At 68.0% G+C, this 57671-nt stretch carries 45 protein-coding genes and 1 pseudogene (1 of these 46 running past the window's edge); 19 read left to right on the top strand and 27 right to left on the bottom strand.

From position 1 onward, the window contains the following. Nucleotides 1-1240, bottom strand: the 5' portion of a protein-coding gene (locus AB0915_RS15985) for a cytochrome P450 (protein ID WP_366691657.1). It extends 65 nt beyond the left edge of the window; 1240 of the gene's 1305 nt are visible here — the first part of the coding sequence; the start codon lies at nt 1238-1240; its stop codon lies off the left edge, out of view. Between the two features lie 328 nt (nt 1241-1568). On the opposite strand from AB0915_RS15985, the gene AB0915_RS15980 reads away from it, so the two are divergent. Next, entirely contained in the window at nt 1569-4241 is a 2673-nt protein-coding gene (locus tag AB0915_RS15980) for a TIM-barrel domain-containing protein (RefSeq protein ID WP_366691656.1), read from the top strand. A gap of 71 nt (nt 4242-4312) precedes the next feature. On the opposite strand, the gene AB0915_RS15975 is transcribed toward AB0915_RS15980, so the two are convergent. The 8 genes from AB0915_RS15975 to AB0915_RS15940 all read right to left on the bottom strand — a co-directional run bounded on the left by AB0915_RS15975 (nt 4313) and on the right by AB0915_RS15940 (nt 14929). After that, complete coding sequence (locus AB0915_RS15975; RefSeq protein WP_366691655.1) at nt 4313-5080, bottom strand: amino acid ABC transporter ATP-binding protein; 768 nt, start codon at nt 5078-5080, stop codon at nt 4313-4315. Between the two features lie 7 nt (nt 5081-5087). Continuing rightward, nucleotides 5088-5918 carry an amino acid ABC transporter permease gene (locus tag AB0915_RS15970; RefSeq protein ID WP_366691663.1) on the bottom strand — a complete coding sequence of 277 codons (831 nt, stop codon included), beginning with the start codon at nt 5916-5918 and terminating at the stop codon, nt 5088-5090. An 8-nt stretch (nt 5919-5926) separates the two neighbouring features. Then, the gene (locus tag AB0915_RS15965; RefSeq protein ID WP_366691654.1) at nt 5927-6757 is read right to left on the bottom strand and encodes an ABC transporter substrate-binding protein; all 831 of its coding nucleotides are present in this window, start codon (nt 6755-6757) and stop codon (nt 5927-5929) included. A gap of 479 nt (nt 6758-7236) precedes the next feature. Further along, nucleotides 7237-9951 (bottom strand): AAA family ATPase, encoded by a 2715-nt coding sequence (locus AB0915_RS15960; protein WP_366691653.1) that lies wholly within the window; start codon nt 9949-9951, stop codon nt 7237-7239. Nucleotides 9952-10242: 291 nt separating this feature from the next. Continuing rightward, nucleotides 10243-12279: a hypothetical protein gene (locus AB0915_RS15955; RefSeq protein ID WP_366691652.1), complete on the bottom strand. Its 2037-nt coding sequence runs from the start codon at nt 12277-12279 to the stop codon at nt 10243-10245. Nucleotides 12280-12630: 351 nt separating this feature from the next. After that, on the bottom strand, nt 12631-12954 hold the full coding sequence (locus tag AB0915_RS15950; protein ID WP_366691651.1) for a hypothetical protein: 324 nt from the start codon (nt 12952-12954) through the stop codon (nt 12631-12633). Between the two features lie 93 nt (nt 12955-13047). Continuing rightward, nucleotides 13048-13602 (bottom strand): hypothetical protein, encoded by a 555-nt coding sequence (locus AB0915_RS15945; protein WP_366691650.1) that lies wholly within the window; start codon nt 13600-13602, stop codon nt 13048-13050. A 94-nt stretch (nt 13603-13696) separates the two neighbouring features. After that, nucleotides 13697-14929 (bottom strand): DNA sulfur modification protein DndB, encoded by a 1233-nt coding sequence (locus AB0915_RS15940; protein WP_366691649.1) that lies wholly within the window; start codon nt 14927-14929, stop codon nt 13697-13699. Nucleotides 14930-15145: 216 nt separating this feature from the next. On the opposite strand from AB0915_RS15940, the gene AB0915_RS15935 reads away from it, so the two are divergent. From AB0915_RS15935 to AB0915_RS15915, 5 genes are all read left to right on the top strand, one after another. Further along, nucleotides 15146-17296, top strand: a complete 2151-nt coding sequence (locus AB0915_RS15935; protein ID WP_366691648.1) for an N-6 DNA methylase — start codon at nt 15146-15148, stop codon at nt 17294-17296. Between the two features lie 77 nt (nt 17297-17373). After that, nucleotides 17374-19383, top strand: coding sequence for a class I SAM-dependent DNA methyltransferase (locus AB0915_RS15930; RefSeq protein WP_366691647.1), 2010 nt, complete (start codon nt 17374-17376; stop codon nt 19381-19383). Then, on the top strand, nt 19380-20621 hold the full coding sequence (locus AB0915_RS15925; RefSeq protein WP_366691646.1) for a restriction endonuclease subunit S: 1242 nt from the start codon (nt 19380-19382) through the stop codon (nt 20619-20621). Before AB0915_RS15930 ends, AB0915_RS15925 begins: the two co-directional genes overlap by 4 nt. Before the next feature lie 2 nt (nt 20622-20623). Beyond that, nucleotides 20624-23821: a type I restriction endonuclease gene (locus AB0915_RS15920; protein ID WP_366691645.1), complete on the top strand. Its 3198-nt coding sequence runs from the start codon at nt 20624-20626 to the stop codon at nt 23819-23821. A 131-nt stretch (nt 23822-23952) separates the two neighbouring features. After that, on the top strand, nt 23953-24621 hold the full coding sequence (locus AB0915_RS15915; protein ID WP_366691644.1) for a hypothetical protein: 669 nt from the start codon (nt 23953-23955) through the stop codon (nt 24619-24621). Between the two features lie 421 nt (nt 24622-25042). On the opposite strand, the gene AB0915_RS15910 is transcribed toward AB0915_RS15915, so the two are convergent. Continuing rightward, nucleotides 25043-25255, bottom strand: a complete 213-nt coding sequence (locus tag AB0915_RS15910; protein WP_366691643.1) for a DUF397 domain-containing protein — start codon at nt 25253-25255, stop codon at nt 25043-25045. Beyond that, a complete protein-coding gene (locus AB0915_RS15905) occupies nt 25252-26124 on the bottom strand; it encodes a helix-turn-helix transcriptional regulator (protein ID WP_366691642.1) in 873 nt (290 codons plus the stop codon). The genes AB0915_RS15910 and AB0915_RS15905 overlap by 4 nt, the downstream gene beginning before the upstream one ends. Before the next feature lie 226 nt (nt 26125-26350). On the opposite strand from AB0915_RS15905, the gene AB0915_RS15900 reads away from it, so the two are divergent. Further along, on the top strand, nt 26351-26740 hold the full coding sequence (locus tag AB0915_RS15900) for an ATP-binding protein (protein ID WP_366691662.1): 390 nt from the start codon (nt 26351-26353) through the stop codon (nt 26738-26740). 12 nt (nt 26741-26752) lie between these two features. Here the strand turns inward: AB0915_RS15900 and AB0915_RS15895 are convergent, their stop codons facing one another. Genes AB0915_RS15895 through AB0915_RS15880 form a run of 4 tightly spaced genes read right to left on the bottom strand, consistent with a single transcriptional unit; the run spans nt 26753 to nt 30392 of the window. Continuing rightward, on the bottom strand, nt 26753-27601 hold the full coding sequence (locus AB0915_RS15895; protein WP_366691641.1) for an SDR family oxidoreductase: 849 nt from the start codon (nt 27599-27601) through the stop codon (nt 26753-26755). Nucleotides 27602-27636: 35 nt separating this feature from the next. Then, nucleotides 27637-29097, bottom strand: coding sequence for a hypothetical protein (locus AB0915_RS15890; protein ID WP_366691640.1), 1461 nt, complete (start codon nt 29095-29097; stop codon nt 27637-27639). A 51-nt stretch (nt 29098-29148) separates the two neighbouring features. Next, the gene (locus tag AB0915_RS15885; RefSeq protein ID WP_366691639.1) at nt 29149-29745 is read right to left on the bottom strand and encodes a guanylate kinase; all 597 of its coding nucleotides are present in this window, start codon (nt 29743-29745) and stop codon (nt 29149-29151) included. Between the two features lie 44 nt (nt 29746-29789). Continuing rightward, a complete protein-coding gene (locus AB0915_RS15880) occupies nt 29790-30392 on the bottom strand; it encodes an AAA family ATPase (protein WP_366691638.1) in 603 nt (200 codons plus the stop codon). 322 nt (nt 30393-30714) lie between these two features. Here AB0915_RS15880 and AB0915_RS15875 point away from each other — a divergent pair, with 322 nt between their 5' ends. From AB0915_RS15875 to AB0915_RS15855, 5 genes are all read left to right on the top strand, one after another. Continuing rightward, nucleotides 30715-32304: a serine/threonine-protein kinase gene (locus AB0915_RS15875; protein WP_366691637.1), complete on the top strand. Its 1590-nt coding sequence runs from the start codon at nt 30715-30717 to the stop codon at nt 32302-32304. A 68-nt stretch (nt 32305-32372) separates the two neighbouring features. Continuing rightward, nucleotides 32373-34505, top strand: a complete 2133-nt coding sequence (locus AB0915_RS15870) for a UvrD-helicase domain-containing protein (protein ID WP_366691636.1) — start codon at nt 32373-32375, stop codon at nt 34503-34505. Between the two features lie 114 nt (nt 34506-34619). Continuing rightward, the gene (locus AB0915_RS15865; RefSeq protein WP_366691635.1) at nt 34620-34892 is read left to right on the top strand and encodes a type II toxin-antitoxin system prevent-host-death family antitoxin; all 273 of its coding nucleotides are present in this window, start codon (nt 34620-34622) and stop codon (nt 34890-34892) included. Further along, a complete protein-coding gene (locus AB0915_RS15860) occupies nt 34885-35337 on the top strand; it encodes a PIN domain-containing protein (RefSeq protein WP_366691634.1) in 453 nt (150 codons plus the stop codon). Before AB0915_RS15865 ends, AB0915_RS15860 begins: the two co-directional genes overlap by 8 nt. Before the next feature lie 417 nt (nt 35338-35754). Further along, nucleotides 35755-36228, top strand: coding sequence for a hypothetical protein (locus AB0915_RS15855; protein WP_366691633.1), 474 nt, complete (start codon nt 35755-35757; stop codon nt 36226-36228). Nucleotides 36229-36316: 88 nt separating this feature from the next. On the opposite strand, the gene AB0915_RS15850 is transcribed toward AB0915_RS15855, so the two are convergent. The 7 genes from AB0915_RS15850 to AB0915_RS15820 form a co-directional block, all read right to left on the bottom strand. After that, nucleotides 36317-38404, bottom strand: coding sequence for a hypothetical protein (locus tag AB0915_RS15850; RefSeq protein WP_366691632.1), 2088 nt, complete (start codon nt 38402-38404; stop codon nt 36317-36319). Nucleotides 38405-38691: 287 nt separating this feature from the next. Beyond that, the gene (locus tag AB0915_RS15845) at nt 38692-40770 is read right to left on the bottom strand and encodes a PQQ-dependent sugar dehydrogenase (protein WP_366691631.1); all 2079 of its coding nucleotides are present in this window, start codon (nt 40768-40770) and stop codon (nt 38692-38694) included. 102 nt (nt 40771-40872) lie between these two features. Then, on the bottom strand, nt 40873-41835 hold the full coding sequence (locus AB0915_RS15840; protein ID WP_366691630.1) for a hypothetical protein: 963 nt from the start codon (nt 41833-41835) through the stop codon (nt 40873-40875). 631 nt (nt 41836-42466) lie between these two features. Beyond that, nucleotides 42467-43645 carry an acyl-CoA dehydrogenase family protein gene (locus tag AB0915_RS15835; protein ID WP_366691629.1) on the bottom strand — a complete coding sequence of 393 codons (1179 nt, stop codon included), beginning with the start codon at nt 43643-43645 and terminating at the stop codon, nt 42467-42469. Between the two features lie 67 nt (nt 43646-43712). Then, a complete protein-coding gene (locus AB0915_RS15830; protein WP_366691628.1) occupies nt 43713-44888 on the bottom strand; it encodes a CoA transferase in 1176 nt (391 codons plus the stop codon). After that, nucleotides 44885-45094 (bottom strand): hypothetical protein, encoded by a 210-nt coding sequence (locus AB0915_RS15825; protein ID WP_366691627.1) that lies wholly within the window; start codon nt 45092-45094, stop codon nt 44885-44887. The genes AB0915_RS15830 and AB0915_RS15825 overlap by 4 nt, the downstream gene beginning before the upstream one ends. 240 nt (nt 45095-45334) lie before the next feature. Beyond that, nucleotides 45335-46942, bottom strand: coding sequence for a PucR family transcriptional regulator ligand-binding domain-containing protein (locus AB0915_RS15820; RefSeq protein ID WP_366691626.1), 1608 nt, complete (start codon nt 46940-46942; stop codon nt 45335-45337). A 272-nt stretch (nt 46943-47214) separates the two neighbouring features. Between AB0915_RS15820 and AB0915_RS15815 the strand changes: the two genes are divergently transcribed. From AB0915_RS15815 to AB0915_RS15800, 4 genes are all read left to right on the top strand, one after another. After that, nucleotides 47215-47943 carry a response regulator transcription factor gene (locus AB0915_RS15815; RefSeq protein WP_366691625.1) on the top strand — a complete coding sequence of 243 codons (729 nt, stop codon included), beginning with the start codon at nt 47215-47217 and terminating at the stop codon, nt 47941-47943. Next, nucleotides 47936-49909, top strand: a complete 1974-nt coding sequence (locus AB0915_RS15810) for a HAMP domain-containing sensor histidine kinase (protein ID WP_366691624.1) — start codon at nt 47936-47938, stop codon at nt 49907-49909. The genes AB0915_RS15815 and AB0915_RS15810 overlap by 8 nt, the downstream gene beginning before the upstream one ends. A gap of 123 nt (nt 49910-50032) precedes the next feature. After that, nucleotides 50033-50473, top strand: a complete 441-nt coding sequence (locus AB0915_RS15805; protein WP_366691623.1) for a hypothetical protein — start codon at nt 50033-50035, stop codon at nt 50471-50473. Between the two features lie 78 nt (nt 50474-50551). Continuing rightward, complete coding sequence (locus AB0915_RS15800) at nt 50552-51163, top strand: class F sortase (protein ID WP_366691622.1); 612 nt, start codon at nt 50552-50554, stop codon at nt 51161-51163. Between the two features lie 113 nt (nt 51164-51276). Here AB0915_RS15800 and AB0915_RS15795 read toward each other — a convergent pair. Further along, a pseudogene (locus AB0915_RS15795) lies at nt 51277-51366 on the bottom strand (hypothetical protein); the annotation flags it as partial. 178 nt (nt 51367-51544) lie between these two features. Here AB0915_RS15795 and sph point away from each other — a divergent pair. From sph to AB0915_RS15780, 3 genes are all read left to right on the top strand, one after another. Beyond that, entirely contained in the window at nt 51545-52525 is a 981-nt protein-coding gene (gene sph, locus AB0915_RS15790) for a sphingomyelin phosphodiesterase (RefSeq protein WP_366691621.1), read from the top strand. A 147-nt stretch (nt 52526-52672) separates the two neighbouring features. Then, nucleotides 52673-53494: an N-formylglutamate amidohydrolase gene (locus tag AB0915_RS15785; RefSeq protein ID WP_366691620.1), complete on the top strand. Its 822-nt coding sequence runs from the start codon at nt 52673-52675 to the stop codon at nt 53492-53494. 86 nt (nt 53495-53580) lie between these two features. Next, nucleotides 53581-53898 carry a hypothetical protein gene (locus AB0915_RS15780; protein WP_366691619.1) on the top strand — a complete coding sequence of 106 codons (318 nt, stop codon included), beginning with the start codon at nt 53581-53583 and terminating at the stop codon, nt 53896-53898. A 141-nt stretch (nt 53899-54039) separates the two neighbouring features. Here the strand turns inward: AB0915_RS15780 and AB0915_RS15775 are convergent, their stop codons facing one another. From AB0915_RS15775 to AB0915_RS15760, 4 genes are read right to left on the bottom strand one after another with little or no spacing between them, the layout of a single operon-like run. Then, entirely contained in the window at nt 54040-54801 is a 762-nt protein-coding gene (locus tag AB0915_RS15775; protein WP_366691618.1) for an inositol monophosphatase, read from the bottom strand. Next, entirely contained in the window at nt 54798-55424 is a 627-nt protein-coding gene (locus tag AB0915_RS15770) for a 2'-5' RNA ligase family protein (RefSeq protein WP_366691617.1), read from the bottom strand. The genes AB0915_RS15775 and AB0915_RS15770 overlap by 4 nt, the downstream gene beginning before the upstream one ends. Then, nucleotides 55421-56278 carry a carbohydrate kinase family protein gene (locus tag AB0915_RS15765; protein WP_366691616.1) on the bottom strand — a complete coding sequence of 286 codons (858 nt, stop codon included), beginning with the start codon at nt 56276-56278 and terminating at the stop codon, nt 55421-55423. The genes AB0915_RS15770 and AB0915_RS15765 overlap by 4 nt, the downstream gene beginning before the upstream one ends. Then, nucleotides 56275-57540, bottom strand: coding sequence for a DUF4145 domain-containing protein (locus AB0915_RS15760; protein WP_366691615.1), 1266 nt, complete (start codon nt 57538-57540; stop codon nt 56275-56277). Before AB0915_RS15760 ends, AB0915_RS15765 begins: the two co-directional genes overlap by 4 nt. Nucleotides 57541-57671 lie beyond the last annotated feature (131 nt).

Here is a 57671-nt window from a genome sequence, read left to right as displayed (position 1 = left end):
GGAAGGCGGACTGCCGCCGGACGAGCGTCTGTGCGGGCACTGCGAGGGCGAGGTCGGGCAACCGGTCGAGGAGCACCTCGATACCGGTACGGGCGATGGTCTCGGCGATCTCCTGTGCGGGGAACGGGCAGCGGTACTCGCCGTGACTGAAGGCCAGGTGGGCACTGTTGCCGCCCTGTCCGGACATTCCCTCGGTGGCGATGCGCTGCCGTACGTGCGGGTCGGAGTTGGCCGCACCGAGGCCGAGGAGCAGCATGTCCCCGGCGCGGATGTCCCGGCCGGCGAGCCGGGTGTCGCGGGCGGCCCAGCGACCGGCGAGGATCTGGGTCGGGCTCTCCTCCCAGAGAACCTCGTTCATCGCCTCGGCCACACTGTGCCGGCCGCCGGCCAGGGAGTCGGCGAACAGGTCGTCGGTGAGCATCAGCCGCAGGGAGTTACTGATCCAGTCGGCGGTGGTCAGATGTCCGGCGGCCGTGATGGCCATCAGGTCGAGGACGTATTCCTCGTCGGTGAACGGTTCGTGATACGCCAGCATCCTGGAGGTCACATCGTCTCCGGGCACGGCACGCTTGGCCGCGACCAGCCGCTGCATGTGCTCGCCGAACCGCACATGCGCACTCTGCGCCTCGGGACCGCCGTCGGCGAGGTCCTTCAGCACCTGTGCGATGTCCGTTCCCTCCGCGTCCGGGAAGCCGACGAGCCTGGCGAGGACCAGGACGGGCAGCGGCTCGGCGAACTCGGCCACCAGATCGGCCGTACCGCGCGTGCAGACGTCGTCGACGAGTCGGTCGGCCAACTCCTCGCAGTGGCGCCGGATTTCGAATGGATCGGCGCTCTCCAGGGCCGGCCCCACCATGTCGGCGTGGCGGCGGTGCTCGGCGCCGGCGGTGAAGTAGATCGACGGCATGGGGCGACCGACCATCGGCAGCAGTGGCCAGTCCTCGGGAATGTTCTCCCACTGGTTCCACAACCCGACGTCCCGGGGGAACAACTCGCCGTCACTGGTGACCTGGTGGAGTTCCCGGTATCCGATGACCAGCCAGGCGGGGAACCCGCCGGGCAGCTCGACGGGGACGACGGGCCCGTGATCGCGTCGCATGGTGCGGTAGAGGGCCTGGGGCTCGGTGTGGAATTCGGGTCCGCTGAGCGGCACCGCGGCCGAGCCGTGCCGTACCGGACAGCCGCGGCCGGTGGGGGTCTCGGGGTCGGGCGCGGGCACGGCGGAAGAGAGGCGCGTCATCGAACTGACTCCTGTGGCGGCGGCTTCGCGTTGCGGACCCATGATCAACGCGGCACCACTATAGGGATGTCGAGCGAAGATTCAGGCGTCAATCACGAACGATCTCGACACTTTGACGATCACAAGAGGCGGACACTGAGGCGTGTTTGATCACAAGTGGGGTGAACTCCCCCAGTGCATCGCTCTTTCGGCACCTTCAGCCGTCCCGCCCCTGGACCGTTGACATGCACCTGCATGAGGGTGAATCCTCGCGCGAGATGTTGCTCGATCTCACGCATGTTCAAGCATTTGCAAACATTCAGTGCTTGGTTCGAAAGGGATGCATCCCGTGCGAAGACTTCAACACCGGTCCCGCTGGACCGCCCTGGCCACGACGGGGCTCGTAGCCGCCCTGGCCGCCGCCCTGCTCGGCGCCCCGGCCGAGTCCGCCCACGCGGCGACCCCCGCGAGCGCCGTGCTCGACGAGGCCCACAAGAGCGTCACCTGGCAGAGCCCCGTCTACCCCAAGGGGACGGTCGGCGGCCCCAAGGAGTGTCCGTCCGCAGCCGAGGACCCCGACAACAAGGTCTGCGACCGCTTCGACCTCACCGTGTCGACACCCGAGGGCTACTGGGACGACAACCCGGAGGGCGGGGTGCCGATCTCCATCGAGTGGCAGAAGCCCGCCGAGGACTTCGACATGTACATCTACGACTCCGCCGGCAAGCAGGTCGCCTCCAGCGCGGGCACGGCCGACCCCGAGGCCACGGTGATCCCGCGGGCCGAGGGGACGTACCACGTGATCGTCGTGCCGTACGACGTCACCGACAACTCCTTCACCGGCACGGCGTATCTGCCGGAGACGACCGACTCGGGAAACCTCACCTCCTTCGGCGGGAGCAACGGCAGCTACTCCATCGAGGCCGGAGAACTCAAGGCGAAGGCCGACTTCCTGACCGGTGGTCAACTGCGCCTTCAGGCGACGCCCACCGGGGAGTTCGCCGACCCGGCGGGCACGGCGATCATCCGCAAGCAACCCGCCCTGCAGAAGCACACCAGCACCTTCGACAACGGCGACTACTACGGGATCCGCTCTCCTGACGCCGTACTCCGCGTCTACAAGAAGCCGCTGCGCTTCGGTCTCTACAAGGCCGACAACCGGACCCGGATCTGGCAGGAGGACAAGCCGCTGCGCTGGTCCACCGGAGGAATGCGGCAGAGCCTGGAGCGCGGTGCGGACGAGCAGTTCTTCGGCGGTGGCGAGCAGAACGGTAGCTTCTCGCACCGCGACAAGACGGTCTACGTCGCCAACAACACCAACTGGAACGAGGGCGGTTACAACAACTCCCAGCCCTTCTACCTCTCCAGTGCCGGATACGGCGTCTACCGCAACACCTTCGCGCCCGGCGTTTACCACTTCGGCTCCCCGGTCCAGACCGGTCAGCAGGAACGGCGCCTCGACGCGTACTACTTCATCGGGGACGCGAAGGAGGTGATCGGCAAGTACACCGCCCTGGTCGGCAAGCCGTTCATGCCGCCGGTGTACGGCCTCGAACCCGGTGACGCCGACTGCTACCTGCACAACGCCAACCAGGGCGAGCGCCACACCCTGGACGCGCTGAAGGTCGCCGACGGCTACACCCAGAACCAGATGCCGCTGGGCTGGATGCTCGTCAACGACGGCTACGGCTGCGGTTACGAGAACCTCCTGGAGACCGCCAAGGGCCTCCAGGACCACAACGCCCAGCTGGGCCTGTGGACCCAGAACGGCCTGGACAAGCTCGCCGACCAGGTGAAGGCGGGCCAGCGGGTGGCGAAGCTGGACGTCGCCTGGGTCGGCCAGGGGTACGGCATGGCGCTGGACGCCTGCGACAAGGCCAAGTCCGGTATCGAGGAGAACAGTGACGCCCGCGGCTTCGTCTGGCTGCCCGTCTCCTGGGCGGGCGCGCAGCGCTGCGGCGTCCTGTGGAGCGGCGACCAGTCCCTGTCCTGGGACTTCGTCCGCTGGCAGATCCCGACGTACGCCGGGGCCACCATGTCCGGCATCGCCTACAACACCGGTGACGTCGGCAGCATCTACCGCCACGACGCGAAGATGTACGCCCGCGACCTCCAGGCCAAGTCGTTCCTCCCGGCCCTGATGACGATGGACGGCTGGGCGACGGACCTCACCACCAAGAAGAAGATCAACCAGCAGCCGTGGGTGGACGGCGAACCGTACACCTCCATCAACCGCAAGTACCTCCAGCTGCGGGAGCGGCTGCTGCCGTATCTGTACACCCTGTCCGCCGAGGCCGCGAAGACCGGCGTGGGCGCGGTACGCCCGCTGTGGCTGGAGTACCCGGACGACCCGGACACCCTGGGCGCGAACGCCAAGTACGAGTACCTGGCGGGCTCCGACTTCCTGGTGGCCCCGGTCTACGAGGACTCCGACACCCGTAACGGCATCTACCTGCCCAAGGGCACCTGGACCGACTACTGGACGGGCAAGACCTACGAAGGCCCGACCACGGTCAACGGCTACCACGCCCCGATCGACACCCTGCCCCTGTTCGTCAAGGGCGGCTCCATCGTGCCGATGTGGCCGAAGGGTACGACGTCCTGGCAGACCCGGGACCGGAGCGAGCTGGACTACGACCTCTACCCGCAGGGCACCAGCACGTACACGTTGTACGAGGACGACGGCGTGACCCGGAAGTTCACCGAGGGCTCCTCGGCGACGCAACGCGTACGCGTGCAGGCACCCACCCACGGAAGGGCGGGCACCACCATCAAGGTCGGTGCGAGTGTGGGAAGTTACGAAGGGAAGCCGGCCACCCGGACGTACCGATTCACCGTGCATGGCAAGGATGCACCGTCGCAGGTGGTCATGGACGACGGCCGCCTCCAGCGCCTGAACTCCCCGACGGCGTTCGAGGCAGCCGAGACCGGCTGGTACACGGACCCCGCGACCGGGATCACGGAGATCAAGACGCCGTCCGTCTCCACGGGCCACGGCTTCACGGTCGAGCTGCGTAAGTAGCAGGAAACAATCACAAGACAGTGTCAGGGGCCGTCTCCGGACGGCCCCTGACGCGTGTCCGTACGGATGTGTCAGGCCTCGGGCTGCACGGCGTCCGCGTGCAGGACCCGGGCGAGGAAGGCCTTGGTCCGGGGGTGCTCCGGCCGGGCCAGTACATCCTCCGGGGCGCCCTCCTCCACCACTCGGCCGCCGTCCATGAAGACCACGCGGTCCGCGACGTCGCGGGCGAAGCCCATCTCGTGGGTGACGACCATCATCGTCATGCCTTCGTCGGCCAGGGCGCGCATGACCCCCAGCACGTCGCCCACCAGTTCGGGGTCGAGCGCGCTGGTCGGCTCGTCGAAGAGCATCAGCCCGGGCCCCATCGACAGGGCCCGCGCGATGGCCACACGCTGCTGCTGGCCACCGGAGAGCTGGGAGGGGAAGCTGTCCTCGCGGTCGGCCAGGCCGACTTTGGCGAGGTTCTCCCGGGCGACGCGGTCGGCTTCCTCCCTGCCGCGTCCGAGAACCCGGCGCTGAGCGATCGTCAGGTTGTCCAGGACGTTCAGATGAGGAAAGAGGTTGAACTGCTGGAAGACCATGCCGATCCGCCGGCGCATCACGTCCAGATCGATGTCCGGATCGGTCATGTCGACACCGCCGACGGTGACCGTGCCACTCGTCGGCTCCTCCAGCAGATTCACACAGCGAAGCAGGGTCGACTTCCCCGACCCCGAGGGGCCGACCACGCATACGACCTCGCCGGGCGCGACCGTGAAGTCGATACCGCGCAGCACTTCGACGTCGCCGAACGACTTGTGCAGCCCCTGGATCTCGATCGCCGCAGTCATGTCCGCCATCCCGTGATCACCTCGCCTGTGCATGACGGGCCTCGAGGCGCCGTACGAGATAGCCGAGCGGGACAGTGACCAGGAGGTAGCACAGGCCCGCGACAAAAATGGGAGTGGTGTTGGCCGTCGTACTGGCCAAGTCACGCCCGAACTTGGTCAGTTCACGCTGCTCAAGTGTGACGCCCAGAAACAGCACCAGCGAGGAGTCCTTGAAGAGCAGGACCAGTTCGTTGGTGAGCGGCGGCACGATGATCCGGAAGGCCTGAGGGATGACGATCGACCGCATCGCAGTGGCGTGCGACATGCCCAGCGTGCGCGCCGCCTCCAGTTGGCCGCGCGGTACGGCCTGGATGCCCGCCCGGATGGTCTCGGCCATGTACGCGGCGGAGACCAGGCCGAGGGCGCAGGCGACCTGCCCGTACGTCTCCCCGGGGAAGACGATCCCCGGGAAGGCGAGCGGGACACCCACCCCGACGAAGATGAAGATCAGCAGGGCGGGCAGGCCGCGGAAGAACTCGATGTACGCCATCGCGAGCCAGCGGTACGGCGCAACGGACGACAGCCGCATCAGGGCCACTACGAGGCCCAGGACGAGTCCGACGCCGAAGCCGGTCAGCGTGTACACCACGGTGTTCAGCAACGCGACCGTGATGAGTTCGGGGAAGAGCCGCTGGGCGACGGACAGGTCCAGAAACTGCTCCTGGAGCTGCTGCCAGTCGGCCAGCGCGCCCACGACCACCACGGCGATCACGAAGACGGCGTACTGCACCCCGCGGGAGATACGGCGACGGCGGCGCGGTGACATCCGGGGCCGCGCGGCCGTCTCCTCCCGGTCCTTACCGGTCATCAGGGTCGTCACTGGGCGTCGGCACCCTTCGGCATGGGCCCGATCCACTGCTCGTACAGCTTCTTGTACGTGCCGTCGGACTTCGAGTCCTTGATGGCCTGGTCGATCGCCGCGAGAAGCTTGGGGTTGCCGCCCTTGCGGACCGCGAAGCCGTACTGCTCACCGGTGTCGAGATTGCCCACGATCTCGAACTTGGCCGAGTTGGCGGGGTCCTTGAGCCAGTTCTGCACGACCGGGTAGTCCTGCACGATGAGATCGACCTGGCCGGTGCGCAGTCCGTTGAGCTCGGCATCGGAGCTCTCGAAGGACTGCGGGTCGGCGCCGTGCTCACGGGCGAAGTCCTCGCCGGTGGTGGAGGACTGGGATCCGAGCTTGAGCTTCTGCTTGGTGATGTCCTCGACGGTCGCCGCCTTGACGCCCTTGCGGGCCAACAGGGCCTGGGTGGCGTCGAAATAGGAGACGGAGAAGTCCAGATTCTGCTTGCGCTCGTCGGTGATCGTCATGCCGGCGGCGGCCACGTCACAGACACTGGCATTGAGGTCGGCACCGGTCTTGATCGTCTCGAACGACTTGTCCACGACGACCTGCTTCACACCCAGGTCCTCGGCGACCAGATCGATCATCGAGACATCGAAACCGACCACCTTTCCGTCCTTCTCGGACTGGAAGGGTGCATACGGCAAGTGCGTACAGGTGGTTATCTGGCCGGACTTGATCAGCTTCGCACCTTTGACAGTCGCGCCATCACTGCTGCTACTACAGGCACTGAGCGGGAGAGCAAACGCGACGGCCGCGCATATCGCGGCGATCCGGCGGGAGGGCAGGCGGGACACGCTCATGAGAGTTCCCCTTGTGCACGAAAGACGGACTCGCGGACGGAGGTGAGGACGGACTCGCGGATAGACGCCGAACAGCAATCAAGGTCCGCACAGAATGTCGGAGCACTGACCGAAAGTCCACCCTGCCTGGGTGGTACGGGACTTCGGGCCGCCTCACTCCGGGCGGCTCACTCCGGGGGCTGCCGGCGGGTCTTGAGCTCCTGGGTTTGCGAGGTGGGGGGGATCAACGGGCCAACAACCGGGCTCGCGAAACCTTAAGTTGGCAGACCCTGGCCCAAGCTTTCGCTGCAGCTCTGGCACCATGAGCCTGCAACGTTGCGACGATCATGCGAATTCACCCATACACACACGGGTGCCAGCTGGCAGTCGCTCGAGTACATGGTTCGCGGCAAAGCCGAACCCTTTGTACGGTTGACTCGCCGACTCTCTTCTCGTGCTCCCGCAGCCGGCACCCGTCCCGATCCTGCACCGTGATCACGTCACGCCGTACGGCCTTCGCCTTCCCTCTCGTAGGCGAACAGTTCACGATTGAGCGGGACCGCGTTCAGGAACCGTGTCCGCAGCTCCATGTCGTCGATACTCTCCGCCTTGCGCAGGACCTCTCGGCGAGCCCTGTCCAGCAGCGGGGTAGCCTCGCTGTCGTTGCCGTAGGCAGTCAGGGCGGTGGCAGCGTCGTACAGGACCTCCTCGGTGCGGAGGGCAGGCAAGTCGCCGTGCTCGGCCAGCAGGGCGAGGGCGTGACGGACGTCGCGGACCGCGAGGTCGGCGCAGCCAGTGGCGAGCCGGATCCGACCGCGCAGGCAGTACCCGGCGATTTCACTGCGCACCATCCCCGTCTCCCGGGTCTCGGCAAGCGTGTGGTCGGCGAGTCGGCGGGCGAGTTCCGGGTCCTCACCTAGCCGCAGCAGCACCTCGACATAGAGGTTGCGTACGATCGGCACGAGATTCACCAGCCGGGTGCTCTCAGTCTCGCGCCAGGCGTCCCGGATCCGTTGCACTGCCTCGTCCCGACGGGCCGGGTCGTGAGTAGCGCGCAGGGCAAGGAGTGCAGAGTTATATGCGTGCCAGCCGCTGTCGCCACCACGCCGCTCCTCGAATTCGAGCGCCTCCCGCAGGACGGTCTCCGCGTCCTCGTACGCGCCCATCGCGAGGTGCAACTGGGAGAGATAGTTGAGTGCGATGGGGAGTTCCGCGCGAAGTCTTTCACTGCGCAGACGGTCTGTGCAGCGCAGTAGTCGATGCCGGGCCTCTCCGAGATGACCCGTATCAAAGAGGTTGATGCCGATCTGCATCTCATTGAGGTTGCGTGCGTGCTGCAGTACGGGATTTCCAGCCTCCCCGAGGCTCGGGTTGGAGGAGTAAAATTCCTCGGCCTCGATAAGAACCCGTAGGCCCGCCCGAAGGTCCCGTTTCGGCAGTTGGCGGCCGTACTCGACCATGGCGACGAACAGCGCGGCCGCCCCACCCGCCCCCTCACACCCCCCGGCGTACTGGACCGCCTCTTCAAGCTTGGCCAGGGAGGGGCGCAGGCCTTGCACGGCCATCAAAGTCTTGCCGCGCTGCAACGTGGTGCGCGCTATGAGCAGGCGGTCCCCCAGCCGGTGGGCGGCCTGCTCAGCCTCGGCCGCGAGGGTGTCGATGCCGCCGCTGTCCTGCTCGCTCTCGCCGCCCTTCCACCGGACCTCGGTAAGGCACAGCAGCAATTCGACCGCCTCCACCAGCCGCAAGTCCCGTTCTGGGGTTTCGGGCGGCAGCATCCGTGCTGACTCGATGGCGGTACGGCAGTGCTGTTCAGCGTGCGCGAAGGAGAGGTCGTCCACGGCGACGGACCGGGCTAGTTCGTAATGGGCCGCTGAACTCTGACCTGCGCAGGCGGGCCCGGCCTGATGGAGCTGGTCGGCGATGAGCGCGCGCAGTTCCCGGGGTGCGCGCTCGGATGGGGCGTGCGGCAACTGCCGAAGAGCCTCTGCAAGGCGGGCGTGGCGGCCGAGCCGGGCGCCACGGGACTGTCGGCCCCGGATGCCGTGTTGCAGAATACGGTGCTCGAAGTCGTACCAGTCGGTGTTCAAGTAGCCTGCCCATGCCGGAAGGCCCTCGCATCGCTCGCGGATCAAGCCATGCTCGTGCGCGACCCGCCGCAGCAGGTCCTGAACCTGGGAGTGCGGTACTCCGGCCACCTCGGCCACCGCGTGTGAAAAGAAGAACTCGCCCATGGTGGCGCCGATGACGAGCAGCTCTCGGGACCGGTCGTCGAGCAGGTTTATTCGGTCGTCGACAGCCGCAGGAAGGTCTCGGGGCAGCGGAACCCGAGCTCCGTATGCGGGCTGCCAGAGTTGCAGGCACTGCTCCACAAAAATCGGGCGCCCTGCCGTTGCGCGGGCCAACTGGAGGGCGAAGTCCGCAGGGACGCCCTGGCCTTGCAGTCTGGCGTCGACGAGCTGACGGACCGCCCAGTCCGGCAGCGGTGGCAACACATGCCCGGCCATCAGCTCCCGATGAGACGCCCGCCACGCCTCCAGCAGAGTCTTGACTGCCGGGCCGTTACCCAGGGTGGACGTGTACGAGCTGACGCCCAGGACGAGCCCCAGCGGCTCGCCTGCCAGCCTGGGAAGCAGGAGATGCAGGAGCTCCAGCGTAGTCACATCGCAGAGCTGCAGATCGTCGATGATGAGCAGCAGGGGACCGCCGGCACGAGCCTGATCCAGCAGGACTTCGATGAACTGCTGGGTCACGGTTGCCTGTACCGGCAGAAGGCTGTCACCGGGAATGGAACCCGTGGACACCGCTGCATCAGTGAACTCCCGCCCTGCCGCGAACAGCACGCCGAGCCCTGGCACGGCGGCTGACAGCAGATCCGGTGCGGCGGCCATCGCGCCCCGGCCCAGGGCACGGCCCCACCAGGTGGAGCGCCGTGTGGCTACGGGCGTGCGCCGTTGCAGTTCGTGAAGGGCGTCAAGAATGGGGCCGTACGGCCGATGCACACCGATCCCTGGCGTAGAACGCACCAGCACCATCCGACACAATGTGGTTCCCGCGTCAGCAGTACGCTCGACGAACTCGCGCAGAAGGGATGTCTTACCCATCCCCGATTCGCCTTCGATCACAAGGACGCTGCTGCGGCCATCCGTCAACGCGTCCGCCACGCGCGCGAGCGCGTCCAGGCTCTCCGCACGGTCGACGAAAACCGTCGTCACACTGCCCCCACCGTTGCACTCTGAAGGCTCCGCACTGAGCCAATAATGTGTGACTGAAGACTATTTGACGCGCCAGCATGTAATCGGGAAGCTTGGCACCTTGGCTGAATCCAGCCTGCTGATATGTATGAGCGCCTCGCCTCAGGAGGCCACTTCGCCCTCTGGGTCTACGAGTTGTTTTGTTGCGGAGCCCTTCAGCATCGGGGAAACGCGCGCCGGGGCACCGGCCTGGTCTTGCCGAACATCGACTCCGGCCGGAACGCCCGACGCCCTCATCCCACATCTGTCCCCTCAGTCCCCCGTCGGTGCCGCGGGCCGCTTCCGGTCATGGGCCTCCAGCGCTGCGCGGGCACAGTGGACCACCTCGCCATGACGCCCCTGGTCCTGCGCCAGCGCCAGGTCGATCGCCAGCCGAACCTGGGGAGCCTCCCCGTAGGCATAGGCGATTCCGGAGGTCTTCTGCCGGTTGCCCACCATGATCAGCGTCCGGGCCGCGCCCTCATGATGTTCATGGTGGATCCACTTGCCGTAGGCCCACTCCCGTCGGCCCGCCACACCCGCGAAGAGAACGCGCTTGTCGGTGACGGCGATCTCGCCCACCCACGTGTTCTCCGTGTGGCTCACACCCTGTCGTGTGCGCACCTCCACCAGTGACGCGGACGCGACCAGGAGCACGCGCTCGTCCCGCTTGCGCGCTCCCCAGCGGAAGTCCCCCGCGCTGTACTCCGTACCCCGTAGTTGACGTACGAATTCGTGGTCGGCCGCGAGCCTGTCCCGGGTTCGCTGCCAGTCGGCCAGTTCGCGCTCATATGCCTGCTGAGCACGCCGGAGCGCTTCCCGGCGACGGCGCGCATCGGCCTCCCGCCGTGCCACGCGCACGCGATCCGCACGCTGCTCGGCAGCCATCCGTGCGTTCTCCCGCCGACGGGCCCACCACGCAATGACCGCTCTGCGCCGCCGCCACAACAGAAGCCCGCCGAGAACCAGGGCCAGCACAGCGCCGGCCGTCCACAGCAGGGCGTTGCGGATCCGTGCGGCGGTCCAGTCGTCCGAGACGTGGACGGTGAGATCCGTGCGGTTGATGTTGCCGTGGGCGTCGATGAGCCGGGCGATCAGCCTGTGGTTACCGGGCGCCGCGTGCCAGCGGAACGTCCGGCGCTCCGCGTCCAGGGTGACGGTCCGCTTCTCGCCCGCGCCGGACAGCACCAGGCGGGCGCCCTCCTCGCCGGTCACAGTGAGGACTACGTCGCCGTACTTGGCACGTTCGGCGTCGTACTCAAGCCTCAGTGCTGGTGGAATGGTGTCCACTGTGAAGGTGCCGGAGCTCCCGGTGCCCGCGCGTCCGAAGGAGTCATTCAGGTTCACCAGCACACGGTGGGAACCGTCGTCGACCGAAATGGACACAGCGGCGCGCCCGTCGCTGTCGAGCCGCACGGGTTCGGACTCGCCTCCGGTGGAAACGATGCCTGCCGCACCGGGCGGCCCAGTGACCTCGACCTGCGTCGTACCTCCGCCGACCGGAGGCTGAACACGCACCTGGGGCCGGAGCTTGTCCAGCGACACGGTGGCGGCAGCCTCGGTACGCGTCTGGTTGCCCACCTCGTCCCGCACCACGCCAGTGAGCCGGTACGAACCGTTGGGGAGCCAGAGCGAGCCCCGCACCATAGCGTCGTCACCGACCGTGCCGCTGAGCCGTTCCTTGCGGCCCTCGACACTCACTTCGTACCGTGCGCCCGCTTCGGCCTCGAAGGAGACCTGGACCGCGCCCGTCACCGCGTCGGCCGCGGTCACGACCGGCTTGCCCACCTCGGGCCGGCTCGCGTCGACGGCTACGGAGAGCTCCTCGCTCGCCTCGCTCGCATTGTCGGCCGAATCGACGGCGACGACGGAGTAGGTGTGGTCACCGTCCTTCGCTTTGAAGGTGACCGTCTGCGCGGAACCGGTGGCCGTGGCTCTGCTCACGACGGAGTCCTCGGCATCCCGCACCTCGATCCGCGATCCCTTCTCGGCGGTCACGGTGACAGTGACGCGGCCACCGGCGATGACCTTCGCATTCTTGACCCTCGGCCGGTCCGGCGCCTCGATGTCGTCGGCTTCTTCGTCCTGGGCGCCGGAGCCGGAGCGCGGCAGAGAGCTGTAGCCGCAATAGGTGAAGTCCCCGAGGTCCCCACAGACGTAGGACCCGGTGTCGGACGGACAGGAATGCCAGCGGTGGCATCCGTCCCGGTGCGCGGCCGCGGGCGGCGCACCGAACCAGAGGGCAGTCGACGCGATGAGTAGCGCGAGTACCCCACTAAGGGCACGACGAAGGCAGGTACGTATCTGCACGTGGCTGGTCCCCCCAGCTCAGCGACGGCTCAATGCACGCCGGATGCGGGATCGTGTCAGACGATGTGAAGAAATTGCAAGTTACTTGTGGAGAAAGTCGGCTGACTGATCCAGTGACGCTGGTAGTCGGCGAGGGCACCGCTGGCCCACAGAGGCACCAGGCGCGGGAGTTCGGCGCGCGGGACGGTGCCGCGTACGCAGCGCAGGCCAGAGTTGCGTGGGTGAGCGGGGAACGGCGTCCCATGGTGGTCCTCCTGGTCACGATGGCAATGGCGGGGCAGGCCGCGGCGAGGCAATGTCGGGCGTGGGACGGGCGGCACCGGGCCCCCTGCCGGTGCTGCGGGTGGTTGGTCAGCCGGTGGTGCCGGCCCGGATTCTGGCGTAGAGGGTGAGGAAGAGTTCGAGCTCCTCGGCTTCCTCCGCGGTCACCAGTCCGGTGGCGAGACGGTCGCGGGCGTCGTGGTGGGCGCGGCGCAGGTGGCCGGTGTGCTCCAGGTGGCGCCAGAGGAGACGGAAGGTCTGCTGGTGGTCGTAGAGACTGGTCTCGTACGACCGGGTGGTGATATGCCGGATCTGGGCCATCAGGGCCCGGAAGTTCTGCCGGTCGTCACCCTTGAGCAGCTGTGTCAGATGGCCCTGATACACAGCCAGTTCCGGCTCACCAGTCGTGCCCAAGCAGCCCCTCCCTCTGGTCGATGCCCTGCCGTGTTCGCTGTCGCGGCGGCGATGGTCGCCCAGAGGCGACGGTGAAGGTGATGCGCCGGCCGGTCAGCCGACCTTCTTCCACTCCTGGCAGCGCTGGGTCTGGAAGTACTCGCCCTTGTTGAGCGTCACTCGGCCCGGGCCCTCCAGGTTGTTGTTGGCGATGATCGCGTCGAACTCTCCACTGGCGTCCTTGAGCCGGGCCCAGTAGCAGCCGAATGAACCGTCCGAGCCTGCGGTTTTGTACGTCCCTGCCTTGATGTCCTCGCCGACCAGGTACTCCCCGTCCCCACCAAAGCTGGTCGCAGGACCGGCCTCCTTGGTCTTCTTCGGCTTGGCCGTCACCGTCTCGGTCACGGTCGGCGCGGGACCGGCCTCGGCGGTCTTGGTCGCGGTCACCGTCGGCCCGGGCTTCGCGGCGGCGCCGGCCTTGGTGTCCGCGTCAGCGTCCCCGCTGGAACCGATGCCCGTGCCGATGAACAGGGCAACGAAGGCGACCGCTCCATGCGTGAGCCACGCCTTGCCGCGCGAGGGCTTGTGAGGCGAGGGAGCAGTCGGGGCCGGGACGCCGCGCTGGGGTGTGTTGTACGGTCCGGGACCCTGGTACTGCGGAGAGTTCATGGCGTGCTCCAAGTAGGTGTGATGCCGGGTTGGTTCGGGGTACCGGGCCCGCCGGAACGGCGGGCCGGGCTGGTGCTGTGCGTGAGATCCGTTGCTACTGGCCGCGGATCTTGCGCCCCGCCTCGGTGCCGGGGTAGAGGATCGCGTCCGCGACCCGGCCGCCGGAGTCCTTGACGCCGCCGCTGAAGTTGAGGCGGCCCGTGGCGCCCGCCTTGGCGGCCACGCCGTCCCAGTAGCGGGCCTCGCGGTCCCACTGGATGTCGGCAAGGAGCCGGTGCAGGTCCTCGGCGCCCAGCGCGTTCATCGGGTCGGCCCACGGGGTGGCCTGGTGCACGGCGATGCCGAGGCCCGCGAGTACGGCCGGCGCGGTGATGGCGCTGCGCGAGGCGAAGTGCGGGAAGTGGTCGGAGAGCAGCCGGGCCAGCAGGGGGACGACGCTCCCCTCCACCCGCTCGGCGTTCGTCCCTGCAGGAAGCTCGTCCTCGTGGACGGTCTCTGCCGAGCGGGACAGTCCGGTGCGCCCGTAGATCGCCGCGATGACGAGGGCGCGCAGCGCGGAGAGGGTGACGACTTCCGGGTCGGTCTTGCCGACCTGCCGCTTGCTGGCGTTGACGAGCTTCGTGAACGGTACGAGCTTGTCGTCGACGTCGACGTCGACCTTCACAGCGTCGGCAACACGGTGTGCGAGCCGGGTCGCGAAGTCCCGCTGGTCCATGGACATGGCCAGGTTCTTGGCGACGACGACGCCCTGCACATTGCGGTCGTAGAAGATCTGCCGCGCGTCAGCGACGGACAGGTCCACGTACAGCTCGAAGGGGACGCGCACCTGGGCGAGTTCGGCGTACGTGAGGCCGTACCTCTCGGGGTCGTCGTAGAGCTCGTGCCAGGCCGTCGTCTGCGTCTCGCCGTCGATGGCGACGACGCAGGTGCCGGGCGTGATGGTCAAGGTCCGCAGTCCGGTGCCGGGCAGCAGTTCGTCGCTGAGTGCGGCGAGCGGTCCGGCATGCCAGAACGTGATCGGCGGCGTGGACCAGCCGGCCCCCAGCTCCCCCTTCACGCCGTCGGCGATGTACTCGGCGTACGAGCCGACGTTCTTCCCCTTCTGCGTGGACTTCAGCGCCCGCTGCACCAGGGCCCGCAACTCGGCATGGCGCCGTACCGCACCTGACGCGGCCTTGAGCGTCTTGGTGTCCTCCTCGCGGCGGGGCGAAGGCACGAGCTGGACGAGCGTCGGCACGGACATGGTCCCGATCACGGCGTCCGCACGGAACGGCATGACGGTGAGCTGGATTCCTTCGACGACCGTGGTCGGCAGGGTGATGTGCATGGTGTGTCCCCCCTCGGGATCAGAAGAGCGGTGCATGTTTCGGCACCGCGCTACCGGCAGGGCAACCAGCACCCCACAAGCTCACGCCTTGACGAGTGCTGCCAGCCGGAAGCGAAACCAGATAAGCATCACCATGAAAGCACTGTCAAACGTCTTGACGGATTTGACGTCCGCTGTAGGGTGTTTACTGTTCGCTCTCGAGAGGCTCAGGAACCCATGCCACAGCCATCAGCCCAGGTGACCGCCGCCGAAATCTCCCGTATCGCGGGTGTCACGCGCGCCACCGTCAGCAACTGGCGCCGTCGGCACGACGACTTCCCGGCCCCGTCCGGCGGCACCGACACCAGTCCGCTCTACGACCTGGAGGCGGTACGGGGATGGCTGGAGGCGCGCGGGCAGTCGTCCGCCGCCACACCGTCCGAGGAGCTGCGTACCGTGCTGCGGCTCCATGGGTCGGGGGCCGGCGTCGCGGCACGCCTGTTCCCTCTCGTCCTCGCGACGTCACGGCGCAGCGCGGACGAACTCACCGCTCTTGATGAACTGCCGGACTCCGACGTCATCGCCCAGGCCGACAGCGCGACAGCGGAGCTGGCCGGCTCGGTCCCCGGGGCGGAGGCCGTTCACTTCCGTGCGGACGACGTCGGCGCTCTTCGTGCCTTGATTCGCTGTGTCCGCGATGAGGACGCCCAGAGCGCTCTCGACGTCCTCGCCGAACGTGAACTGGACGACACCGCCTCCAGCGGTACGTATCAGACACCTCTGGGGCTCGCGTCCCTCATGGCGCGGCTCCTGCCCGGTCGCACGGCACGCGTCCTCGATCCGGCGTGCGGCAGTGGCACGCTGCTCACGGCAGCGGCCCGGCGGGGCGCGACCGAGCTGTACGGCCAGGACTCGCTGCCCGTACAGGCTCAGCGCAGCGCCGTACGCCTGCTGCTGTCGGCGCCGGATGCGCAGGTCAGTGTGCAGGCTGGAGACAGCCTGCGTGCCGACGCCTTTCCGGAGTTGAGGGTCGGGGGCGTGCTCTGCAATCCGCCGTACGGCGATCGCGACTGGGGGCACGAGGAGCTCGCGTACGACCAGCGGTGGGCCTACGGTGTGCCGCCGCGGATCGAGTCGGAGCTGGCCTGGACGCAACACGCGCTGGCGCATCTGGAGTCCGGCGGCTACGCGGTGATGGTGTTGCCGCCGGCCACAGCCGCTCGTGCCTCGGGCCGCCGGATTCGCGCCGAACTCGTACGCAGCGGTGCGCTGCGCGCCGTCGTCGGCCTGCCCATCGGAGCCTCCGCGCCCCTGCACATCGGCCTGCACCTGTGGGTGCTTCAGCGCCCTGAGCCGGGTGGCACGGACAGCAAGTCCGTCCTGTTCGTGGACGTGAGCGGAGACCAGCGCGAAGGCCCGCCGAGCTCACCGCGGGCCGCGTACTCCCGGCTGCGGCATCGTCGCACGGGCGTGGACTGGAGCACGTTGTCCGACGACGTCCTCGGCCACTGGACCGCTTACATGGACGACCCGGAATCCTTCACCGACGTACCGGGTATCGCGCGGGCCGTGCCGACCATTGCCCTCGTCGATGATCTCGTCGACGTCACCCCGGCCCGACAGGTGCGTGCCGCACCCGTCGACATCGATCCGGCAGAGGTGGCACAGCGCACGGAAGAACGGCGCAAGCTGCTCGCCGCTTCCCTCAACGTCCTTGAGAGCGCGGCGGGTTACGGGCCATGGAAGGCCGCTGCGGAGTCCTCGCGGGCGTGGCGCACGGCCACCGTCTCCGACCTTGCCCGAGGAGGCGCGCTCTCCTTGCTGCGGGCGGCGGTCCCTGCCGGCCGCGGGGACGCCCGAACCGGGAGCCCGGACACGGACGGCGCGGAACGCCCGGTACTCACCGCATCCGACATCAGCAGCGGCGCACGCCCGTCGGGCACGGCGGAGGACCTGCGTACCGATGCGGCGCATACCGTCGCCGCGGGTGATGTTCTCGTACGCGGCGTCGCCGGCGGCAACGGCATCATGGCCCGCGTCGCGGATGAGGCGGACGCCGAAGCCCTGCTCGGTCACCACATTCACCTGCTGCGGCCAGACCCGGCACGGCTCGACCCCTGGTTCCTCGCGGGGTTCCTCGGCGCCGAGGACAACATCGCCGGAGCCTCCACGGGCAGCACCATCCTGCATGTCTCGCCAGGCAGGCTCCGCGTGCCGCTCCTGCCGCTGGAGGAGCAGCGGCGGTACGGGGCAGCATTCCGCCGCGCCTACGAACTGCGCACCGCCGCCCGGCGGACAGCCGCACTCGCCGAGGAGACGGCACAGGCACTGCTCACCGGCCTGACGGCCGGGGCGCTACTCCCGCCGTCCGAGGACCAGTTGGCCTGAACGGCAACGCCGTCTTCACACATCGATCACACTTGGTCCCAACCGCCCCAGCCGGGCGGGCCATCGAAGGGAACGCGTTGAACAGCAGTAAGCACACGGAGCTGGCGAACCATGCCTGGTCCGTCGCCGATCTCTTGCGCGGCGACTACAAACAGTCCGACTACGGCAAGGTCATCCTGCCGCTCACGGTGCTGCGCCGCCTGGAATGCGTCCTGGAGCCGACGCGCGACAAGGTCGTCGAGACAGTCGCCAAGTTCGCAGGCCAGGAGATCGACACCGACCACTTCCTGCGCCGCGCCTCGGGCCACTCCTTCTACAACACGAGCGACCTCACGCTGCGGAAGATCGCGGCCGACCCGCAGAACGCGGCGAAGAACCTGCAGATCTACGTCGGTGCCTTCTCCAACAACGCCCGCGAGGTCCTCGACAAGTACGAGTTCAACCAGCAGGTCAGGAAGCTCGATAGCGCGAACCTGCTCTACCAGGTCATCGGCAGGTTCACCGACCTCGACCTGCACCCTGATGTCGTGCCCAACCACAACATGGGCTACATCTTCGAGGAGCTGATCCGCCGCTTCTCCGAGCAGTCCAACGAGACCGCGGGCGAGCACTTCACCCCGCGCGAGGTCATCAAGCTGATGGTCAACCTGCTGGTGGCGCCGGACGCGGACGCCCTCAGCCTGCCGGGCGTCGTCCGCACGGTCATGGACCCGGCCTGCGGCACGGGCGGCATGCTCAGCGCCGCCGACGACCGCATCAAGGCGCTCAACCCGGGCGCGACGGTCGAGGTGTACGGGCAGGAACTCAACCCCGAGTCGTGGGCGATCTGCCGGTCCGACCTCATGATCAAGGGCCAGGATCCGGAGAACATCGCCTTCGGCAACTCCTTCTCCGACGACGGCCACGCCCGCCGCAAGTTCGACTACATCCTCGCCAACCCGCCGTTCGGCGTGGAGTGGAAGAAGGTCAAGGAAGACGTCGAGTACGAGCACAAGTCGCTCGGCGACGCCGGCCGCTTCGGTGCCGGGCTGCCGCGCATCAACGACGGCTCGCTGCTCTTCCTCCAGCACATGATCTCGAAGATGAAGCCGGTGGACGTGAACGGCGGGGGCGGCTCCCGCATCGCCATCGTCTTCAACGGCTCCCCGCTGTTCACGGGTGCCGCCGAGTCCGGCGAGTCCAACATCCGCCGCTGGATCCTGGAGAACGACTGGCTGGAGGCGATCGTCGCCCTCCCGGACCAGCTCTTCTACAACACTGGCATCTCCACGTACTTCTGGATCCTCACCAACCGCAAGGACGCCGACCGCAAAGGCAAGGTCGTGCTGCTCGACGCGCGCGACCAGTGGCAGAAGATGCGCAAGTCGCTCGGCGACAAGCGCAAGGAGCTGGGCGACGGGACGAACGGCCGCCCCGACCACATCGGCGACATCACCCGGCTGTACGCGGAGGCCCTCCAGGTCGCCAAGGACCCCGAGCACCCGCTGCACGGCAAGGTGAAGGTCTTCGCCAACGAGGACTTCGGCTACCAGCGCATCACCGTGGAGCGGCCGCTGAAGCTGCGCTTCGAGGTCACGGAGGAGACGTTGGCGGCGCTGGCGGAGGCCAAGCCGGTGGCCAAACTGGAGCGGAGTGAGGAGTTCGTCGCGGCGGTGCGTACGTTGCTCGGCTCGTCCTGGACGACGAAGTCCGAGGCGTTCATCGCGCTCAAGGACGCGGTGGTCGCAGCTGGCCTGACCTGGCCGTCGGGAGCGCCGTTCGCGAAGGCGGTACGGGAGACGATCGGCGTCCGGGACCCGGAGGGCGAGGTCCAGAAGCTCAAGGGCGTGCCGGAGCCGGACGGGGACCTGCGCGACTACGAGAACGTTCCGCTCGGCGAGGACGTCGAGGACTACCTCAAGCGCGAGGTGCTGCCGCACGTCGCGGACGCGTGGATCGACCACACGAAGACGAAGATCGGCTGCGAGATCCCGTTCACGCGGCACTTCTACGTATACAAGCCGCCGAGGCCGTTGGCGGAGATCGACGCGGAGTTGAAGTCGCTGGAGGCGGAGATTCAGGCGCTGCTGAAGGAGGTTACAAAATGACTTGGGTTGACACTCGCCTGAAGCACCTCTGCGTCGACTCAGGCCAGTACGGGCTAAATATCTCTGCGGAAAAGTACAGTTCCTCGGGTGTCAGGCTCATCCGCACCTCGGACATCGCTTCGAACGGGGCACTCAAGGCCTCCACAACAGGTGTTTTCGTAGATGTTCCGCTTGAGCAGCGTCATCGGCTTCTGCCCGGAGATGTGCTGCTATCACGCAGCGGTACATTGGGCCGATCATTCCTGGTTCCAGCCGAAGGGAGTGGGCAGTCCTTCGCCGGCTTCCTCATCAGGTTCCGCCCCAAGGACGGAGTTGATCCACGGTTTCTATATTACGCAACGCAGTCATCTCCGTTTCAGGGGGTTGTGCACTCAGAAGCTGTCTCCTCGACGATCCAGAACTTCAATGCTGATCGTTACGCGAATATCCCACTCCGCGCACCGGGGGCTGAGGAGCAGCGCCGCATCGCCGACTTCCTCGACGCCGAGACCGCCCGCATCGACCACCTCGGAAACCGCTATCGGAAGTTGATGCAACTGTCAGCGGACAGAGCGCGGGCCGTAATTGACCACTCCTTCTCCCAACTTTCCGTGGAGTCTGCCGTCCCGGTGTCGACCGTCTGCAAGACCATCGTCGATTGCGTAAATAAAACGGCCCCTGTCTCACACGAGTCAACTCCGTACAAGATGATCCGCACATCCAACATTAGGAGCGGTGAAGTAGACCTCTCTGATACTTCTTCCGTCGAGCGCCAAGTGTTCACCGAATGGAATCGCCGTGGCGCTCCGCAATATGGAGACGTTCTTTTCACTCGTGAGGCTCCTCTCGGTCAATCGGGAATGCTTCTCACAGATGCGCCGGTCTTCTTGGGGCAACGCATCATGCTTTATCGAGCAGACGAGACACTGATCAAAAAAGAGCTTCTGCTGTTCAATTTCTTGAGCTCGCATATGGATAGGCAGTTGCGAGTCTTGGGAGCTGGCTCGTTGCACGAGCACATGCGTGTTGGTGACGGACTGAAGCTGCGAATCTATTGCCCTCCTCGCGCGCAGCAGGAGCAACTGACGGGACAAATTGAAGCTGGGCGGGATTCGAGTCTACGACTCACTGATCTGGCGAAGCGGCAGCTCGGATTGCTCACCGAACGCCGCCAAGCCCTGATCACCGCCGCCGTAACCGGCCAGTTCAACGTCTCCACGGCCAGCGGACGCAACGTAACGGACGGAGTCACCGCGTAGCCATGAGCCCCATCCACACGGAGTCCGCCTTCGGCGAGGCCATCGTCGCCGCCATGGTCGAGCGCGGCTGGCGCGAGGCGCGCGCGCAGGACTACCGGGCCGATCTCGGCCTGGACACCAACGAACTCTTCACCTTCATCGGGGCGACCCAGCCCGACGAGTGGAGCGAGCTGCTCACCGTCTACGGCGGCGACCCAAACGAGGCGCAGCGCGGGTTCGCCGGCCGCCTCGACCAGGCCATCGCCACCAACGGCCTCCTCGACGTGCTCCGCAACGGCGTGAAGGACCGGGGAGTCCTGCTCCGCGTCGCCTACTTCAAGCCGAACCTCGTCGCCCACGACTCCGTCCTCGACGGATACCGGGCCAATCGCCTCACCGTCGTCCGCGAACTCGAGTACGCAACCAAGCAGGCTGACTGGGGCAACCGGCTCGACCTCACCCTCTTCCTCAACGGCATCCCCGTCGCCACGGCCGAGTTGAAGAACCCGCTGACCAAGCAGGGTGTAGAGCACGCCAAGGAGCAGTACCGCACGGACCGCGACCCCACCGAGCTGATCTTCACCCGCCGCGTCGTCGCGAACTTCGCCGTCGACCCGGACCTCGTCTTCGTCGCCACCCAGCTCAAGGGCAAGAACACCCGGTTCCTGCCCTTCAACACCGGCTCTGCTGGCCCCGGCCAGCCGGGCGGCGCCGGCAACCCGGCCCCGACCGCCTTCGGTGCGTACGCGACCTCGTACCTGTGGGAGCAGGTCTGGCAGCCGGACAACTGGCTGGACCTGCTCCAGCGGTTCGTGCACTTGCACAAGAGCAAGGCGCCCGGCGGCGGCAGCACCAAGACAATGGTCTTCCCCCGCTTCCAACAATGGGACGCGGTCAAGAAGCTCACCGCTCACGCCGCCACCCACGGCGCGGGCCACGACTACCTCATCATGGCCTCGGCCGGCTCGGGCAAGTCGAACACCATCGGCTGGCTCGCGCACCGCCTCAGCGACCTGCACACCCCCACCGACCCTCGCGAACTCGACGCCGAGGCGTTGGCCAAGGGCCTCAAGCCGGGCGTGCCGGTCTTCGACAAGGTCATCGTCATCACCGACCGCCGCAACCTGGACGCCCAACTCCGGGAAACGATCGGCAGTTTCGAGCAGACCGCAGGCCTCGTCGTGAAGATCGACGAGAAGCATGGGGCGAAGGGCGAGCAGCTCGCCAAGGCCCTCTCCCGCGACACCGGGAAGATCGTCACCGTCACCCTGCACTCCTTCCCGGCGCTGCTCGACTACCTCCAGCGCAACCCCACCGAGATCCGGGGCAGCCGCTTCGCGATCATCGTGGACGAGGCGCACTCCTCGCAGTCCGGCGACGCCGCCACCGCCGTACGGTCCGCCCTGCGCGACCTCGGGCTGGACTCCGACTCGGACGACGCGGGCGCGACCACGGTCAAGGCCGAAGCCACCACCCTCGACGAGCAGCTCAAGAAGCGGGCCGAGCAGCGTTCCCGCGCCGCGAACCTCTCCTACTTCGCGTTCACCGCCACGCCGAAGGCCAAGACCCTCGAACTCTTCGGCACGCTCCAGGACATCGACGGCAAGGCGACCTACCGGCCCTTCCACACGTACTCCATGCGGCAGGCGATCGAGGAGGGCTTCATCCTCGACCCCTTGCGCAACTACGTCACGTACAACACGTACTGGAAGCTGGTGAACCAGAACCCTGACGAGCGGGAGGTCGACCCGTCGAAGGCGAACGGCCTGCTCGCCCGGTACGCGCTGACCCATGACTCGACGGTCGCCCAGCACGCGCAGGTGATCGTGGAGCACTTCGTGGCGCACAGCCGGGGCCGTCTCGGCGGGCGGGCCAAGTCGATGGTGGTGACCGCCTCACGGCAGTCCGCCGTGCAGATGGCGCGCGCGATCAAGAGCTACATCCAGGACCGGGACTACGACACCAAGTACCCCGACCTGGGAGTCCTCGTCGCCTTCTCCGGCTCGCTCACCGTCGACGGCGAGGAGACCACCGAGCCGAAGGAGAACGACGGTCTGTCGGAGAGCGCGCTGCCGAAGGCGTTCGCGTACACGCGTGCCGATGACAAGGCCGCCCGAGCGGGTGGTGCGGGGCAGCAGGAGTACAAGATCCTGGTCGTGGCGGAGAAGTACCAGACCGGGTTCGACCAGCCGCTCCTGACGACGATGTACGTCAACAAGTCGCTGACCGGCATCTCCGCCGTCCAGACCCTGTCCCGGCTGAACCGGACCGCCGAGCGCAAGACTCAGGCCGACCTGGCGGTACTGGACTTCGTCAACGACGCCAACGACATACAGGAGTCCTTCCGCCCGTACTTCGAGGAGGCGATGACCCTCCCCTCCGACCCCAACCTGCTCTACACCGCGCAGAGTCGGGTCATGCAGGCGGCGATCCTGTCCGGGCAGGAGATGGACGAGTTCGCGGCCGCGTACTTCGCCGCGAAGGAGAAGGCGGCAGGCTCACAGTCCAAGTGGGAGAAGCTGCACGCCGAGTTGTACCGGCTGCTCTCGCCCGCCGTCGCACGCTTCACCGCTCTGCTCGAAAGCGAGGACGAGGACGACCAGGAGACGGCGGAGGGCTTCCGCGCCGACCTCAACGACTACGTCAGGAAGTACGGCTTCCTCGCGCAGATCGTCCCCTACCGGGACGCCGAGCTGGAGCGGCTGCACCTCTACGGCCGCTACCTCCTCAACCGGCTGCCGCGCCGCGCCGACGGCGGCGTGGACATAGGCGAGATCGACCTCAGCCATATGCGGGTGGAGAAGACCGGCGAGTACGACGTCTCCCTCACCCCCGAGGGGCCGACGACAATGCAGGGCTTCGGCGACGGCTCGGGCGGCGCGAAGGAAGCGGAGAAGTCGCTGCTCTCGCAGTTGATCGAGAAGTTCAACGAACGCTTCGGCACCGAGTTCACCGAACAGGACGTCATCCGGCCCTTCGAGGAGGCCAAGGCCGACCCGAAGGTGCGGGCGGCGGCCGTCGTCAACGACGAGGACAACTTCGGCCTCGTCTTCGACAACGTCTTCGCGGACAAGATGGCCGACCACATCGACACCATCGCGGGCATGGGCCGCCAGTACTTCGGCCCCGACAAGGGCTTCAAGTCCAGCCTGGACCGCAGCGCCCGCAAGGCCGCGTGGCGGATGATCCGCCGCGAAGAGGGCCTGGACGACGACATCTGATGCGTACGCCCCGGCTGGACACGCCGGCCGGGGCACCCTTTGCGGCTGCACACGTCATTGGATTTCTGCGTACAAGACTGTGCGCAGTGCGAGTTGTCCTCTTCGTGAGGTGCAACGGATCTGGGGGGATAATGAACCACACGGCCGAAGAGCTCGAACCGTCTCGGCTCCAGAAGACCGTCGAGACGATCACCATCACACCGGAAGCGGCCACTGAGCTCGTGGGCGGTTACCGTGCCACGTTCAAGGCCAAGTTCGAGCGGGAGCCCGAGAGTCTGGAGGACAAGCGCAAGATAGCCGCCAAGATAATTGGCCGGTACTCCAAACTCTCGGCAGCCGCTGGGGCGGTCACCGCAGCCCCGAGCGTGATTCCGGGGATCGGGACAGCGATCGCAGTCCTGGGCGGCGGTGTCACTGATGTCGCCATGGCACTCAAGCTCCAGGTCGACATGTGCATGTGCCTGGTCGAGGTGTACGAGACCGAGCTGAGCAGTGAGGACAAGAAGCACCTCGCCTTCACGATCGCGTTGGCGGGTTCGGCAGAACAAATGGCGACAAAGGGCGGCAAGGCAGCGGTACAGAAGATCGCAGAGAAGTTGGTCTACCAGTACCTGAAAGGGCCCGCCTTGGCCACGACCAAACAGTTGTTCAAGCGGGTGTCCATCACCTTCACCCAGAAGGCGATGGCCAAGGCGATACCCGCCGGCGTAGGGGTCGCTTTCAGTAGCTCGACCAACTACGTCCTGACGACGGTGGTGGGCAAGGTCGCCGTCGCCGTCCTGGCCAAAGATGTGAAGTAGCAACGCTGCATCGGATCCGGTACCGCCGACTCAGTTGCCAGACCGGTACCCCAGTCGCATTTTGTGATCTGAGGGGGCGACAGGTTTTTTTGGGGGCGTCGGAGAATGGGCGAGGCCACTTTTTGATCATGGTGTTGAGGAACGCAACGAGGAAGGCTGAGGAAGCGCCGACCGTCAGCCACGTGCGCAGCCCGACTACACCCTCAACTGCGAAGAGCCACATATCGACAGCGGATTCTTCGTCTACCTCATCGTCCCCCGACATGAATGCGTATACGTTCGCCAAGTGACCTGGATGTGATCCGGCGGTCGGCCCCCGGCTCTTCGGAGCGGCTGCGTTTTTCTGTCTCGGCCAACCGTGCAAGACGTGGGGGCCCAGCCGCCTGTGCGACTGGGCCCCACGGGGTTACTGATGTACGGCTCAGACGGTCTGGTCGGCGGCCAGCCGGACGAACCCGGCCCACGCCTGGGGGGTGACCATCAGCACTGGTCCGGATCGGACCTTCGAGTCACGGATGTGTACGGCGTCCACGGCGGCTGCGATCTCTATGCAGTCGCCCCCCTCAGCGCCGCTGTAGCTGCTTTTGAACCAACCGAGTTCCAGAGCGGCATCCGAGCTCTCTGCGGTGTTCATAGCTCTCCCAGCAACTTCTCGATGAATCCCAGGGACTCTCGCGGAGTGAGAGCCTGGGACCGGATGATCCCATAGCGCGCGGCGGCGAGACGCACCTCTTCCCGGTCCGTCAGGAGGCTGCTGCGCCCTTGGACCTCCATGTACGTGAACTGCTCGCCGCCCTTTCGCGTAAGAACCGTGAACGGGCCGTCCACGCCGGCGTTGTCCTCGCGGTCGAGCGGCATGACCTGGATCTCTACATTGCGCTTCTGGCCGATGAGCAGCAGCTGTTCGAGCTGCCCACGCAGTACTGCCTTCCCACCGAGTGGCTTACGCAGAACGGACTCCTCGAGCACGAAGCTGAGCAATGGGGCAGGCCAGCGCTCGAAGATCACCTGCCGAGCGAGCCGCGCTGCCACCCGCAGCTCGATCGTCCCCTTGTCCAGCAGCGGGCGCCGCATGGCGAGCAACGCCCGCGTGTACTCCTCCGTCTGCAACAGCCCCTTGACCACGTGGGAGTCGTAGGAGCACAACTCGACCGCCTCTGCCTCCAACCGCGCCATGTCCCGGAAGAACGCCGGATACTGTGCCCGCGCCACCTCCTCCTTCAGCGCCTTGAGCACGCCCCCGGCGTCCAGCACGTCGTCGGCCCGATCGATGAACCTAGGCGGCGGGATACGCCGCCCCTGCTCGAAGGACGCGACCGACTGCCCCGCGTAGCCCACGCGCTTCCCGAACTCCGGCCGCTCCAGCCCCGCTCTGACCCGCAGCAGCTTCAACTGCCGCCCGAACGCCGTCACCACACCCGATCCCGGCTCGTCCTCCGGCCGGGGCCCGGCGTCATCCCGTACCCCCGGCTCGCCCTGCTCCATCGGTTCCGAAGAGTCCATCGGCCCCACCACCTCACCGGTCCAGCGCTGCGCTCCGGACTCTGTCACGCTGCGTGCCACGTACGCACCGCAAGTCGTCGCGTACAACCAACGCCCGACGGCGCGTCACCACTGTTCACGCTACGCCACCAAGCGGCAACGTCGAGGCATGAACAGCGACCCGTCACCCCTCCCCGTACAGGCCGTCCGCCCCAGCCAACCCCGCTTCCTGTGGCACCACTTCACGATGCGCTTCAGTTCCACTCCACGCGGCGCCCGTCTCGCCCGACGCCTGGCCGGGGAACGCCTCGACGCCTGGGGCATCCCCTACGGAAGCGACGCCCACGACGTGCTGACGCTGATCGTGGCGGAGCTCAGCGCGAACGCCGTACGCCACGGACGCGTAATCGGCCGCGACTTCCGCCTCCGGCTCTCGGCCGAGGGCACGACCCTGCGCGTGGAGGTCACCGACTCACGCGGCGAGAGCATCCCGGCCCTGACCGAACCGTCCAACGACCTGGACGCAGGCCGCGGCCTCCTCCTGGTGGCCGCACTCACCGACCGCTGGGGCTGGTACCCGTGCATCGACGGACCGGGCAAAACGGTATGGGCCGTACTGAACATGGGCCTGTCGTAGGCGCGCAGACACTTACGTAGCCGCCCCGCCCTGCCGGCCCGGAGCCGTCCCCAGTCCCGCCTGCGGCTGGCCGCCGTCAACCGGGATGTGCGCACCGTTCACGGCTCCGGAGGCCGGTGAGAGGAGGAAGGTGATAACCCGGGCGACCTCCTCAGCGTTCAGCAGTCGCCCGCTGGGGTTGCGTTCTGCGTACGCCTCATACACCTCGGGGTCACGTCGGCGCAGTCGGTCCCAGCTCTTGCCCGGCAGGAGAATCGAACCAGGGCTGACGGTGTTGACCCGGACCCCGTACGGGGCGAGTTCCTGGCACAGGGCACCCGCGAGGTAGATCTCCGACGCCTTGGCCGCCCCGTACTGTGCCGGGAAGCGAGGCTTCCAGCCGGAGATGGAGGCGACGATCACCACGGAGCTGCCCGGACGCAGACTGTCCAGCGCCGACCGCACAGTGCGCACCGCGTGGCCGCCGTTCAGCTCCCAGGTCGCCTGCCAGTCCTTGCGGGTCGAGTCGAGGAGCCCGCCACCCCGCTTGCCTCCGATGTTGGCGACCAGGCCGTCGAGCCCGCCGAGTGCGCTACCGGCCTGCCGGGTGAAGTCCTCCAGTTCATCCTGCGCCAGGACGTCCACGGATCCCGTCACGACTTGGGCGTCGAAGTCCTTGCGCAGCTCGGACGAAGCCTGGGCCAGAGTGTCGAGGTCACGACCGCAGATCGCAACAGAAGCTCCCTCGGCGGCGAGGAGTCGGGCGACCGCGTACCCCAGTCCCCTGCTGCCACCGGTCACCAGGAACGATTTGCCTCGCAGTCCGTACGCGACAGCCGGTGCTGCCACGGCGCGCTCTTCGGCCTCTTCACGCTCGTCCATGGGCCTCACTCTGTCACCCGGCCATCCTCAGGGACTCAACGCACCAGCTTGCGGATGACGATGCCCACAATGAGAGTGGTGAACAGCATTCCCGCCGCTGTGAACGAGACCGCAATCGCCGACCATTCGGCCGTCTTGAGCTCGGACGGCATGCCAGTACCGACGTTCAGCCACAGGGCAAGGGCCAGAACGAAGCTCTTACCGGCGACGGTCACGTCCGTAAGATCTCGTCCTGGCTCGCGCACCGCCCCCACCAGATGGAGTACCACCCCCGTGAGCACGACCCCCACCGCCAGCACACGCGCCGGATTGCGTGCGCGCACTCCCCAGCCGAGGACCCCGCCGAGGATGCCCCGCCCGATGGCGCGCCGCAGCGGCGGCAAGACCGCTGCCTCGCGCTGTCGCGCAAGGTAGTAGAGCTCGTCGACTTCGCGGTTCCGGTTCCTTCTGGCCAGCGCCGACCGTACGGACTCCAAAGCAACACCGGTCACTTCGGTGAAGGACCGCTCCAGGAAGGAAAGGGCTTGGGAGCCGTTGCGGAAGACCTCACCGGCCAGTTCCATGTCACCGACGCTGGAGGAGCTGTCGAGGCTGTAGCGGGAGCTGCCGGACGGAAGTCCGAGGGTGCCCGTGACCGAGGAGCCGTGCAGGCTGATCACCGACGACGATTCGGACGCCGAAGCGAGGGACATGACTGTCGTGTTGTGAAGGGCAAGGCGAGCGGTCGTATCGGTCCGATCGCCGCCCGAGCTGTCACAGAGCCCGAGGTTGCGGATCTCTACGGGACCTCTGACGGTGCTGTTCGTGATCGTGCTGTCCTCGACGGGAATGACCAACCCGTTCACTCGCACCGTCTCACTGCAGCGAAGCTCGTTCGCCCGCAGCGGCTCGTCGAGTCGTACCCGCTGCAAGGTGAGCTCAGGTGTCTCGACATCGTCGAGTTCGATTGCGGACAGCCAGAGATCGTCGAACGTGACGTCCTCACGGGCGCGCAGTCCTCGCACGACCACACGAGGTCGGCCGAGGCGGCCGCCTGTGGCTTGGCTGCGGACCGCGAGCGCGGACACGCGCGTGTTGCTGATCCGGATCGGCCCGCGCAGAGCGTTGATCTGAACGAGCTCCTCCACGCGGAGGCGCTCCAGCCGAGTTTGTCCGCACGAGTGCAGAGCAAGAAAGTCCAGGGCGGAGTCAATGACCGTGACCTCACAGCCCATCGATGCATTGCGGATGGTCAGGCGGCCGATTCGGGAATTCACCACCAGGAGCGCGTCCGCCTCCACGTGATCGACGACCAGTTCATCGATGTGGCAGGCGCGTACGGTGAGCGCCCCGTCGATGCTCATACGGTCCAGGGAGACACGGTCGGCCGATACGGTGTCCAGCAGAAGATCTGTCGTGACCTCGTCCTGATGCAGATGCACGCTGCGATCGCTGACAGTGCGCTGGCGACCGATTCTCGCCAGGTCCTCTAACGTCCGGACAACTCCCACCGGCATCCCCCTACTGCTTGTGGCCGTTGATGTCGCTGTGCGTGTACTCGCACGTGCTCACGCACGGCGCTGAGTCGGGCTCTGGCGAGCCCCGCTTTCGTCCGTGCCGAGCTCGAGAGCCGCGAACAGCTCCTCCGTACTCAAGGCGTCCAGTGCCCCGTCGAGCGCGTAGGCGATCTGCTTGGCAGCCGTCTCCGGATCCGTACGGTCCGTGCGTACCACCAGGTCGAACAGGTCCTGTACGTCGGAGTCGAGAACGTCCTGTGCGGTCTCGTCCCAGGCGGTGAGCCGCTTAGGCGTATCGGTGTCTCCCCGTTCGCGGGACCGTGTCTCGCACACGTTCCTTGGAACCCAAAGGAGGATGCGCAGCCACGAGGTCGCCTGGCTGCGGTCCAGCAGCGTGCGCATGTCGGTGACGTTGCCGATGTGGGCGATGGGGATCCGGCCCCGCTCCTGCGGCTGTGTGAGGGAGAGGTCATCGACCGCGTAGATGTTGCCGTAGCGCCGGGTCTCCACCACGATCCTGCCCTGGTGGCGCAGGTCATCGAGTTCCTCGGCTGTGACGAACCGGTATCCGGCTGACCGGCCGGTCCCGTGCTTGAGTTTGGTGACTAATTCGAAGCGTGGATCGGCGGAGCAGAGGGCTGACGTCACGGTGTCTTTGCCGGCCGTGGGGGGTCCGTACAGAACAATCGCACTCACGAGTCCCCCAGCAGCCGTTGCGCGATGGACTCGACCTGCTCGGCCAGCGGGCGTGAGGATCCGATGCGGTTGTCGATGACGTGGTGAGACGTCACCGGCCGGAGGCCGAGGTCGAGGCCAGTCGTGTACGTCGGCCAGTGCGTCAGCTTCCACGTATCGCGTGAGGCATTGCGCGAGATCAGCCGGTCTCGCATCGATTCCAGGTCGCTGTCCACCCACAGAGTCTCGAAACGGGCTCCGGTCCTACGACACCGGCGTGCCACCCGAGAAGTCCATTGCGCATCGGCGCTCTCGGCGAGGAACGGCGCCACAGCGACCACGGACGTTCCGCACTCAAGGTTCTCCCAGACCGCCTTCATCAGGCACTCGTACTCCAGAGGCCTGGCGTGCTCCAGGTAGGTGGGGCTGTGGCGGTCGTCCGGATCCCCGCCCAGTGCCAGCAGCAGTCGCTCGGTCATGGGGCGGCTGATGGTGTCCTTGTCGAGCATGGCCCAACCGGTGGCCGCCGCCAGGAGCTTGCCAGCCTCCGACTTACCCGAACCGGCATACCCGGCGACCAGAGCAAGGGTGATGGTGCTCGTGCCTAACGCAGTGGTCACGCTGTCCGCCCCCGAGACGTCTCGATACAACTGGGCCCAGCTTAAGGGCGGCTGGGGACTATGCCGCTCACACTTCTTGCATGTTGATCGCAAATCAAGCCGCGGGAGCCGCGGACTCACGGGCCGTTGAAGGGCTCCGAACTCCAGGCACGCGCGACCTGCCCGGCAACGAGCCACACGGCTGACCGGAAAGAGACGCCTCAGCCCCCACCCCCGGGCCGCCACTGGACCCTGATCGCCCTACCGGAGAGACTTGGTCCCAACCATGTCGGGGCAAGCGCTGCAGCGCGCCCCGGCCAGCACACGCACGCACGGGGGCAAAGTGCCGCAGCAGGTGATCTCTGGCCGTTACGAGCTGCTGGAGCAGTTCAACGAGGGCGGCATGGGCGTCGTGTGGCGCGGCTACGACGCCGTCCTCGACCGGCCCGTCGCCGTGAAGGTCATCCGGCAGGCGTCGATCACCTCCCCTCACCTGGCCGAGGAGTTCGCTAAGCGGTTCCGCCGCGAGGCCCGTATCACCGCTCGTATCCAGCACCCGGGGGTGCCGCAGGTGTACGACGCGGTCCTCGACGAGTCGTACGAGCGGCTGTTCCTCGTGATGGAACTCGTCGACGGCATGTCGCTGTCTGCCTATCTCCACCCCGACCACCCCTTGCCCATCAGCTGGGCGGTCGCCGTCGCCGCGCAGGTCGCGACCGTGCTGTCGCATGCGCACGAAGTGCCGGTGATCCACCGCGATCTCAAGCCGGGGAACGTCCTGGTCGCCCGCGACGGCACGGTGAAGGTCCTCGACTTCGGCATCGCGGCGATCCTGCGCACCGACGTCACCAAGCTGACGGCGACCGGAAGCCCCGTCGGTACCTACCAGTACATGTCGCCCGAGCAGGTCCGGGGCGGGCGCATCACCCCGCAGACCGACCTGTACGCGCTGGGCTGCGTCCTGCACGAACTCCTGAGTGGGCGGGTCGTGTTCACGGCGGAGAGCGAGTATCTGCTGATGTTCCAGCACGTGAACGCCGCCCCCACCCCGCTGCGGCAGTTGCGGCCCGACGTACCTGAGGCGCTGGAGGAGCTGGTGCTGCACCTGCTGCGCAAGGCGCCCGAGCAGCGGCCAGCCGACACGCAGGAGGTGTACGAGTGGCTGCTGCCGTTCCTCCCGCCACCCGGACAGGCACCCACCGCGGCCGAGGCCGGACCGGCCGGGGTACCCGACCCGACGGGCCTGTTCCGCCACCCGTACGCGCCCCGCGCCCGCGCCCAGGCGTCGCCGACCGAAGGTGCTGCGCCCGCGGGCCCCGCCCCGCACGCCCAGCCGGCGCCTCTCCCTGCCCAGCTGCGCCAGGACATGAAGGAGGCGTACGACCATTCCGACGCCCTCCTGGAAGAGGAACGCTTCGCGCAGGCGGCCGAGGTGCTCGGCGAGGTCATCGAGCCCGCGGCCCTCGCCCTCGGCTCCGAGAGCAAGCAGGTCCTTGCACTGCGCCGCCGGCGCGCGGCGGTCCGCCTCCTCGGTGGCGACTACCGGGCCGCTCTGCCCGAGTTCGACAGCCTCGCCGACGCCTACGCCCGCATCAGCGGCCCCACCGGCGAGCAGGCACGGTCCTGCCGCGCGCAGGCTGCCCGCTGCCGCGCCGAACTGGGCCAGGTCACCGACGCGCTCGCCGCGCTCCAGGGCGTCCTGAACGTCGTACGGACCCTCGACAGCGACGTCAGCGAGGAGGCCGTCGAGCTGCGGCACAACATCGGGATGCTGCTGCTCGCCCAAGGGCGGGCCGCCGAGGCCCGGCAGATCCTCGAACCGCTCCACGAGGACATGTGCATGCTGTTCGGCCCCGACGACGAGATGAGCGTCGAGATCGCCGAGGCACTCGCCGTGATCCGCCTCGGGCTCGACGGCGACGGCGCCGGATGAGCGAGACGTACACCTCGTACACCGTGAACTCCTAGGACACACGCAGCACGTAACCGGAACGGAACACCATGCCGCACCTCGCCTTCGACATAGGCTTCTGCGCCCAGCTCGGCAAACTCCAAGGCACCGTCAAGCAGGGGGTCTTCGATGCCTGGGAGAAGTTCGAGCGCCTCACCCTGGACCAGCTGTTCAAGGACCAGGGTCTGAAACTGGAGGCGCTGAAGCAGGCCAAGGACCCGCAGATCCGGACCATCCGCATCGCCCAGGGCACCCGCGGCGTCGTCCTCGCCCCGGACCGTGGCGACACCTTCGTCCTGCTGCGCGTGATGCCGCACGACAAGGCCATCGCCTGGGCAATCAAGCAGAGGGCCAGCATCAACGCGGTCACCCGCGCCGTCGAGATCCGCGACATCGCGATGCTCGACGATCTCACCCCCGCCTACGAGCGGATCGCCGCCGCACCCGACCGGCGGCTGTTCTCCAAGGTCTCCGACGGCGACCTGACCGCCCTCGGCATCGACGAGACCACCCTTCGCCAGGCCCGCGCCCTCACCAGCAAGGAACAGCTGGAGGTCTTCGCGCCCTACTTCCCGCAGGACCAGCGAGAGGTGCTGGAGTATCTCGCCGAGGGCTTCACCGTGGAGGAGGTCTGGCGTGACCTGGTGTCCGTCAACCTCCCCACCGCCTCCGCCGATCCGGTGGATACGACCGACTACGCGACGGCGATCGGCCTCACCCGCACCCGTATCGCTCTCATCACCGCCTCCGACGAGTTGCGTGACATCCTCGACAAGCCGTTCACGGCCTGGCGGATCTTCCTCCACCCCTCCCAGCACAAGGTCGCCTACCGGGCCAGCTACTCCGGACCGGCGCAGGTGACCGGCGGCCCGGGCACCGGCAAGACCGTCGTCGCTTTGCACCGCGTACGACACCTGCTGACTTTCCTGCGCGACGGCGAGCGCATCCTGCTGACCACGTACACCAACGCTCTCGTTACCGCCCTGCGCAGCGGGCTCGCCGCCCTTGTCGAGGACGAGGAGCTGCGCGACCGCGTGGACATCACCACCGTCGATGCCCTGGCCAGCCGGGTCGTCTCCACGTCACGCCGCCCGCTGCGGAGTGGCGAGGAGGAGACCCGCTGGGAGCAGGCCGCGCACGCCACCGGCTTCACCGGCACCGCCCAGTTCCTCGCGCAGGAGTACAAGCACGTCGTCCTCGCCCAGAACCTGCGGAGTCCGGAGGAATACGAAGTTGCCGACCGGCGTGGGCGAGGCCGCCGCCTCCCGGCCGCCGAACGTCCCCTGGTGTGGAGTACGGCCCAGGAGTTCTCCGACGGGCTCGCCGCCGACGGCCTGCGCACGTATTTGGGAACGTGCGCCGAGGCCGCCGACCTGCTCGAAGCGAAGGGGCCCCTGTACCGGCACATCGTCGTCGACGAGGCCCAGGACCTGCACCCCGCCCAGTGGCGGCTCCTGCGCGCCGCCGTCCCCTCGCGCCCCGACGACCTGTTCATCGCCGGCGACCCGCACCAGCGGATCTACGACTCGAAGGTGTCGCTCAAGGCGCTCGGTATCAAGGTCGCGGGCCGCTCGACAAAGATGCGGAAGAACTACCGCAGCACGCACGAGATCCTCAGCTGGTCCACCGCGCTGCTCGTCGGCCGCCCCATCGCACAGCTGGAGGACGACGACCGCAACGAGACCCTGCTGGGATACCGTTCCGCCCTTCATGGCAGCGGTCCGGCCATGTACGCGGCTGGGTCAGAGGAGGCCGAACTGGACGCGCTCGTCGCACAGATCCGCACGTGGACCGAGGCCGGTGTCAGCCCCGGCGAGATCGGCGTCAGCGCCCGCTTCAACAAGAACTGCGTCAAGGCAGTCGAACGACTGACGGCCGCCGGCATCCCCGCAGCACGGCTTCGGTCCGACGCCTCCGAGGACGCGCCAACCGTGCGCGTCGGAACGATGCACTCATTCAAGGGGCTGGAGTTCCGGTGTGTTGCCGTCATAGGCGTACACGACGCGGCGCTGCCCTACCCGGGCGCAGTGACGCCGGCCGACGTGGACCGCCTTCAGCACGAGGCGGATCTCATGGCTGAGCGCTGCCTGCTCTTCGTCGCCTGCACCCGGGCCCGCGACGGGCTGTACGTGTCCTGGTGGGGAGAGCCGAGTCCGTTCCTGGTCGAAGGGGGAGCGGCCTGAGGTCATACCGGAGGGGCATACCCGCGCGGGTATGCCCCTCTGGACACCAGCCGTGCGATGGCGTCCTCCGCCCGTATTCCGGCCGGAATGTAGAACGAGTAGTACGCTGGTGTCATGAGTGACAACAGGGATGTTCCTCTCCGGGAGCTGAATCAGCAGACCTCGCGCATCATGGCCCGCGTCGAGGCCGGGGAAACCGTGACCATCACCAAGGACGGCGTTCCCATAGGGGACATCATTCCCCGCGGCTCCCGCCTGGGGCGGCCCTCGTACCCCTTCCGTACCGACCCCATGGGGCCGCTGGACCTTCCCGACCTGGGTGGGCCCGTGCTCACCGACGACGAGATCGACGAGACGCTGCGGGGCATGGGTGCCGTCGATGAATGAGATTTCGGTCGCGATCGCCGACACGAACGCCTTGTACCGCCTGTTCACGCCCAAGGACCCACTCCATGCCGCGCACCGAGATGCGCTCAGTGCCATGGGCCACCTTGTGGTGTCGCCGATGGTGCTTACCGAACTCGACTATCTGCTGACCGCCCGGGTCGGTGCCGGCGCCTCGATGAACGCACTCGACTTCGTCGCTCGCCAGGTCGAGACGCGGCGCTTCGAAGTACCCGAGGTGGCACCGCATCTGCGCAGCGCCATGGCGGTCATGCGCGGGTACCAGGACGCGGACGGCGGCCAAGGGGTGGGGCTGGCTGACGCGATGAACGTGGCGCTCGCCGCAGCATTCCAGACCGCTGACCTGTTCACCACCGACCGGCACTTCCGGATGATGCGGCCACTCACCGCCCATGGAGCGTTCCGGCTCCTGCCCGACGACCTCTGAGGGCGGACCGCCGTGGTGAGGCGTGCCGGGGTCAGCCGGCCTGGCAGAAGCGCATCGGGTGCCACCCGCGTATGCGCGTTGAGCCCCGATCCTTCGTACCGGTGCGGGAGCGGGCCGACGGTCTCGGCCCGCTCCCGCGAGGTCAGTCGTCGGTCTGAGTGCCCGTCACCTTCAGGTGACGGACGCGGCCCGCGTTGTCGAAGGATCCGAAGCCCACCCGGCCCGAGGCGAAGACCGGGTCGGTGGCCGTGATCAGCGGGTTGCGGCTGCCGTCCAGGTAGACGCTTCCCCCAGGGGACAGCTGGGGGTTAACCCCCAGCTGATTCGGGGATCAACCCGGTCGCTCGGACGACGCCCGGTCCGTAGGTTCTGGGGTGGAATCGGAACACCGTTCCACTCAGCCTACGGAGGCCCCTCGTGACCGCCCCTTCGCGCCCGCAGACGCGCACTCTTCATCCGCTCGTCGCGGCCTTCGTGCGGTTCGTCATATGTGGTGGCGGTGTCGGGCTGGCGTCCAGCGGGGTACTCGTACTGCTCAACGACCGGATGCCGATGGCCGTTGCCAACGCGCTGGTCACCGTCGTCTCCACGGTCATCGCCACCGAATTGCACGGGCGGGTCTCCTTCCGGAGCGGGCGGAAGGGGTGGGGGGTCCATCTTCAGTCCGGGGTGACCGTCGCCGTGAGCTACGCGTTCACGACAGGGGCACTGTTCTGCCTGTACGCCGTCCGGCCCGAGCCGTCGGCCCTGGTCGAGCAGACGGTCTATCTGTCGGCGTCCGCTCTGGCGGGCATCGGACGGTTCGCGCTACTGCGGGTTGTCGTCTTCGCCGACCGGGCCCCCGTGCCCGACGCCTCGCTCAGCAAGGCTGCGGTGGCGATGGCTGCGTGAGGTCGCCGGCTTCTGGGATTCGTGGAGTGCGTCGCTGCGTAGTTGGCCCGCGGCCTCAGCTGCTTCCTCGGCCTCGTTCTCGGCGGCGTCAGTGCCGCCGCCTGCCGCCCCTGCCCCTGCCGCTTGCGCCCGGTCGGCGCCGCTGATGGCTGCGGCCGAGATGCGCGGCCGGCCGCCGACGGGCCTGCTCGGCGACCGTCCTCAGGTCAGCCAGACCCGCCTGGTCGGGGTGACCGGATGCGAGAGCGGCCTCAAGAGCCTTATGGGCGGAGACTTCCTGGCTTCCCAGGATTTCGAGCAAGCCTTCGGGGCCCGCTGTCTCCAGGAGCTGGAGCAGGCTCTCGGCGACCATGACGAGGCTCTCGGGCTCATTGAGGTCCTCGGCACCGAGGACCTCCCGGCGCACCAGGACACTCAGGGCAGTGGGGCCGAGGAGCGGGTCGCCGCGCAGGCCGCGCAGCAGGGCCTCGCCGTTCGGGTACGCGTCGACGAGTGCGTCCAGCAGGGCTTCGGCGCGGGTACGGAACGGAGTCGTGCGCACCGCGTCGGTCAGCTTCTCCAGCGCCTCGGCAGGGCTCTCCCGGGCGGCGACCCAGGCAGCGAGTTCGGTGCGGGCGGCGTCCGGGTCGTAGTGCTCGGCGATGACCCCGAGGACCCCGGCGGCGGGGGCGTGGGCGAGTTCACCGACGCGCGGGGCATCCCGCCCCTCGGCGAGCAGCCGACGGCGTACGGAATCGTGGCCGAGGGCGGTGAGACGGATCAACTCGAATGGTCCATCGGTCAGTTCCGCCCGCTGCTCCTTGCTCCGCTCTGCGGCATCCTCGGTCTCCCCGTGTCCACCGGCGACGGCGCCGAACAGCTCGGCGAGCTCCGGCGGCATCCCGGCAGGCGGCAGCACGGACTCCTCGAGCGGTATGTCGAGGAAGACCGGGTCGGCCATGCCCTCGTGCCGCTTGATCGCGCCCAGGTCCTCCAGCACGTCCAATGCGGTGCGCAGATCACGATCCGCATGTCCGAGTTCCCTCTGCCAGGCGTAGTGCCCGGTCAGTTCGTACTCGGCGCGGTAGCGCAGGTGCAGCGAGTCGCGCAGCCGGGGCCAGGGCATGGCGTGCGGCAGGCTGTAGAGGGTGCTGAGCACATCCGGCATGGTGTCCTCGAAGCTGTCGAAGAGCATCGACTCGGCGTGTCGGCCGCTGCGGGCACCCAGGAGTGGCACGCGCAGCTCGGAGAAGGTCTCGAAGGCGTGCCGCCACAGCGCGAGCGGGTCCTTCAGCAGGGGCTGCGCCTTGGCGACCGCGTAGAGCCGCCCCTTGACCACCCGTACCAGCCGGGCCTTCTTCGCCCACTCGACCGCAAGCCTCAGCCGCGGCAGCTGCGTGGAGGAGCGCACCGTATCCACCGCGTCGCCTGTCCCCAGCTCGGCGACGAGGGCTCGCGCGTCCGCCATTCGCAGGTTGCCCGTCGCGGTGAGCACGCGCCCGTCAGGGCCCGCCCAGTCGGCGATCCCCCGCAGCCACCGAAGCGCGCGGGACGTCTCGGCCCGTGCACGCAGCTCCTTCTCCGCGGGCAGCAGGACGGGCAGCTGCGGTTCGGCGCGTGTCACGGCTGCCGGGCCGCGCGTCAGGTGGTTGCGCACCACCTCGTCCAGTACGTCCTGGTCGTACGGCACCTCGCCTTGCTGAGCTTGCTCAACGAAGCATTGAAGCGCCGCCGGATCCTGGACATCGATCCCCTGCTCGGCTGCGGTGACCGCCCAGAACTTCGCCATTCCCCAGCGGCCGCGGTCAGCCATGGCGGGGGCGTATCGCGGTGCGAGGGTCTCGACCGCAGCAAGGTTGTCGGCCGACGAGGCACCGCGTGGGTCGCTGAGGCCCATCGCATCGAGGTAGCGCAGCAGGGCTGCAAGCGTGCCGGGCGCATCCGCCGGCTCTTCGCCGGGCAGCACGGTGGCCGTGTGCGGCAGCCAGTCCAGCAGATACTCCTCGATGTGCCGGGGCTCCCACAGCCCCAGCCGCCCGTCGGAGGTACCTCGGTGGCGATAGTCGAGCGCCGTCTCGACGACGAACGGATCCACGCTCTCACCGTGCTCGCGGGCCCACTGACCCATCCGGCGGATCAGCAGCGAACGCGCTGCCTCGTATTCCTCGGTCTCCTCGGGCGCGAAGTACATCCTCATCACACCGGCCCTGCCTGTCCTGTCGTACGGCCGCCGTCCCGCAGCATGCCAGCGGCCCCGGGCCCGGTGAAGACCACGGTTCCGCGGGACCAGGCGGTCACTATTGAACCGTAACCGGTCTGCCGGCGGCCGCAGGGGCTGACGGGGGGAGGAGATGATTCTTCGCTGTCGGCAACGGGTCCCCGTTGGGTTCGGGGCGCTGCGAAAACTGCCGGGAAGCGGGAGCGAGGGCTTGTCCCCGTGACGGTGCGGGAGCGGGCCGACGGTCTCGGCCCGCTCCCGCGCGGTCAGTCGACGGCCGGAGTGCCTGTCACCTTCAGGTGACGGACGCGGCCCTCGTTGTCGAAGGATCCGAAGCCCACCCGGCCCGAGGCGAAGACCGGGTCGGTGGCCGTGATCAGCGGGTTGCGGCTGCCGTCCAGGTAAACGGCGGTCTCACCGGTGTCTGCGCAGTGGGTGAGGCGCACCTTGTGCCATCCGTCGTCCTTGATCGCCGGAGGTGCACCGAAGGTTCCGTTCCACTGGTCGTCGATGCGCAGCCGGTCGGCATCATTGACTGTGAACATTCCGTTGTGCGGGTAGATGCTGTTGTCGCTCGACAAGTGCGCGTACTGGAATCGGGTGTCCGACTGATAGTCCCAGATGAGAATGACGTCACGGTTGGTGATCTCGACGGGGGTGTCGATCCGGACCTCTGCCTCGACGGTGACGGAGGAGTAGCGCGGGCCCGCGGTCAGGACGGCGTACTCGAAGGGGCGGCGCGGTCCCGGGCGGGCGACGCCCGGCTCGGCCAGGATCGTCTCGCGTTCGGTGTACGCCCACTTGGCCGGGGTGACCGGCGCCCAGTTGTCGGGACCGGTGGTGTGGGTGGTGGGGGTGTTGCCGATCTCGCAGTCGGCGAAGGTGCGGGTCCCGGTCACCTTCCAGACCTTGCCGTTGGCCTTCGAGACGATGTACAGGCCGCCGCTGCGGTCGGAGCCGAAGCGCAGGTCGACACGTTGGTCACCGGCGAGGTCGCGCATGGTGACCGTCTTCCCGGTGGACTTGTCGAACAGCATCAGCTGCTCGAGCGGCGCGAGATCGGCGCCGCGGTGCATGTCGCGGGTGTTCGCGGCCAGGATCCGGCCGTCCACGAGGTCACCGAAGATGTACTTTCCACGCAGTGCCGGCGCGTCTTTCCCGCGGTAGACGAAGCCTCCGGCAATGGCGCGGCCCACATCGGACCGGCAGTCCCACTTGGGTCCCGGGTCGTGGTCGTAGGCGGCGACCGGGTAGGTGTAGCCGTACTGGGCGTCGTCGGCGGGAAGGGGAAGGATGCGGGCGCACGGGTCGGTGGTCTTCTTGTCGAATGCGAAGGCGCCCTCGCGCTCGCTCCAGCCGAAGTTGTCCCCGGGCTTGACCTCGTACACCGACTCGATGGCGTGCTCGCCTATGTGGCCGAGATACATACGGTGGCTGCCGCCCGCGTCCCAGCTGAAGCGGTGCGGGTCCCGCATGCCTATCGCGTAGATCTCCCCGAGCGAACCGGGCTCACCGACGAACGGGTTGGACGCGGGGATGCCGTACCGGCCGTTGGCACTGTCACGGCCCGCGGGGTCGATCCGCAGAAGTTTGCCGTGTGGGAGCGTCAGGTTCTGCGGCTCGCTGTTGCCGACACCCTGCCCTCCGTCGCCCACCGCGAGGTAGAGAAGGCCGTAGTCCTCGTCGTGGGGCTTGGCCGTCGGATTGAAGTCGATCTGCTGAATGCCATGGACCTGGCCGGAGAAGCCGATACGCAGCACCTCGCGATGGGTGCCGTGGAAGACGGCGGCGGAGGGGTCGTCGGCGGTCCACTCAGTGATGATGCCGTGATAGGTGGGCGTGCCGGCCTGCTGGTAATCGGGAGTCTCGGTGGCCTGCGAGGCGAGTTCGGTGTGGACGGTGTAGAAGCGCCCGTTCGCTCCGAACTCCGGGTGGAATGCGGCGTACCCGAAGCCCTGACCGAGACCGCGGCCCGAGAAGAAGTGCGGGAATGCTGCCTTGACGTCCAGGTAGGGGTGCGGGGTGCCCCCGGAGGTGCGCGTCGCGGCGCCGGGGTCGGTGAGATACAGGGTGCCGTTCAGGTCGGGGGTCGCCATCCGGCCGGAGCCGTCGGGGAGTTCATTGATGGTGTTGATCCGTGCGTGGCGCATCAGGCGCGGATCCGTCGGCGCCGGGACGGGTTGCGACTTGGGGAACTGCGTGAACTCCTGCAGGACGAGTTCCGTCCTGGACTGGACGGGCTTCTGCGGAATGGGGTCGGTCAGGGCGGCTGTCGCCGCGGCGGGCTCGTCGGCATGGGACGGCGCGGCGAGACCGCCCAGGGCGAGGGCTGCGCTGACGGCCACAGCCGCCCAATTCCTTCGGTAGGTACGTCGTGACGCCATGTGGGTCCCTCCGGTCCGGCGCGACAAGTAGGCAGGGTAAGAACGATCCAGGGACGACACCGGTCAGCGGCCCCCCGTCATGCGCCGGTACTCCGCCGCCACCGCTCCGGCCGGCACCGGGCGGTCCAGGAACAGAAGGTCGTCCATGCGGCAGTCGCAGGCGTTGTTCTCCCGGGTGTTCTGGGGGAAGCTGCCGCCGATCTTGATGCCGCGGGGATCGGTGGGCGAGGCGCGGTGGGGCGCCGGCGTGGTGGCGAGTTCCCAGGGGTCGCCCGGCGTGACGTAGAAGCCATCCAGGGGCTTGCCGTCGCGGTAGAGGGCGAGGGTGCCGTCACGGAAGTCGAACGTCGCGGCCAGGTGGACCCATTCACCGCGGGGCAGCAGTTCTTCCCAGGGGGCGCCGGCAGCGAACGTCTGGGAGGCACCGCTGTCCAGGCGTCTGCCCAGCGCGACCAGCTTCAACTCACCATTGACCTGAATGAGTTCGAGCAGCGCACGCACTGCGTGACCGTCAGAGGTTCCGGACAGTACGCCGGCCAGCCCGATGGCGTTGTAGCGGTCGCTCGGGTTGGCCGTATTGGAGTTGAGAGCGGGATTGTCGCCCGTCATCTTGAACCAGCCCATGACGGTGGCACCCCGGGCACTGTTGAAGGCCCCGAGGGACGACATGCCCTCGGCGTCCCAGGCCCCGGCCTTCCAGTCGTCGTTGCCCGCGGTGGCCGGATTCTGCTGACGTACCTGCAAGGCGGGCGAAGCGCCCGGGTACGCCTCGTCGGCCACGCGCATCGCGGAACCGCCGTTGATCAGGCTGAGCGTGGTGCCGGAGCGCCCGATGTCCTGCTCGCGACCGGGATCGGCGGGGTCCGGGTGTCCGAAGTCGTACGCCGCCACAGCCTGGGCTCGCAGCGGAGTGTGGACGGTTGAGGGACGGGCCGCCTGGGCCGGAAACGTGGCGGCGGCAAGCGAGGCGGTCGCGGCGAGCGCGGCGACGGCGAGTGAGTAGCGTCTGGTGCGGGGCGATGTCATACAGCCTCCCAGCGGGAGCAATGGGGCAGCGAAGGGGCAGTCGACCGGGGTCTCCCGATCGACAGAAAGCGCTTTCGTCCGCGTGCGGGGACCATGTAACCCCTTCGCCGCGACCCTGACAATGGGCGTGTACTCGCCAATTTCTTGGGCGCCGTTCGGCGACGGCGCAGACCTCCTTGCGGACAAGGACGCAGACCGCGAGCAGCCCATCGGGGCGCAGACGCCACCAGCTCACAGCGGTTGACGAGCAGCTCGCTCCGATTCCGGGCAGGTACGGCGGGTGGATGAAGTGGCCCGGCGGGCGACCGCGCGGGTGCCGGTTCACCGCCGGGCTGCAACAGTCACCAGCCGCAAGTCACCGCGAAAATACGCCAGTTGCCCACGCACCGCCCACAGCCACTCCCTCGCATGCGACCTCGCCCACGCCCACGCCCTCGACCGCCGAGCGCGCCGACGCGGCGCTGCCGATCAGCTGAGGACCTCGTCTGCGGGCGCGCCTGTCGCGGCGGGCTCGGCGGGCTCGGCGGGCGCCTCGATCATTCAGTTGAACGCGCCACCCGGAAGCGGTGGTTGAGGCCGTAGGCGAGCAGCGTCATGCCCCAGGCAACGCGCATCCTTGTCCTGAGCCACCTCAGCGATAGGCGGCCTGACCGGTGAGGGCCTGCCCGACGACCAGTGTGTGCACCTCGCTGGTGCCCTCGTACGTGAGCACCGACTCGAGGTTGTTGGCGTGCCGCAGCGGCGAGTACTCCAAGGAGATGCCGTTGGCCCCGAGCACCGTCCGGCACTCGCGGGCGATGGCCAGTGCCTCCCGTACGTTGTTCAGCTTGCCCGCACTCACCTGCTCGGGGCGGAGGGTGCCGAGTTCCTTGAGTCGGCCGAGGTGGAGAGCGAGCAGCCCCGCATTGCCGAGGGAGAGTGCCATGTCGGCGAACTTGCGCTGGGTGAGCTGGAAGGCGCTGATCGGCCTGCCGAACTGGACGCGCGCGTCCGCATAGTCGATGGCCGTCTGCAGGCAGTCACGGGCCGCGCCGACTGCACCGAAGAGGATGCCGAACCGGGCCTCGTTCAGGCACGAGAGCGGACCCCTCAGCCCCTGGGCCCCGGGAAGCCGGGCGGATTCCGGCAGGCGGACGTTGTCGAAGTGGAGCTCGGAGGTGATCGACGCCCGGAGCGACATCTTCTGCTTGATGTCGCTGGTGGTGAAGCCGGGCGTGCCGCGTGGCACGAGGAAGCCCCGGACGCCGTCCTCGGTCTGCGCCCAGACCGTGGCCACGTCGGCGATACCGCCGTTGGTGATCCACATCTTGGAGCCGTTGAGGATCCAGTCGCCGCCGTCACGGACGGCACGCGTACGCATCCCCGCCGGGTCACTGCCGAAGTCGGGTTCGGTGAGGCCGAAGCAACCGATGGCTTCCCCCGCGGCGAGCCGGGGCAACCACTCCTGCCTCTGCTCCTCGGACCCCCACTTCCGGATCGAGTACATCGAGAGCGAACCCTGGACGGACACAAAGCTGCGGAAGCCTGAGTCGGCGGCCTCGAGTTCCAGGCAGGCGAGCCCGTAGCCGACAGCGCTGACGCCCGCGCAGCCGTAGCCCTCCAGGTGCATGCCGAGAACGCCCAGCTTGCCGAGTTCGGGGGCGAGTTCGCGGGCGAAGTGCGCGTTCTCGAACCACTCGCCGATGTGCGGGCGTACCCGGTCGGCGAGGAACTTGGCGACTGTGGCCTGGATTTCGCGTTCCTCGTCGCTGAGCACCGAGGCGATGTCCAGCAGGGCGAGGGGGTCCTTCATCGGCTTGTTGTCGCTCATCATGTGCTCCTGGGAGGGTGTACTGAGGTGTACGCAGTGGTTGGGGCGGGTTGCAGCAGTGGCCGGGTCAGCTGTCGAGCCAGTCGGCGATGGAGTCGGTGTGCTCGCCCAGCCGGGGCGGGCGCCGTGGGTAGTGGACCGGGGTACGGGACAGCCCGATGGGGTTGGCCACGAGGTTCATCGGACCGTCGTGCCCGCCCTCGGCCTCGGCGCCCGCGTCGTCCGGGGTGACGCGCGGCGCAAGCCCCAGCTGTTCGGCCAGGTCGAAGGCCCCGGCAAGGTCGTTCACCGGACCGCACGGCACGCCGAGCGGAGTGAGGAGCTCGAACCATTCGTCCGCCGTGCGCCGCCGGAGCCGTACGGAGAGCTCTTCGGCGAGCGCGTCGACGTGGGCCACCCGGTCGGTGTTGGTGGCGAACCGCGGGTCCACGGCCAGACCGGCCGCGTCCAGGCCCCGGCACAGCGCGGCGAACTGGCGGTCGTTGCCGACAGCGACGACGAGTGGCCGGTCCGCCGTCTCGTAGACCTCGTACGGGGCGATCGACGGATGGCGGTTGCCCAGGATGCCCGGCACCTGACCGGCGAGTGTGTAGCCGGCGGACTGGTTGACCATGCCGGACAGCAGCGACGACAGCAGGTTGACCTCGACATGCTGACCCTCGCCGGTCGCATCCCGATGACGCAGGGCAGCCATGACCCCCATCGCGGCATGCAGCCCGGTGAGTACGTCGACCAGCGCGACACCCGTCTTGACCGGTTGCCCGGGGGTCGGTCCGGTGACACTCATCAGTCCGCCGACGGCCTGGATCAGCAGGTCGTAGCCGGGCAGCGCCGCACCCTTGCCCGCTCCGAAGCCGGTCACCGAGCAGTACACGAGGCCGGGGTTGAGTTCGCGGGCCCGCTCGTAGGCGAGCCCGTACTTGTCCATCGTGCCGGGGCGGAAGTTCTCGAACACCACGTCCGCTCGGCGGATCAGTTCCGTCGCCCTGCGGCGGCCCGTAGGGTCGCGCAGATCCACGGCGAAGGATCGCTTGTTGCGGTTGACGGAGAGAAAATAGGTGGCCTCCCCCTGTGCCTTCGGCGGGCCCCACGCCCGGGTGTCGTCACCGGTTCCCGGCTGCTCCACCTTGATCACATCCGCGCCGAGGTCGGCGAGGAGCATGGTCGCGTAGGGTGCCGCGAGCACCCGGCCGAAGTCGGCCACCAGCACGCCGGACAGCGGCAGTCGAGAAGCGTCGGTCATCGGGTTCCTGCCTGGGAGGCGCGCGGATAGACCGTGGTGGTCGTGGTGAAGAAGTCGCGGGCGGCACGGCCCTGTTCCTTCGGGCCGACCAGTTCTTCGCCCGCACCGGTGCGCCACTGCCCCGCCACCGGGTGGCGCAGGCGCGGGACTCCCTCCGGCGGAGCGGCGGCCTGCGGGGCGCGGTCACTGCCTGCGTGCTGCTCCATCGGCGTTCCCTTCCGTATGCGTCCGTATGCGTCCGTACGCACCGTCCTGGAGCGCATCGGGATGACGAGGCCGTCATTCTCCGCATGCCTCAGCCCCTCACGCAGTGGACAGAATGTCCCGCCCATCGCTCAGTGGGCGCTCCAATACGTCCATGGCCGCCGACCTCGGGGCGCGGTTGGCTCGGCACGTCCGGCCACGTGCTCGCCGCCCCGCGGACCAGCGACGGGCCGGCCGCCCGGTCATTGGTCCGGGGTCCCCTCCCAGGCGGCCAGCGCGAGCAGCAACTCGGCCCGTACGTGCGCGGAGTCGAGATCCACGCCCAGCAGTGTCTGGATCCGCTCCATTCGGCTGCGCAGCGTGTGCCGGTGGACCTCCAGGGCTGCGGATGCGGCACCCCACTGCCCGTGGTGTTCCAGGAACGCGCGGAGGGAAGCGAGGAGTTCTGTGCCGTTGTCCCGGTCCTGCGCGGCCAGCGGCGCGAACCGTGCGGCGGCCACCCGGCGCAGGACGTCTCGGGTCTCGGGGGCGCTGGCGAGCACGTGTCCGGCCAGCGACTCGAAGGCGACGAGCCCCGACCGGCCGCGCGCCTCGGCGACCGCGGCCGCGTTGCTCGCCTCCTGGAGCGCCTGCTGCCCGGCGTCGGGCTCGTGCACAAGGCTGAGCCCGGCCCAGAGGCGCGGCCCGAACCGTGCGACCGCATCGTCGACAAGGCCCCGGGCGATACCGATACCAGTGGCGCCGCCGCGTCCGTCGCTCTCTGCGGGACCGTCGTCCCCACCCGCTCGCATCCCCCCTCGGGGGCCGTCCCCGGGCAGCAGGAGCACGGCACGCCCCTCGCGTACGGCACCGAACCGCGGCAGACCGATCTCGGCGAGGCGGGGGCCCACCGTGTCGAGGGCCTGCCGCGGGCTCGGCCCGCTCAGTACGAGGACGCGGATGCCGTTGCGAGCCGGGAAGCCGGCCTCCGTCAGGTGGTCACGGGCGGTACGCAAGGGGAGTGCCCCATCCAGGACCATGCGCAGGAAGAGGCTGTTGACCCGGTGCTGTTCGTCCTGCAGGCGCAGAGGCTTCTCGGCCTGGAGCGCGATCAGCGACGCCGCATGCCCGAGCAACAGGTGGTCGACGGCGGTCAGTTCCCGGTCGGCGGCCAGCACGAGTCTGCCGTGGGTGCGCGGGCCCACGCGGACCTGTTGGGCGACGACCACCCCGTGCGGTCCGGCGCTCAGCGCCTCCGTCGCCCGGTCGTTCCCGCCGGCGCTCCTCAGCTCGGCGAGCACACCGGGGTCGACGCCCGCCGAACCGGACGGATGAGCGGCACGCACCGCACCGGCGTCGTCCAGGTACAGCACCGTGGTGTGCGTCGAGACGGCCAGTTCCCGTACGACGGCCCTGGCGCCGTCGCGCAGCGCGGCCCGGGTCATCCGGGGCTGGACGCGGGAGGCCCGTACGACTCCCTCGTACTGCAGCTCGGCCAGGCGTTCCATCACGGCCTTGGTGATCGCGACGAACGGCGTGGGCAGCGGCACTTCGAGCAGGGGCAGTCCCACCTTGTCGGCCGCATCCACGACGACCGCGGGAACGTGCGGGTGCGAGAGTCCCGTGCCGAAGCCGACAGCGGCCACACCGACATCCGCCAACCGCTGGATGTACGCCTGCTGCCCGGCCTCCGCTTCCGGCAGTCGCAGTCCGGTGGTGAGCAGCAGTTCGCCGCCGCTCAGCCAGGGAACGGGGTCGGCCAGATCGATGCTGTGGGCCCAGACGGCCTCCCGGTCGAGCCCGTCCCGCCCGGCCAGCACCGTCAGCCGCAGCTCGGCGCGGCCGATCAGCCAGTGGAGGGGTACGCCCAAGGTTTCCACCGCCGCCCTGCCCGCGCCGCGGGATCGCACCCGGGCCTCTCGTTCGATCGGGCAAAGCTAGCAGGCCGGCCGGAATCCGCCTCGACCGGTGCGGGAGCGTTCCCGGATCCCTGCACGGCGCACAGGGTCGCGCCGCCTCCGCCGACTTCGTGCGGGTCAACGGCTACGCCAACCCGTCGTGCACGAAAGCCCGCCTGCGGGAAGCATCTGCGCCGACCACTTGCCCACCGGACAACGCCCCGAACTCACCTACGATCGACCGCGTGTGTGCAAACGTCATCGTCGCCGAAGACGACGAGAAACAGGCCGAACTCGTACGCCGCTACCTCGAACGCGAGGGCCACGCGGTCACCGTCGTCGGGGACGGTCTCGCCGCGCTCGACGAGGTGCGGCACGGGGAGCCCGACCTGCTGGTCCTCGATGTGATGATGCCCCGGGCGGACGGGCTCGATGTGGTGCGTGTCCTGCGCGCCGAGCACCGGGAGCTGGCGGTGCTTATACTGACGGCCCGGACCACCGAGGACGATCTGCTGCTCGGTCTCGACCTGGGCGCGGACGACTACATGACCAAGCCCTACAGCCCTCGCGAACTGATGGCCCGGGTCCGGACGCTTTTGCGCCGCACGAATCGGCCAGGACAGGCGGCCCCCTCCGCGGACGCCGGTGATGAGGTGCTCTGCGTGGGCGGACTCAGAGTTGACCCGGCCCGGCACGAGATATCGGTCGACGGTACGTCGGTGGAATGCACGCCGGGCGAGTTCCGCATCCTCGCCGCGATGGCCGCCGAGCCCGACCGGGTCTTCAGCAGGCAGCGGCTCCTGGAGGAACTGCACGGCTTCGACCGGTACATCAGCGACCGCACGGTCGACGTGCACATCATGAATCTGCGCAAGAAGATCGAGCCCGCCCCGCGAAAGCCGTCCCGGCTGCTCACCGTCTTCGGAGTCGGGTACAAACTGACCGACCCCGCAAGGGGCGCGGCGCGTGCGTAGCCGTGGCCGGCCGGCCCGCCGGCGACTGCCGCTCCGCAAGAGTCTGCTCGTGCGGCTGCTGGCCGTATCGGCGCTGGTGGCGGCCTGTTCGGTGGCGGCCACCGCCTGGCTCGCCGTACAGACCACTTCCGGTGCCATCAAGCAGGAGCAGGGCCAGAACCTCACTGCGGATGCCCGGATCTACAACACGCTGCTCGGCTACGCGGCGGGCCATTCCCGGTGGGACGGTGTCGACAGGAAGGTGCGCGAACTGGCGACGGGGTCGGGCCGCCGGATCGCTCTGACCACCGAGGGCCGGGAGATCATCGCCGACTCGGCAACGGGGGCGTCCTCTCCCGCACTTCCCGCGCAGGCGTCGGCCGTAGTCGACCCGCTCTCCGTGGACACAGCTCTGGCGGCGCAGTCCTCCGGAGCGACCGGCACCGCTGCCGACCGTGTCGACCCGCGGGCCGTCGGACCGTTCCGTCTGCCCGCGGCGGAACGCACGCAGTTGCGTCGCACCGCCGACCGGGGTGTGGCGTGCCTGAACGACGCCGGGATCGCCGCGGACGTCGTCGAGGGACCGAGCGGGCGCCCCCGCGTCCAGATCGTCGGCAACGACCCCGACCGCATCCTGGGCACCAGGTGCTCGACCGACGCGCTGGACAGTCCCACCGAAACCGAGAAGAAGGCGCTCGGCGCGCTCAATCGGCTGGCCGACGCCTGCCTGGACCGCCAAGGCCGCGCGGGTGTCCACCTGCGCCTGGACCTTTCCTGGGGGGACACCGAGCCGGAACTAAGCATGGGCCCGGCCCGCCGCCTCGCCACCCCTGCCCCTGTGCCGGCCGTTCAGAGCAGTGACAACGACCGGGCGATCGCGTCGTGCGTCGGCGCCGCCCGCCGCGAGCAGCTCAGTTCGTACGTCGCCTCGCCCGCGCTGCTGTTCATCGGGGACGCGGGCGGCGCCACCGTCCCCGGTTTCGATCTTTCACCGGCGAACACCGCCCGTATCGCAGGTGTCGCGGCCCTGGTCCTCGCCCTCACCGTCGGCGCCTCGGTGCTGGCAGGAGTCCGGCTCGTACGGCCGCTGCAGGCGCTCACCGGTGCCGCGGAGCGGATGCGGGACGGTGAGGAGTCGGCGCCCGTACCTGTCACGGCGGACAACGAGATCGGACGACTCGCCGCCACCTTCAACGACATGACGGCGCATCGTGCACGCCTTGAGGAACAGCGAAAGGTGATGGTCAGCGATGTCGCCCACGAATTGCGCACCCCGCTGAGCAACATCCGCGGCTGGCTGGAGGCGGCGCAGGACGGCGTGGCCGACCTCGACGCGGCTTTCGTCTCCTCGCTCCTTGAGGAGGCCGTTCAGCTGCAGCACATCGTCGACGACCTCCAGGACCTGGCCGCGGCCGACGCCGGCGCGCTGCGTCTGCACCCGGCGCCGGTACGGATCGACGACCTCCTCGGCCAGGTCGCCGCGGCTCACCAGGCCCGCGCTGAGGCGGCCGGAGTGACGCTGACGGTACGCACGGCGGACCCCGGGCCCCCTCCTCTTCCCCTGACCGCCGACCCGGTACGGCTGCGGCAGGCCCTCGGCAACCTGGTGTCCAACGCGATACGCCACACACGTCCGGACGGGCACGTGACCCTGTGCGCGTACGGCTCCGAGTCAGGTGACGAGGTGGTCGTGGACGTCGAGGACACCGGCAGCGGCATCTCGCCCGAGGACCTCCCGTACGTCTTCGACCGTTTCTGGCGCGCGGAGAAGTCGCGGAGCCGCCGCACCGGCGGCAGCGGTCTCGGCCTGGCCATCGTCCGCAAACTCGCCGAGGCCCACGGTGGCGCGGTGAGCGCCGCGAGTACGGAGGGGAAGGGCTCGGTCTTCACGCTGAGCCTGCCTGCGAGCCCGCATCGCACACCGTCGGGCAGGCCACCGAAACCGTCGGACAGTCCGGACGAGGCCGCCTCGGACCATCAGGGCTGATGCGATGACCACAGCGATCTGACAGCTTCTTCATAAGTTCACGCGAGGCTGGCGGCATGCCCGGCGCCTGGTGCGAATCGGCATCCAGGCACCACCAAGGCCGGGCTGGAACTGGAGCCCCGTATGTCCCATCGTCCCCGTCCGACCCTGCGCACCGCCGTCCTCACCGCCGTCGCGGCGGGCGCAGTACTTCTCCCGTCCGCCACGGCCTTCGCGTCGGTCCCCTCCGACGGAACCCCCAGGCCTTCGGTGACGTCCACCGACGGGACCCCGGCGCCCACTCCGGAAGCCGGGTCGAGCAAGCCCGCGCGTGGCGAGGAACCGTCGGTGGCGCCGCGTGGCGGCGTGGCCGCGGGCGACAGGCCTAGCGGGGCCCCGGCCGTGCGCTTGAGGAGTGGCACCGTCGAGCCGCGTGGCGGCGTGGCCGCGGGCGAGCGTCCGATCGGCACGACGAGCAACACCACCGCCGCCGCCGCGGGTTCGATCGCCGCCGCAGCGCTGCTCGGGGGCGCGGGCACTCTGGTGCTGCGCCGCCGCCGCACGACCGCACACCGCAGCGGCTGACCCTCGCAGTGGCGCCGCCCTTCATGGGCGGCGCCGCTGTCTGTCTCCGCCTCTCCTGTCGCCTGCTCTGGAGCCCGTATGTCCCCTGCGCACCACACACCCCGGCGATCCGCCGCGCTGACAACTCTCGCCTGTCTCACGCTCGCCCTTGTCACCGGCTGCACATCCCACGCCGCGGAGCCACCACCTCCCGCACGCTCCCCCACGCACTCCCCCACTGCCCCCGCCTCCCGCAGGGCGGAACAACCCGCGGTTCCCACCCAGGTGGCCATCCCGTCGATCGGAGTGACCAGTTCCTTGATGCCGCTCGGTCTCAACGCGGACGGCACCGTCGAGGTCCCGCCGGCGGAGAAGGGCATGACGGCAGGCTGGTACACCGGAGGTGCGATCCCGGGCGAGCGCGGAGCAGCCGTCCTCATCGGACACAACGACACCCGGTTCGGCAGGGCCGTCTTCCACGACCTGAAGAAGATCGGCAAGGGCGCGGACGTAGTCGTGCGCAACGAACGGGGCCAGACAACGCACTTCACCGTCACCGGCACGGAGTCCGTGAGCAAGAAGGCGTTTCCCACGAAGAAGGTGTACGGCACGACCGACGACCGCGCCCTCCGTCTGATCACCTGCGACGGCGCATTCGATGCCCAGGGCCACCCGGTGGACAATCTCATCGTCTACGCCACCGCCCGCTGACGACTTCCGCATGGCGTCACTTCTCTGGAGTGAGGGCTTGAAACTGCGACCGGTCCCGACAGATCGGATTGTCGAAACCCGTGCATCAGCGGTGCGAATCCCGTCCTTCGACCTCACGCTTTCTGCCGTGCCCGGGGGATCAGCCCGGCACGGTGGAGGACGCACAGGTGCTGGCTCGCCGCTGCAGGGCTGAGGGCCAGCCGGTGGGCAAGGTCTCATCCGGACCGTGAGCCGCACGCATGCATCCGCACCGACCAAGGGTTCGTTCGTTGGTACGCCCACGGAAAGAGTCCCGGCACCCGACGTCTACCCATGGGTAACTTCCGCTGATTGAATGTGTGTTGCCTGTTCCACCCCCCATCAGCAGATGCAGGAGACCCCGTGCCGCTCACCGCACTCCGCCGCACCTCCGGCGTGACTCTGTCCGCCGCGCTCGCCGCCGTCACACTGATCGCCAACGCCCCTCAGGCATCGGCGGCCGACGTCCCGTCCCTGCGCGTGCTCACGTACAACACGTTTCTGATGAGCAAGAACCTCTACCCGAACTGGGGACAGGACCACCGAGCCGCGGAGATACCGAAGGCATCCTTCTTCCAGGGCAATGACGTGGTCGTCCTCCAGGAAGCGTTCGACAACTCCGCCTCCGACGCTCTGGCACGGACAGCATCCGCTCAATACCCGTACCAGACACCGGTGATGGGCCGAAGCAAGAGCGGCTGGGACGCCACGGGTGGCGCCTACTCGGCCGTCACTCCGGAGGACGGCGGCGTCACGGTACTGAGCAAGTGGCCGATCGTCCGCAAGGAGCAGTTCATCTACAAGGACGCCTGCGGCGCGGACTGGTGGTCCAACAAGGGCTTCGTCTACACCGAACTGAACGTCAACGGCACCAAGGTGCATGTGGTGGGGACCCACGCCCAGTCGACCGACCCGGGCTGCAAGGCGGGCGAGGCGGCGCAGATGCGCAGCCGCCAGTTCAAGCAGATCGACGCCTTCCTCGACGCCAAGAACATCCCCGCATCCGAACAGGTCATCGTGGCGGGCGACATGAACGTCGATTCCCGCTCCCCCGAGTACGCGTCGATGCTCGCCGACGCCGGACTGACCGGAGCCGATGCCCGAACCGGGCACGCGTACTCCTTCGACACCCAGGACAACTCGATCGCCGCCGACCGCTACCCCAACGACCCCCGCGAGGACCTCGACTACGTCCTGCACCGCACCGGACACGCGAAGCCTGCGGGCTGGACGAACGAGGTGATCAAGGAGCAGAGCACGCCGTGGACCGTCTCCAGCTGGGGCACGGACTACACGTACACAAACCTCTCCGACCACTACCCGGTGACCGCTTCCGCCCGTTAGCGGGTCCGAGCCCCGCAGGTCCGTCACCCCCGTCGCCCCACTCGAACACCGTCGGTAGACAATCGGATATGACGAGGCGGAGCGCCGCAAGCCCGGCACTCCGCCTCGTCGAAGCACCGAGAGCGCCCCGCCCCGAAGGAACCCCCCATGGTCCACGCGCACCAGCCGTTCCGTCTTCTGCCCGGCGGGATCGCCTCATCGACCCTGCTGCATGTTCCGCACTCGGCTCGCCACATCCCCGAGCAGGTGCGTAGCGGAATCAAACTGGACGACAAGGCCCTGGAGCTGGAGCTCGACCACATCACGGACTCCCACACCGCCGAGTTGGCCGCGGAGGCCGCTCTGGCTGCTCCCGTCACGCCCTGGCGCTTCGTCAACAACCTGTCGCGGCTCGTCATGGATCCCGAACGGTTCCCCGACGAGCGCGAGGAGATGCTGGCGGTCGGCATGGGCGCGGTCTATACGCAGACCACGCATCGCGAGCAGCTCCGCTCACCGGATGTGGATCCGGAGCCCCTGATCGACCGCTACTTCTGCCCCTACGCCGAAGCCATGACCGCCGCCGTCGACGAACGGCTGGCCGCGACCGGCCGCGTCGTCATCATCGACGTCCACTCCTACCCGACGGCCCCGCTCCCCTACGAACTCCACGGCTCCGGACCCCGCCCACCGATCTGCCTGGGTGCCGACGCGTTCCACACCCCGCCGGAACTCCTCGCCCAGGCCGAGAAGGCGTTCGCCGGTTTCGGGGGCACCGCCATCAACAGCCCCTTCGCCGGTACGTACGTACCGCTGAAGCACTACGGCACGGACCCGCGCGTCAGCGCCCTGATGATCGAGATCCGCCGCGATGTGTACATGTCCGAGCCGGGCGGACCTGCCGGCCCCGGCCTGACCGCGCTGGCTTCGGCGCTGGCCACTCTGGTCACCGCACTGTCCGGGGCGAGCGAGCCGGAGGCGCGAGCGTGACCCCTCGCTTCGCCACCGCACGATTCCACGTCCGGTCCGGTCCGGACGCACTGTTCACACGGGTGCGACACATCATGAGGGCGCCTGTGTCACTACGAACCGGCCGGCACGCGCTGGAGCGGCTGGCAGGACGGCACGCGCCGACGGACCGGCTCGTCGAGTTCGATCCGGATGCCTGGGAACTGGTCTCCGCCGACGTACGGACCGACACCGGCAAGTGGGTCAAGTCCACCTGGAGCGTAGACGTCGACGGTCGGCGGTGGTGGGTGGTCATCGGCCTGGGAAGCACCGTCGTGACCGTGATCGACGTGGCTCCGGAGCGTGTGGGGCTGGGCGACAGGATCATCACGGAGGGGCGACTGTACGAGTTCGTCGCGAGCGTGAACGCGAGGCTGATGGGCTGATCGATCACGGTCGAGATGCACACGAACACCCAATTTCGCTCGATCCATTCGGGCTGTACGTGTCGTGGTCGGGCTGGCCGAGCGAGTTCCTGGTGGAGGCCGGTGTGTGAGGGCGCGCGTCGCTGCTCGCGGCGGCCGCAGTCAGAGCGGCACCTCCCAACGATCCATCAGCTCCCTCGCCAGAGCTTCCCGGCCCGCCACCAGTACCGGCGAGTCGAAGGTGAACGTCCGGCTGCCCGGTCCCAGGACTGCCATGCCCCGTTCTCGTACCAGCGCAGTCCCCGCCGCGACATCCCATGGCTTCGGGCCGATGCAGATGCAGGCGTCGAGCCATCCTTCGGCCACCCCCACCAGGTCCATGGACATGGCCCCCTGCATCCTGATCCGATACGCCTCTCCGTACAGCCGACCGATGAAGGCCTTGTTTCTGGGATTTCCAGCTCCGGCACCAGTGATACCGATCACCGCGCGGGACACTTCCCGGGCGCCGGACGGTTCCGTTGCCGGGCCAGGCGTGCTCCCCGTGACCCAGTGGCGGCCGAGGGCCGGTGCGTCGATCACACCCAGGAGTGGCTGTCGGTCCTTCACGAAGGCCAGCGAGAGCGCGTAACCGGGCGCGCCCCGGGTGAAGTTCATCGTTCCGTCGATCGGGTCCAGCAGCCAGCACGTAGGCGGCAGCGGACCGCCGGCAGCGGACTCCTCGCCGATGATCGGAACCTCGGGCGTGAGCCGACGCAGGACGCGTGACACCCGGCGTTCGACTTCGATGTCAGCGTCCGTGACCTCCTCACCCGACGGTTTCAGCTTCCGCTCCCGCCACTGCGCACCGGCCATGGCCAGCCACTCCACCCCCGCGTCCATGGCCTCCTCGGCCGCGGTGCGAAGCTCCGAGTCGTCTGTCACGCCGGATCCAGTACCCGCTCCACCAGCTTCTCCGCGTGGGCCCCGTGTTCCCCCATCACATAGAAAGTGAGGCGGTCGAAGGCCCACTCCTTCTGTACGGAGGTGCGCTCGGGGGCGGACCCGACGAGTTTGAGGGCGATGTCTTCCTCGGCGCGGCCGAGCGTGATGTGGGGCGCATACGCGTCCCCGGTGTACCGGTAGCCGTACTCGGCGAAGCTGGCCCGCTCGTCAGGAGAGAACCGCGAGGTGTCCTTGGACGTGTCGAACGCGGCGCGATCGAGGTGGGGCGCGAGCACCGACAGGACGGCTGCTTGCAGTTGGCGCAGAAGCCGTGGCCTCTCCAGTGAGAGGAACACCCAACCGGTGGGCTGGTAGACGATGCCTGTGGAGGCGAGCCGGATCTCCTCCGGAAGGTTCATCGAATCCGCGATGGCCGCCAGGTCCCGCTCCGGGCTCAGGGAGTCCAGGAATGGTCCCTGGAATACGGTGACGTGAGGAAGATTGCCGTCAAGGCTCAGAGGGGGTTGCAGTCGATGGTCTTCCCCCACGTCCGTCTGCAACTGGATCGCGGAACGGGTGTGTTCCGCAGACGGCAGCAAGGCAACACCCAGCCATCGGGTCACGGTTGAGCTCCTGTCTTCGTAATCACGTGCAGCGCGGCGTCGAGTCCTCTGCGCATGCATTCCGCCGGTGACTCCCCGTAGAGCCAGCCGGCGATCACTCCGGCGTTGAAGGCGTCACCGCCTCCGGTTCGATCCACCGGCTCTACAGGCGTCGTCGGCTCCTGGACGACTCGGCCGCAGGGGGACGCCCAGAGTGCACCATCGGACCCCAAGGTCAGGATGACATCCCCGGAGAGCAGCTTCGCGTACCGCTGTGCCGTGCCCACCGTATCGCCCGGTGATGCCTCGGGCAGGCGGCTTGCCTCGTCCGAGTTCATGAGGTTCAGCGATGCGCCCCGGGCAAGTGGACTCATGTCCCTGCCGTTCCATTCGACGGAGACCGAACGGCCGGTCCGGTGAGCGAGCTCCGCCAGGCGTCCGAGCGAGGGTGTGGGGTCGCCGACCAGATGTACGTGATCCACTCGGCGTACGTCCTCCTCCGTGACGGCGTTGAAGGCCAGGTCACGGTCTGCTCCCGCGAAGGTCATCATGCGTTTTCCGGTGGTGGAGGAGAGAACGATCGCCATGCTCGTCCGCGTGGTTGTGTCGACGCGCATCAGCGATGTGTCCACCCCGCCCGCTCGCAGGCCGTCGACACAGACGGTGCCCAGGGTGTCATCGCCGACGGCGGACACCAGCTCGGCCGTACATCCCTGCTTCACCAGTCCCAGAGCGGTGTTGGCCGCAGATCCTCCGGGAAAGGCCGCGTAGTCGTTGCCGCGGAGCTTCTCATGCTCCTCCGGGAGTCTCGTCGCCTGGACGATGATGTCGAAGTTGGTACCACCGGCTATGAGGACACGCTTCCCGGCGATCACGGCTGCCCCAGGCGATAGCTCTCGAACAGGACATGCCGCACCAGCCGTTCCCTGCTGTGAGGGCTGCTCTGCTGCGGAAACGTTGCGTGGGCGATCAGGTCGTGGACCAGTTCCTCGAACCTGTCGTCGTCGGAGCCGATGTCGTGGAATCCACGCATGAGTTCCCGGTGGAACTCCCCCGGCTGCATCCTCAGCTCGTTGAGCCAGGACCGGTTGGCCATGAGAACGTTGGCCGCCGCAGAGCGAAGCCCCGCCTGTGCGCTGTTCGGAAGCATGTCGGAGTTGAGCAGCTCGAAGTAGTCGTCGTCATCACGCGCGTGCATCCGGAGATTCTGTCCGCCGACCGCCAGGACGTCCCTGTTCAGATGGAAAAGTTCCAGACCGAGATGGTGCGGAACATCGAGGATGCTCACGCCGCGCTCTGCCAGACCCGCTTCGTCGGTCGAGAACGCCGCCAGAATGTTGGCAAACATGTCACTGTGTTTCGGCACCGCGATCTGAGCTCCCGCCGGATCTGCGAGAAATTCCTCTGCCGTCATCGCTCCCCAGCGGCCGCCGCGGGCTGCCAGGAGATAGAAATTGCGGCCGCCCATCGAGTATCCCACTCGCCCGACGGGCACGACCTGGGACCGGATTTCCTCCTCCGCGTCGAGCATGCGGAGCAGGCGTTGCTCGTTATAGATTGCGAGATCCAGGGTCCGCTGGGCCACGTCTCTGACCAGGTGGTCGGACCAGGGCAGCTGGACGGCAACGACCCTGTGATTCCGCTTGGCCAGCACGTCCTCGAACCCGCACCCGAGGAGCAGCGCTTTCACCACGATGAGGGTGGAGTCGGCAAGGCGGGTCGTCCCTCTGGCACGCCCTGCAGCTGCCAGCGCCTGCCGTGCCTCGTTCTCCGCAAGAGAGGTGCTCGTTTCGCCGTACCAGACAGCTAATTGCGTCAGCGCGTTGAGACACGGCTGCACGTCCTCGGCGGAGATCTCCTCGCCCGAACCGTCCAGGGCATGGCTGCCGAAGTTGCCGTAGTTCTGAATGGTCCGAATGGCGAGGACGACCTTGGGCGGAACCAGCCGTTTGGTGGTGAGCACCGTGAGTAGGGATTCCAGTGTCGGTTTGGAACCGACGGCTTCCTGCATGGCGATATCCAAGAGGATCGACTCCGCCGCCCTTCTCGCTGTGCTGAGGAAGACCTCGGGATCCGACTCGGCGTATCTCAAAGCCTTCTTGTAAAGCCGGAGCGACTCGCCCTCGTTAACCGTCACGTCGTCCGTGTCCTCTGCGGCAGTTTTGGCCCGACACTAGTGTCTTGTGATTCCGTCAGCGTTACTTGATCTTGTGTGGCAGGGTCTCTTGGTATGGAGCTGTCCGTGGAACAGGCCGCCGAGTTGCGGGA

The sequence above is a fragment of the Streptomyces sp. NPDC048411 genome, assembly GCF_040704695.1.
Lineage (GTDB): Bacteria > Actinomycetota > Actinomycetes > Streptomycetales > Streptomycetaceae > Streptomyces.
Note: the sequence above shows the minus strand (reverse complement) of the source record. Positions and strands in the feature narration are given on the sequence as shown.

Coding starts and splice junctions, on each gene's coding strand:
- AB0915_RS15975 (WP_366691655.1), bottom strand. CDS start 5,080: ATGGCGGACATGACTGCGGCGATCGAGATCCAGGGGCTGCACAAGTCG.
- AB0915_RS15970 (WP_366691663.1), bottom strand. CDS start 5,918: ATGACCGGTAAGGACCGGGAGGAGACGGCCGCGCGGCCCCGGATGTCA.
- AB0915_RS15965 (WP_366691654.1), bottom strand. CDS start 6,757: ATGAGCGTGTCCCGCCTGCCCTCCCGCCGGATCGCCGCGATATGCGCG.
- AB0915_RS15945 (WP_366691650.1), bottom strand. CDS start 13,602: ATGAACTCTCCGCAGTACCAGGGTCCCGGACCGTACAACACACCCCAG.
- AB0915_RS15940 (WP_366691649.1), bottom strand. CDS start 14,929: ATGCACATCACCCTGCCGACCACGGTCGTCGAAGGAATCCAGCTCACC.
- AB0915_RS15935 (WP_366691648.1), top strand. CDS start 15,146: ATGCCACAGCCATCAGCCCAGGTGACCGCCGCCGAAATCTCCCGTATC.
- AB0915_RS15925 (WP_366691646.1), top strand. CDS start 19,380: ATGACTTGGGTTGACACTCGCCTGAAGCACCTCTGCGTCGACTCAGGC.
- AB0915_RS15920 (WP_366691645.1), top strand. CDS start 20,624: ATGAGCCCCATCCACACGGAGTCCGCCTTCGGCGAGGCCATCGTCGCC.
- AB0915_RS15915 (WP_366691644.1), top strand. CDS start 23,953: ATGAACCACACGGCCGAAGAGCTCGAACCGTCTCGGCTCCAGAAGACC.
- AB0915_RS15910 (WP_366691643.1), bottom strand. CDS start 25,255: ATGAACACCGCAGAGAGCTCGGATGCCGCTCTGGAACTCGGTTGGTTC.
- AB0915_RS15905 (WP_366691642.1), bottom strand. CDS start 26,124: ATGGACTCTTCGGAACCGATGGAGCAGGGCGAGCCGGGGGTACGGGAT.
- AB0915_RS15900 (WP_366691662.1), top strand. CDS start 26,351: ATGCGCTTCAGTTCCACTCCACGCGGCGCCCGTCTCGCCCGACGCCTG.
- AB0915_RS15895 (WP_366691641.1), bottom strand. CDS start 27,601: ATGGACGAGCGTGAAGAGGCCGAAGAGCGCGCCGTGGCAGCACCGGCT.
- AB0915_RS15890 (WP_366691640.1), bottom strand. CDS start 29,097: ATGCCGGTGGGAGTTGTCCGGACGTTAGAGGACCTGGCGAGAATCGGT.
- AB0915_RS15870 (WP_366691636.1), top strand. CDS start 32,373: ATGCCGCACCTCGCCTTCGACATAGGCTTCTGCGCCCAGCTCGGCAAA.
- AB0915_RS15865 (WP_366691635.1), top strand. CDS start 34,620: ATGAGTGACAACAGGGATGTTCCTCTCCGGGAGCTGAATCAGCAGACC.
- AB0915_RS15860 (WP_366691634.1), top strand. CDS start 34,885: ATGAATGAGATTTCGGTCGCGATCGCCGACACGAACGCCTTGTACCGC.
- AB0915_RS15850 (WP_366691632.1), bottom strand. CDS start 38,404: ATGAGGATGTACTTCGCGCCCGAGGAGACCGAGGAATACGAGGCAGCG.
- AB0915_RS15840 (WP_366691630.1), bottom strand. CDS start 41,835: ATGACATCGCCCCGCACCAGACGCTACTCACTCGCCGTCGCCGCGCTC.
- AB0915_RS15835 (WP_366691629.1), bottom strand. CDS start 43,645: ATGAGCGACAACAAGCCGATGAAGGACCCCCTCGCCCTGCTGGACATC.
- AB0915_RS15830 (WP_366691628.1), bottom strand. CDS start 44,888: ATGACCGACGCTTCTCGACTGCCGCTGTCCGGCGTGCTGGTGGCCGAC.
- AB0915_RS15825 (WP_366691627.1), bottom strand. CDS start 45,094: ATGGAGCAGCACGCAGGCAGTGACCGCGCCCCGCAGGCCGCCGCTCCG.
- AB0915_RS15805 (WP_366691623.1), top strand. CDS start 50,033: ATGTCCCATCGTCCCCGTCCGACCCTGCGCACCGCCGTCCTCACCGCC.
- AB0915_RS15800 (WP_366691622.1), top strand. CDS start 50,552: ATGTCCCCTGCGCACCACACACCCCGGCGATCCGCCGCGCTGACAACT.
- AB0915_RS15785 (WP_366691620.1), top strand. CDS start 52,673: ATGGTCCACGCGCACCAGCCGTTCCGTCTTCTGCCCGGCGGGATCGCC.